Source organism: Streptomyces sp. NPDC001219 (assembly GCF_053597915.1).
Window position 1 is genome coordinate 1 of the sequence record NZ_JBSFJF010000044.1, and the last position, 57,110, is coordinate 57,110.

General features: G+C 72.9%; 45 protein-coding genes and 1 pseudogene (1 of these 46 running past the window's edge). 20 read left to right on the top strand and 26 right to left on the bottom strand.

All coding sequences use genetic code 11. From position 1 onward, the window contains the following. From ACWC9R_RS25225 to ACWC9R_RS25245, 5 genes and pseudogenes are all read left to right on the top strand, one after another. A pseudogene (locus tag ACWC9R_RS25225) lies at nt 1–222 on the top strand (S-(hydroxymethyl)mycothiol dehydrogenase); the annotation flags it as partial. Nucleotides 223–271: 49 nt separating this feature from the next. Continuing rightward, on the top strand, nt 272–2,767 hold the full coding sequence (locus ACWC9R_RS25230; protein WP_450734743.1) for a GcvT family protein: 2,496 nt from the start codon (nt 272–274) through the stop codon (nt 2,765–2,767). 68 nt (nt 2,768–2,835) lie between these two features. Further along, nucleotides 2,836–3,996, top strand: coding sequence for an N-methyl-L-tryptophan oxidase (gene solA, locus ACWC9R_RS25235; protein WP_450734745.1), 1,161 nt, complete (start codon nt 2,836–2,838; stop codon nt 3,994–3,996). 11 nt (nt 3,997–4,007) lie between these two features. Next, nucleotides 4,008–5,183: an aromatic ring-hydroxylating oxygenase subunit alpha gene (locus tag ACWC9R_RS25240; protein ID WP_450734746.1), complete on the top strand. Its 1,176-nt coding sequence runs from the start codon at nt 4,008–4,010 to the stop codon at nt 5,181–5,183. Between the two features lie 67 nt (nt 5,184–5,250). Next, a complete protein-coding gene (locus ACWC9R_RS25245; protein WP_450734748.1) occupies nt 5,251–5,796 on the top strand; it encodes a hypothetical protein in 546 nt (181 codons plus the stop codon). 46 nt (nt 5,797–5,842) lie between these two features. Here ACWC9R_RS25245 and sbnA read toward each other — a convergent pair whose 3' ends face one another. Genes sbnA through ACWC9R_RS25265 form a run of 4 tightly spaced genes read right to left on the bottom strand, consistent with a single transcriptional unit; the run spans nt 5,843 to nt 14,115 of the window. Then, the gene (gene sbnA, locus ACWC9R_RS25250) at nt 5,843–6,901 is read right to left on the bottom strand and encodes a 2,3-diaminopropionate biosynthesis protein SbnA (protein ID WP_450734750.1); all 1,059 of its coding nucleotides are present in this window, start codon (nt 6,899–6,901) and stop codon (nt 5,843–5,845) included. Between the two features lie 54 nt (nt 6,902–6,955). Continuing rightward, complete coding sequence (gene sbnB, locus ACWC9R_RS25255) at nt 6,956–8,026, bottom strand: 2,3-diaminopropionate biosynthesis protein SbnB (protein ID WP_450734751.1); 1,071 nt, start codon at nt 8,024–8,026, stop codon at nt 6,956–6,958. Next, nucleotides 8,023–11,544 carry a non-ribosomal peptide synthetase gene (locus ACWC9R_RS25260; protein WP_450734753.1) on the bottom strand — a complete coding sequence of 1,174 codons (3,522 nt, stop codon included), beginning with the start codon at nt 11,542–11,544 and terminating at the stop codon, nt 8,023–8,025. The genes sbnB and ACWC9R_RS25260 overlap by 4 nt, the downstream gene beginning before the upstream one ends. A 6-nt stretch (nt 11,545–11,550) precedes the next feature. Beyond that, complete coding sequence (locus tag ACWC9R_RS25265) at nt 11,551–14,115, bottom strand: Pls/PosA family non-ribosomal peptide synthetase (protein ID WP_450734755.1); 2,565 nt, start codon at nt 14,113–14,115, stop codon at nt 11,551–11,553. 459 nt (nt 14,116–14,574) lie between these two features. On the opposite strand from ACWC9R_RS25265, the gene sigK reads away from it, so the two are divergent. From sigK to ACWC9R_RS25280, 3 genes are all read left to right on the top strand, one after another. After that, nucleotides 14,575–15,168, top strand: a complete 594-nt coding sequence (gene sigK, locus ACWC9R_RS25270) for an ECF RNA polymerase sigma factor SigK (protein WP_450734838.1) — start codon at nt 14,575–14,577, stop codon at nt 15,166–15,168. Next, nucleotides 15,168–15,458, top strand: a complete 291-nt coding sequence (locus ACWC9R_RS25275; protein WP_362612349.1) for a zf-HC2 domain-containing protein — start codon at nt 15,168–15,170, stop codon at nt 15,456–15,458. The genes sigK and ACWC9R_RS25275 overlap by 1 nt, the downstream gene beginning before the upstream one ends. Before the next feature lie 134 nt (nt 15,459–15,592). Beyond that, nucleotides 15,593–16,345 (top strand): FadR/GntR family transcriptional regulator, encoded by a 753-nt coding sequence (locus tag ACWC9R_RS25280; protein WP_450734757.1) that lies wholly within the window; start codon nt 15,593–15,595, stop codon nt 16,343–16,345. Between the two features lie 38 nt (nt 16,346–16,383). Here ACWC9R_RS25280 and ACWC9R_RS25285 read toward each other — a convergent pair whose 3' ends face one another. Continuing rightward, entirely contained in the window at nt 16,384–18,057 is a 1,674-nt protein-coding gene (locus ACWC9R_RS25285; RefSeq protein WP_450734759.1) for an L-lactate permease, read from the bottom strand. 208 nt (nt 18,058–18,265) lie between these two features. Here ACWC9R_RS25285 and ACWC9R_RS25290 point away from each other — a divergent pair, with 208 nt between their 5' ends. Genes ACWC9R_RS25290 through ACWC9R_RS25300 form a run of 3 tightly spaced genes read left to right on the top strand, consistent with a single transcriptional unit; the run spans nt 18,266 to nt 21,236 of the window. Beyond that, complete coding sequence (locus tag ACWC9R_RS25290; protein ID WP_450734761.1) at nt 18,266–19,033, top strand: (Fe-S)-binding protein; 768 nt, start codon at nt 18,266–18,268, stop codon at nt 19,031–19,033. Further along, a complete protein-coding gene (locus tag ACWC9R_RS25295) occupies nt 19,030–20,601 on the top strand; it encodes a LutB/LldF family L-lactate oxidation iron-sulfur protein (protein WP_450734763.1) in 1,572 nt (523 codons plus the stop codon). Before ACWC9R_RS25290 ends, ACWC9R_RS25295 begins: the two co-directional genes overlap by 4 nt. Beyond that, a complete protein-coding gene (locus ACWC9R_RS25300; protein ID WP_450734764.1) occupies nt 20,598–21,236 on the top strand; it encodes a LutC/YkgG family protein in 639 nt (212 codons plus the stop codon). The genes ACWC9R_RS25295 and ACWC9R_RS25300 overlap by 4 nt, the downstream gene beginning before the upstream one ends. Nucleotides 21,237–21,277: 41 nt before the next feature. Here the strand turns inward: ACWC9R_RS25300 and ACWC9R_RS25305 are convergent, their stop codons facing one another. After that, the gene (locus ACWC9R_RS25305; RefSeq protein WP_450734766.1) at nt 21,278–23,254 is read right to left on the bottom strand and encodes a heavy metal translocating P-type ATPase; all 1,977 of its coding nucleotides are present in this window, start codon (nt 23,252–23,254) and stop codon (nt 21,278–21,280) included. 95 nt (nt 23,255–23,349) lie between these two features. On the opposite strand from ACWC9R_RS25305, the gene ACWC9R_RS25310 reads away from it, so the two are divergent. Continuing rightward, the gene (locus ACWC9R_RS25310; RefSeq protein WP_450734768.1) at nt 23,350–23,730 is read left to right on the top strand and encodes an ArsR/SmtB family transcription factor; all 381 of its coding nucleotides are present in this window, start codon (nt 23,350–23,352) and stop codon (nt 23,728–23,730) included. A 90-nt stretch (nt 23,731–23,820) separates the two neighbouring features. Here the strand turns inward: ACWC9R_RS25310 and ACWC9R_RS25315 are convergent, their stop codons facing one another. From ACWC9R_RS25315 to ACWC9R_RS25350, 8 genes are all read right to left on the bottom strand, one after another. After that, on the bottom strand, nt 23,821–24,615 hold the full coding sequence (locus ACWC9R_RS25315; RefSeq protein ID WP_450734770.1) for a carbon-nitrogen hydrolase family protein: 795 nt from the start codon (nt 24,613–24,615) through the stop codon (nt 23,821–23,823). A gap of 352 nt (nt 24,616–24,967) precedes the next feature. Then, entirely contained in the window at nt 24,968–26,392 is a 1,425-nt protein-coding gene (gene aspA, locus ACWC9R_RS25320; protein WP_450734772.1) for an aspartate ammonia-lyase, read from the bottom strand. A gap of 89 nt (nt 26,393–26,481) precedes the next feature. Next, nucleotides 26,482–27,501, bottom strand: coding sequence for an asparaginase (locus ACWC9R_RS25325; RefSeq protein WP_450734774.1), 1,020 nt, complete (start codon nt 27,499–27,501; stop codon nt 26,482–26,484). Between the two features lie 2 nt (nt 27,502–27,503). Beyond that, a complete protein-coding gene (locus ACWC9R_RS25330) occupies nt 27,504–29,081 on the bottom strand; it encodes an amino acid permease (protein ID WP_450734775.1) in 1,578 nt (525 codons plus the stop codon). Beyond that, nucleotides 29,078–29,815 carry a FadR/GntR family transcriptional regulator gene (locus ACWC9R_RS25335; RefSeq protein ID WP_450734776.1) on the bottom strand — a complete coding sequence of 246 codons (738 nt, stop codon included), beginning with the start codon at nt 29,813–29,815 and terminating at the stop codon, nt 29,078–29,080. Before ACWC9R_RS25335 ends, ACWC9R_RS25330 begins: the two co-directional genes overlap by 4 nt. A 132-nt stretch (nt 29,816–29,947) precedes the next feature. After that, nucleotides 29,948–30,553 carry an N-acetyltransferase family protein gene (locus ACWC9R_RS25340; protein ID WP_450734778.1) on the bottom strand — a complete coding sequence of 202 codons (606 nt, stop codon included), beginning with the start codon at nt 30,551–30,553 and terminating at the stop codon, nt 29,948–29,950. 113 nt (nt 30,554–30,666) lie between these two features. Continuing rightward, nucleotides 30,667–31,359, bottom strand: a complete 693-nt coding sequence (locus tag ACWC9R_RS25345; protein WP_450734780.1) for a response regulator — start codon at nt 31,357–31,359, stop codon at nt 30,667–30,669. A 79-nt stretch (nt 31,360–31,438) separates the two neighbouring features. Further along, nucleotides 31,439–33,115 carry a sensor histidine kinase gene (locus ACWC9R_RS25350; protein ID WP_450734782.1) on the bottom strand — a complete coding sequence of 559 codons (1,677 nt, stop codon included), beginning with the start codon at nt 33,113–33,115 and terminating at the stop codon, nt 31,439–31,441. Between the two features lie 223 nt (nt 33,116–33,338). On the opposite strand from ACWC9R_RS25350, the gene ACWC9R_RS25355 reads away from it, so the two are divergent. Genes ACWC9R_RS25355 through ACWC9R_RS25365 form a run of 3 tightly spaced genes read left to right on the top strand, consistent with a single transcriptional unit; the run spans nt 33,339 to nt 36,105 of the window. Beyond that, entirely contained in the window at nt 33,339–34,154 is an 816-nt protein-coding gene (locus tag ACWC9R_RS25355; protein WP_362609343.1) for an ABC transporter ATP-binding protein, read from the top strand. Then, nucleotides 34,144–35,016: an ABC transporter permease gene (locus ACWC9R_RS25360; RefSeq protein WP_450734784.1), complete on the top strand. Its 873-nt coding sequence runs from the start codon at nt 34,144–34,146 to the stop codon at nt 35,014–35,016. The genes ACWC9R_RS25355 and ACWC9R_RS25360 overlap by 11 nt, the downstream gene beginning before the upstream one ends. Before the next feature lie 48 nt (nt 35,017–35,064). Next, a complete protein-coding gene (locus ACWC9R_RS25365) occupies nt 35,065–36,105 on the top strand; it encodes an ABC transporter substrate-binding protein (RefSeq protein WP_450734786.1) in 1,041 nt (346 codons plus the stop codon). A gap of 18 nt (nt 36,106–36,123) precedes the next feature. On the opposite strand, the gene ACWC9R_RS25370 is transcribed toward ACWC9R_RS25365, so the two are convergent. From ACWC9R_RS25370 to ACWC9R_RS25395, 6 genes are read right to left on the bottom strand one after another with little or no spacing between them, the layout of a single operon-like run. Further along, nucleotides 36,124–37,188: a trypsin-like serine peptidase gene (locus ACWC9R_RS25370; protein WP_450734788.1), complete on the bottom strand. Its 1,065-nt coding sequence runs from the start codon at nt 37,186–37,188 to the stop codon at nt 36,124–36,126. Nucleotides 37,189–37,197: 9 nt separating this feature from the next. Next, nucleotides 37,198–38,340, bottom strand: a complete 1,143-nt coding sequence (locus tag ACWC9R_RS25375) for a trypsin-like peptidase domain-containing protein (RefSeq protein WP_450734790.1) — start codon at nt 38,338–38,340, stop codon at nt 37,198–37,200. Further along, complete coding sequence (locus tag ACWC9R_RS25380) at nt 38,337–41,321, bottom strand: ATP-binding protein (RefSeq protein ID WP_450734791.1); 2,985 nt, start codon at nt 41,319–41,321, stop codon at nt 38,337–38,339. The genes ACWC9R_RS25375 and ACWC9R_RS25380 overlap by 4 nt, the downstream gene beginning before the upstream one ends. A gap of 10 nt (nt 41,322–41,331) precedes the next feature. Next, a complete protein-coding gene (locus ACWC9R_RS25385) occupies nt 41,332–42,459 on the bottom strand; it encodes a hypothetical protein (protein ID WP_450734793.1) in 1,128 nt (375 codons plus the stop codon). Nucleotides 42,460–42,467: 8 nt separating this feature from the next. Next, nucleotides 42,468–43,403 (bottom strand): alpha/beta fold hydrolase, encoded by a 936-nt coding sequence (locus ACWC9R_RS25390; RefSeq protein WP_450734795.1) that lies wholly within the window; start codon nt 43,401–43,403, stop codon nt 42,468–42,470. A 17-nt stretch (nt 43,404–43,420) separates the two neighbouring features. After that, nucleotides 43,421–44,317: a DNA/RNA non-specific endonuclease gene (locus ACWC9R_RS25395; protein ID WP_450734796.1), complete on the bottom strand. Its 897-nt coding sequence runs from the start codon at nt 44,315–44,317 to the stop codon at nt 43,421–43,423. A gap of 193 nt (nt 44,318–44,510) precedes the next feature. Between ACWC9R_RS25395 and ACWC9R_RS25400 the strand changes: the two genes are divergently transcribed. Beyond that, a complete protein-coding gene (locus tag ACWC9R_RS25400; RefSeq protein ID WP_450734798.1) occupies nt 44,511–45,362 on the top strand; it encodes a caspase family protein in 852 nt (283 codons plus the stop codon). Nucleotides 45,363–45,493: 131 nt separating this feature from the next. Here ACWC9R_RS25400 and ACWC9R_RS25405 read toward each other — a convergent pair whose 3' ends face one another. Further along, entirely contained in the window at nt 45,494–45,685 is a 192-nt protein-coding gene (locus tag ACWC9R_RS25405) for a DUF6381 family protein (protein ID WP_362609320.1), read from the bottom strand. A gap of 365 nt (nt 45,686–46,050) precedes the next feature. Here ACWC9R_RS25405 and ACWC9R_RS25410 point away from each other — a divergent pair, with 365 nt between their 5' ends. After that, complete coding sequence (locus ACWC9R_RS25410; protein WP_450734800.1) at nt 46,051–47,070, top strand: hypothetical protein; 1,020 nt, start codon at nt 46,051–46,053, stop codon at nt 47,068–47,070. Nucleotides 47,071–47,187: 117 nt separating this feature from the next. Here the strand turns inward: ACWC9R_RS25410 and ACWC9R_RS25415 are convergent, their stop codons facing one another. The 3 genes from ACWC9R_RS25415 to ACWC9R_RS25425 form a co-directional block, all read right to left on the bottom strand. Next, nucleotides 47,188–47,685, bottom strand: a complete 498-nt coding sequence (locus ACWC9R_RS25415) for a DUF6328 family protein (RefSeq protein ID WP_450734802.1) — start codon at nt 47,683–47,685, stop codon at nt 47,188–47,190. A gap of 8 nt (nt 47,686–47,693) precedes the next feature. Further along, a complete protein-coding gene (locus tag ACWC9R_RS25420) occupies nt 47,694–50,240 on the bottom strand; it encodes an ATP-dependent Clp protease ATP-binding subunit (protein ID WP_450734804.1) in 2,547 nt (848 codons plus the stop codon). 187 nt (nt 50,241–50,427) lie between these two features. Beyond that, nucleotides 50,428–52,638 (bottom strand): FUSC family protein, encoded by a 2,211-nt coding sequence (locus tag ACWC9R_RS25425; protein WP_450734806.1) that lies wholly within the window; start codon nt 52,636–52,638, stop codon nt 50,428–50,430. A gap of 229 nt (nt 52,639–52,867) precedes the next feature. Between ACWC9R_RS25425 and ACWC9R_RS25430 the strand changes: the two genes are divergently transcribed. Then, the gene (locus ACWC9R_RS25430) at nt 52,868–53,488 is read left to right on the top strand and encodes a PadR family transcriptional regulator (protein WP_450734808.1); all 621 of its coding nucleotides are present in this window, start codon (nt 52,868–52,870) and stop codon (nt 53,486–53,488) included. Nucleotides 53,489–53,504: 16 nt separating this feature from the next. Here the strand turns inward: ACWC9R_RS25430 and ACWC9R_RS25435 are convergent, their stop codons facing one another. Both ACWC9R_RS25435 and ACWC9R_RS25440 read right to left on the bottom strand, forming a co-directional pair. Beyond that, entirely contained in the window at nt 53,505–54,488 is a 984-nt protein-coding gene (locus ACWC9R_RS25435; protein ID WP_450734810.1) for an acyl-CoA dehydrogenase family protein, read from the bottom strand. Next, nucleotides 54,488–55,660, bottom strand: coding sequence for an acyl-CoA dehydrogenase family protein (locus tag ACWC9R_RS25440; RefSeq protein WP_450734812.1), 1,173 nt, complete (start codon nt 55,658–55,660; stop codon nt 54,488–54,490). Before ACWC9R_RS25440 ends, ACWC9R_RS25435 begins: the two co-directional genes overlap by 1 nt. Nucleotides 55,661–55,816: 156 nt before the next feature. On the opposite strand from ACWC9R_RS25440, the gene ACWC9R_RS25445 reads away from it, so the two are divergent. Together ACWC9R_RS25445 and ACWC9R_RS25450 are read left to right on the top strand one after the other, a co-directional pair. Continuing rightward, nucleotides 55,817–56,599: an SDR family oxidoreductase gene (locus ACWC9R_RS25445; RefSeq protein WP_450734814.1), complete on the top strand. Its 783-nt coding sequence runs from the start codon at nt 55,817–55,819 to the stop codon at nt 56,597–56,599. Nucleotides 56,600–56,739: 140 nt separating this feature from the next. Further along, nucleotides 56,740–57,110: the beginning of an acetyl-CoA C-acetyltransferase gene (locus ACWC9R_RS25450; protein WP_450734815.1), read on the top strand. Its footprint extends 787 nt past the window's final position; the window shows 371 of its 1,158 coding nt (coding positions 1–371); the start codon lies at nt 56,740–56,742; its stop codon lies beyond the right edge, outside the window.

Here is a 57,110-nt window from a genome sequence, read left to right on the forward strand (position 1 = left end):
CTGCCGCTCCTCGACCTCTTCGCGCGCGGCGGCGCCCTGAAGTCGTCCTGGTACGGCGACTGCCTGCCCAGCCGCGACTTCCCCGTACTGATCGACCGCTACCTCAGCGGACGGCTCGACCTGGACGGGTTCGTCACCGAGACGATCGCCCTGGACGAGGTGGAGTCCGCTTTCGACACGATGCGTGACGGCCGGGTACTGCGCTCCGTCGTGGTCCTGTAACGGCGTCACACCACCCCGGCGGACCACCCCGACCAGCAGGAGGAGGGACATGTCCCGTACGCCCGCCCACCGTTCCCGTGTGGTTGTCATCGGTGCCGGCATCGTCGGCTGCTCCCTTGCGGAGGAGCTGACCGCCCGCGGCTGGACCGACGTCACCGTCCTCGACCAGGGCCCGCTGCCGGCCCCCGGCGGCTCCACCTCGCACGCGCCCGGCCTGGTCTTCCAGACCGGCCCGTCCAGGACCATGACCGGGTTCGCCGCCTACACCGTCCGGAAGTTCGGCTCCCTCGACGTGGACGGACTGCCCTGCTTCAACCCCGTCGGCGGTCTGGAGATCGCCACCACCGAGGCCCGCTGGGCGGATCTGCACCGCAAGGCCGGGCTCGCGGCCTCCTGGGGCGTCCGCGGCGAACTGATCGGCCCGCGGCGGTGCAAGGAGCTGTGGCCGATGCTCGACGAGACCGCGCTGTACGGCGGTTTCCACACGCCCGACGACGGCCTGGCCCGCGCCGTGCTCGCCTGCCGCGCCCAGATAGCCCGGGCCGGGCAACGCGGCGCCCGCTTCCTGGAGCGGCACACCGTCACCGGGATCGAGCGGGAGGACGGCCGGGTCACCGGCGTCACCACCGACCGCGGCTCCTTCCCCGCCGACCATGTCGTCTCGGCGGCCGGCTTCTGGGGCCCGGTGATCGGCGCGATGGCCGGGGTCGACGTACCGCTCCTGCCGCTGGCCCACCAGTACGCGACCACGGAACCGCTGCCCGAGCTGGCCGGCGTCAACGACCCACGGGACGAGGCGAGCAAGCCGATCCTGCGCTTCCAGGACCGCGACCTCTACTTCCGCGAACACACCGACCGCCTCGGCATCGGCTCCTACGCCCACCGCCCGATGCCCGTCGACCCCTTCACCGTCGCCGCCTTCGACGACGCTCCCGTGATGCCGTCCTCGCTGCCCTTCACCGGGGACGACTTCGCGCCGAGCTGGCAGGACAGCGTCGGACTGCTGCCCGCACTGGGCGCGTCCCGGGTGGCCGACGGCTTCAACGGGGTCTTCTCCTTCACCCCCGACGGCATGCCGGTGCTCGGCGAATCCCGTGCGCTGCGCGGCTTCTGGCTCGCCGAAGCGGTCTGGGTCACCCACTCCGCGGGCGTCGCCAGGGCCGTCGCCGAGTGGATGACGGACGGCCGGCCCTCCGTCGACATCCATGAGTGCGACCTGAACCGCTTCGAGGACGCCCAGCGCTCGCCCGCCTACCTCGCCGACCGCGGCGCCCGGAGCTTCATCGAGGTCTATGACGTCATCCACCCGCTGCAGCCCGTGGAGCAGCCGCGGCCGCTGCGCACCAGCCCCTTCTACCCGCGGCAGCAGGAGCTGGGCGCGTACTTCCTGGAGGGCGGGGGCTGGGAGCGGCCGCACTGGTACGAGGCCAACGCCCCGCTCGCCGAAGGGCTCCAGCTCCCCGAGCGGGACGCCTGGTCGGCCCGCTACTGGTCGCCGATCGCCGCCGCCGAGGCCCGGGCCACCCGCGAGAAGGTCGCCCTCTACGACATGACCCCGCTGCGCAGGCTGGAGGTCACCGGACCCGGCGCCCTCGCCTTCCTCCAGCGCATGACCAGCAACAACCTCGCCAAGAAGCCGGGCGCGGTCACCTACACCCTGCTGCTGGACGAGGCCGGCGGTATCCGCTCCGACCTCACCGTCGCCCGGCTCGCCCCGGACCGCTTCCAGGTCGGCGCCAACAGCGGCTCCGACCTCGACTGGCTGCTGCGGCACGCCCCCGACGGTGGGGGCCCCTCCCGCTCGAGCGAAGCCGAGAGTGGGGGAGTCCAGGTCCGCGACATCACCTCCGGCACCTGCTGCATCGGCGTCTGGGGCCCGCGCGCCCGCGACCTGGTCCAGCCGCTGACCCGCGACGACTTCTCGCACCAGGCCTTCGGCTACTTCCGGGCCCGGCAGACCCACCTCGGGCATGTCCCGGTCACCGCCATGCGCCTGAGCTACGTCGGCGAACTCGGCTGGGAGCTGTACACCACCGCCGACCTGGGGCTGCGGCTGTGGGACACGCTCTGGGAGGCGGGCCGCGAGCACGGGGTGATCGCCGCCGGGCGCAGCGCCTTCAACAGCCTCCGCCTGGAGAAGGGCTACCGCGCCTGGGGCCATGACATGACCACCGAGCACGACCCCTACGAGGCCGGCGTCGGCTTCGCGGTCCGCCCCGCCAAGGGCGACTTCCTCGGCCGGGCGGCGCTGGCGGGCCGGAGCGAGGAGACCGCGTCCCGCAGGCTCACCTGCCTCACCCTCGACGACCCCGCGGCCGTCGTCCTCGGCAAGGAACCCGTCTGGGTGGACGGCACCCCCGCCGGCTATGTCACCTCCGCCGCCTACGGCTACACCCTCGGCCGCTGCATCGCCTACGCCTGGCTGCCGGCCACCGCGGCGGTCCCCGGCACCGCCGTGCACATCGAGTACTTCGGGGAGAAGATCCCCGCCACCGTCGCCCAAGAGCCCCTCTTCGACCCGCAGATGGAGCGCATCCGCAGGTAGCACCAAGGGCATCCCGTCCGTGGTCCACCGGTGATCCGCCCGCCTCCGTACGCAGAAGGAGCAACCGCATGGCTCCCACCCACGACGTCATCGTCCTCGGCCTCGGCGGCATGGGCAGCGCCGCCGCCCACCACCTCGCCGCCCGGGGCGCCCGGGTCCTGGGCCTGGAGAAGTTCGGCCCGGTGCACAACCGCGGCTCCAGCCACGGCGGTTCCCGCATCACCCGGCAGTCCTACTTCGAGGACCCCGCGTACGTACCGCTGCTGCTGCGCTCGTACGAGCTGTACGAGAAGCTGGAGCGCGACACCGGGCGGCAGATCGCCACCCTCTGCGGCGGGGTGATGCTCGGCCGCCCCGACAGCCGTACCGTCCGCGGCAGCCTGGAATCCGCCCGCCGGTGGGACCTCCCGCACGAGATGCTCGAACCCAGGGAGATCCGCCGCCGCTTCCCGACCCTCACCCCCGCTGAGGACGAGGTCGCGCTGTACGAGGCACGGGCGGGCCTGGTCCGGCCGGAGTTCACCGTCGCCGCTCATGTCCAGCTCGCCGGCCGGGACGGCGCCGAGCTGCACTTCGAGGAGCCGGTCACCCGCTGGGAGGAGCTGCCCGGCGGCGCCGGGGTCCGCGTCCACACCCCGGAGAACACCTACACCGCAGGGCAGTTGGTGATCTGTCCCGGGGCCTGGGCGCCCCGGCTGCTCACCGACCTGGGCGTCCCGTTCACCATCGAGCGGCAGGTCATGTACTGGTTCGCCCCGGACGGCGGCACCGCGCCCTTCGTCCCCGACCGGCACCCGATCTACATCTGGGAGGACGACCAGGGCGTTCAGGTCTACGGGTTCCCCGCGATCGACGGCCCCGACGGCGGCGCCAAGGTCGCGTTCTTCCGCAAGGGCACCGTCTGCACCCCCGAGACCATCGAACGCACCGTGCACGACGACGAGGTACGCGCCATGGCCGACCAGATGCGCCCCCGCATCCCCGCCCTCCCCGGCCGCTTCCTCAAGGCCGCCACCTGCATGTACTCCAACACCCCCGACGAACACTTCGTGATCACCCGGCACCCCGCGCACCCGGAGACGGTGACCGTCGCCTGCGGGTTCTCCGGGCACGGCTTCAAGTTCGTCCCGGTGGTCGGCGAGATCGTCGCCGATCTCGCGCTGACCGGTGCCACCGCGCACCCCATCGAGCTGTTCGACCCCCGCCGGCCCGCCGCCGCGGCCGCTTGAGGAGAGCCTCCATGACGACCACACCCACCGAGTCCTCGCCGACGGCACCCACCGCACCGCCCGCGACCGCCCCGAGCCTGATCGCCACCCTCGCCGGTCACCACTACACCGACCCCGGGATCTTCCACCAGGAACAGGAGAAGATCTTCGAGCGGCTGTGGTTCTGCGCGGTCCGCGCCGCCGACCTGGAGAAGCCCGGTGCCTTCCGCACCGTCCGGGTCGGCCGGGAGAGCGTGCTGATCACCCGCAACCGCGCCGGTGCGCTGCGCGCCTTCCTCAACGTCTGCCGGCACCGCGGCGCGCAGCTGTGCACCGAGGAGTCCGGCGAGGTCCGCCGCAACCTCCAGTGCCCGTACCACGCCTGGACCTACGACCTCGACGGCCGCCTGGTGGCCGCCCCCAACCTCCAGAAGATGCCGGACGTCGACCGCACCGAGCGCGGTCTGGTCACCGTGCCGCTCCGCGAGTGGCTCGGCTACGCCTGGGTGTGCCTGGCCGACGAGCCGCCGTCCTTCGAGGACACCGTGATCGGCGCGGCCGTGGAACGGCTCGGGGACACCGCCTCCCTCGACCGCTACCGCACCGAGGGCCTCGCCCTGGGCAAGCGCCTCAGCTATGACGTGCGCGCCAACTGGAAGCTCATCATCGAGAACTTCATGGAGTGCTACCACTGCGCCACCATCCACCCCGAACTCACCGACGTCCTACCGGAGTTCGCCGACGGCTTCGCGGCCCAGTACTACGTCGGGCACGGCGCCGCCTTCGCCGACGAGGCCACCGGGTTCACCGTGGACGGCACCGAGGGCTTCGGGCGGCTCCCCGGCATCGAGGACACCCAGGACCGCCGCTACTACGCGATCACCGTCCGCCCGCAGGTGTTCGTCAACCTCGTCCCGGACCACGTCATCGTCCACCGGATGTTCCCGATGGCCGCCGACCGCACCGTCGTCGAGTGCGACTGGCTGTACCTGCCCGAGGTCGTCGGCTCCGGCGCGGATGTCTCCAAGTCCGTCGAACTCTTCCACCGCGTCAACGCCCAGGACTTCGACGCCTGCGAGCGCACCCAGCCGGCCATGAGCTCCCGCGCCTACCGCGACGGCGGGGTCCTGGTGCCCAGCGAGCACCACATCGGCGCCTTCCACCGGTGGGTCACCGACTGCCTGGGGGCGGGGGTGGCCGATCCGTGACCTGAGTTAGGGTCAGCCCCCGTTGACGTCCGCGCACTTGCGGGCGCGATACAAGGGGGAACGCACCATGAACCTGTCGTTCGAGCGGCCACCGGCCTACGACCTGGGCGCGGACGCGGATCTCGGCCTGTGGCTGGCCGAGTGGGCGGAGTTCGCCGACCGGATCGTCCATCTCGGTCCGGACGACGGCCGGGACCACGGGCAGCTCTGCTGGGACGTGCTGGCGCCCACCGGTCTGCTCGCGCCGCACTGCCGGGAGTGCCGGCGCCCGCACGGCGGCCCGCGGGGACCGCAGCAGATGGCGTCCGCCCTGCGCTGGGACATCCCGCCGTCCGAGGTGTCGCCCTGGCTCGCCGCCACGCTCATCCGCGATCTCGTCTACACGTCCGGCGGGGACGGCCCGATGCGCCCCGTGGCCGACGCCCTCGGCGACGGGCTGGCCGAACTGCTGGGCCCCGACGCCCGGTGGCGTGCCAACGGCTTCGCCGCGTACCGGGAGGGCGCCGGGGGAAGCGTCGGGTGGAACCCGGTCACCGAGGCCACTTTCGACGCCGCCGTCGTCGGCATCGGCGGTGGCCATGCCGTGGTCGTCGTGGCCACCGGCGAGGACTGACCCGGCAGTTCGGCCCCGGTGCGGTGGTGCGGCGAGGGGCCCGGCCTCAGCCGTCGTCGCGCCGGCGCCGGGGCCGCGAGGACGGCTCCAGCGGGCCCGGCGGTGGGGCGAGGCTCGACGGGGGGATGTCGGAGGCCTCGAACGCGGGGCCGGGGGCGAGGACGTCGTCGCCGTACAGGTCCTGCACCCAGTTGTCGTGGTAGACGGTGTCGAGGTAGCGCTCGCCGAGGTCCGGGGCGATGGCCACCGCCGTCCGGCCGTGCGCCTCGTGCCGGGTCAGCCAGTCCGTCGCGCCGCTGACCACGGTGCCGGTCGAGCCGCCGAACACGAAGCCCTTCTTGGCCAGCCGGTGGCAGGTGCGGATGGTGTCCGCCTCCGCGACCCGTACCACGTCGTCCACGTAGGACTCGTCGAGCAGCGGCGGCTGGACGCTCATGCCCAGACCGGGGATCATCCGGTGGCCCGGGGTACCGCCGAAGGTCACCGAGCCGACACTGTCCACGGCGACGATCTGTACCGGCCGGTGCCACTCCCGGAAGTAGCGGGCGCAGCCCATCAGGGTGCCGGTGGTGCCGGCGCCGACGAACAGCAGGTCCAGTCGCGGGAAGGCGCGGGCGATGGCCGGTGCCGTCCGGCGGTAGTGCGCCTTCCAGTTGCTCGGATTGGTGTACTGGCTGAGCCACAGGTACCGGTCGTCGGCGGCGCACAGACTGCGGATGTACGCGAGCCGGGCGCCGAGGAAGCCGCCGTTGGACTCCTGGTCGGCGACCACCTGCACCTGGCTGCCCAGGGCCTCCATCATCAGTCTGGTCGCCAGGTTGCAGCGGGAGTCCGTCACACACAGAAAGCGGTAGCCCTTGCTCGCCGCGATCATGCTGAGCGCCACGCCGAGGTTTCCGGACGAGGACTCGACCAGGACCGTGTCCGGGCGCAGGTCTCCCTCACGTTCGGCGGACTCCACCATCTCGGTCGCGGCCTTCAGCTTGATCGAGCCGGCGAAGTTGAAGCCCTCGCACTTGAGGAAGAGCGGGTGCCCGATGATCGGCCGGAGGTCGACATAGAGCTCTTCCTCGTTGAACGCGTAGGGCGCCGTGATGACTGGCACGATGGTCTCCTCACCTGCGGCAGCGAGGCCCCGGACGGCCGGGGTCCCGGCTGCTCATCCGTATCGCCGCAGTTCGTGGAAGAAGCCGTCGACGACCTGGAGCTCCCCGGACCGGACCACCTCGTCGTAGACGTACTTGCCGACCGCGAGGTCGAGCACCCCGAGGCCGAACGGGGAGAAGACGGCGGTCCGGCCGGCCGGCACCGCGACCCGGCCGGCCAGCACGTCGTCCAGCGTGCCGTGCAGGAACTCCCGGCCGCCGGTGAGCTGTTCGGTCAGATGCGGGGAGGTGGCGGCCCGCAGGCAGTGGTCGATGTCGTCGACGATATTGGTCGAGGTCAGCAGGATCTGCGGGGCGAGGTCGCGCAGCGACACATGCAGCACCACCGGGTGGTGGGCGAACCAGGAGACCTCGTGGACATGCGGCTCGGGGGCGACGGTCGCGAAGACCACCAGGTCGCTGGAGCGGATCAGCTTCTCCGCGCTCTGGTGCACCGTGACCCGCCCGGTGGTACGCCCCTGTTCCAGGTAGAGACGGAAGCCGGCCGCGCTCTCCGCGGACAGGTCGTGCACGCCGATCTCGTCGAACGACCAGCCGGTCCCCTCCAGGAACGTGTGGATGTAGCGGGCGATCAGGCCCGCGCCGAAGAACCCGACCCGGGTCGGGCGGGGGCGCCCGCGGCTGAGCCGGTCGGCCGCCGCAGCCGCCGACGCCGCGGTCCTGGTGGCGCTGATGATCGAGCTCTCCAGGCAGGCGAACGGGTAGCCGGTGTCGTAGTCGTTGAGGATCAGCACGGCCGACGCCCGGGGAATCCCGGCGGCCACGTTCGGCGGGAAGCTGGAGATCCACTTCAGTCCGTCCACCCGGGCCGTTCCGCCGATGGAGGCGGGCAGCGCGATGATCCGGGAGGACGGGCGGTCGGGGAAGCGCAGGAAGGACGAGGGCGGGTTCACCGTCTCGCCCGCGCCGTGCAGCCGGTAGGTGGCCTCCACGACGTCCACGATCTCCTTCTCGCGCCCTTGCAGCGCCCGGTGCACCTGGGCACCGGAGATCACCGCGAAGGACGGCGCCGGGGACGGCTCGGGGGAGGCGGGCCGGGACGGGGTGGGGCGGACGGTGGTCATGGGAGAGTCACCTCAACGGTCGGTGAGCAGTCGGCCAGGCGCACCGGGTCGGCCAGGGCGACGACGACGTCCCGCGGCCCCTCGAAGGGCTCCCTGCTGTGCGCGGTACGGACGTTGTCGACGAGCAGCAGGTCACCGGCCTCCCACGGCCGGCGTGCGGTGTGCGCCTCGTAGACCTCGTTGAGCAGGTCCACGACGTCCTCGGTGAGCGGTTCGCCGTTTCCGTAGTGCGTGTTGAACGGCAGCCCGTCGGGGCCGTATTCGTCGATCAGGTAGTCCCGCACCTCGGGCGCCATCGTCCAGGCGTTGAGGAACGCGATCTGGTTGAACCAGCAGCGGCGGCCGCTGACGGGGTGGCGCAGCACGGCACTGCGCCGCTGCCGGGTGCGCAGACCGCCGTCCGGCTGCCAGGCGCACTCGATGGCGTGGGTGCGGCAGTAGTGCTCGACGGCGTCCCGGTCCTCGGTGCCGAACGCCTGGTCCAGCGTGGCGCCGATCTCGGGGTGGTAGCTGCGGGTCAGCAGCCAGCCCTGCCGCTCGAACCGCTCGGTCAGGGCCGGCGGCAGCGCGTCCAGTACGGCCGCCGAGTCGGCCACCGCGGTGGCCCCGCCGGTGGTGGGGGTGCTCAGGCACGCGAACAGCATCAGCCCGGGGAACTCCAGGGTGTAGCTCAGCTCGTGATGCATGCACATCGGCTGGGTCGGCGGCCACTTCGACGAGGAGTAGACGCCCTCGGAGTAGGTCTGCCGGGCGGCGAAGGCCTCCCGTTCGGACAGCGGAGCGGCGTCCAGGGCACGGAGCACGGCGCCGACCTCCGCGGGGTCGCCGATCCCCAGCCCCCGGACCAGCACCGCACCGTGTTCGGCGACGACGGCGCGCAGCGCGTCCCGCCGTTCGGCCGCCCACCGCGCCGCGCCGTCGGTGGTCCCGGTCCGCAGCATCGGCGGCGCGCCGGGTTCCCGTTCCAGCTCGGGCGGGGAGATCGAGAGTGACGACACCATGGGGGTTCTCCTCTCAGTAGCGGCGCGGGCCGCGGCCGGCCGTTGCCCGGACCCGCCGTCGACCTGCCGGGCGAGATCGGCGAGCACCGGATAACGGGTGAGGTCCCTGACGGAGACCGCCCGGTCCAGGGAGATCGCGAGGGCCACGGCCGACAGCGAGGTGCCGCCGCAGTCGAAGAAGTTGTCCTGCCGGCCGATCCGTTCCTGCGGCATGCCGAGCACCTCGGCCCAGGCCGCGGCCAGCCGCCGCTCGGTCGGTGTGCGCGGTGCGTGGTAGTCCTCCTCGACCGCGTCGAGTCCGGCGGCCAGTGCCTCCAGCGCCCTCTTGTCGATCTTGCCGTTGGCGGTCAGCGGAAGGCTCTCCCGCCAGAGGAAGACCGACGGGACCATGTACTCGGGCAGCAACTCGCCCAGCCGGCCCCGCAGGACATCGGCGTCCAGCGCGTGCCGCCCGGAGTAGAAGGCCACCAGGCGTTTGCCGTGCCCCGCCCGCTGGGTGACCACCACCGTGCCGTCGCCGACCCCGGGCACCCGGAGCAGCGCGTTCTCGATCTCCCCCATCTCGATACGGAAACCACGGATCTTGACCTGGCTGTCCCGGCGGCCGAGGAACTCCAGCTTCCCCTCCGGGAGCCAGCGGCCGTGGTCGCCCGCCCGGAAGAGCCGAAGCCCGGGACGGTACGGGTCCGGCAGGAAGGCCAGCCGGGTGCGCTCGGGGTCGTTGATGTATCCGCGGCCGACGCAGACCCCGGAGAAGACGATCTCGCCGGGGGCGCCGAGCGGCACCGGCGCCAGATGCTCGTCCACGACGTACACCCGCACATTGCTGACCGGGCGGCCGAGCGGGACGCGCTCGCCGGCCGGCACCGCGTCCATGACCTCGTGGTTGGTGTCGTCCGAGGTCTCGGTCAGCCCGTAGGCGTTGACCAGCCGGATGCCGGGGTGGGCGGTGAACCAGCGCTGCACCAGCTCCTTCTTCAGCGCCTCACCGGTGACCGACACACAGCGCAGGTCCGGCAGTTCCCGGGGCCGCTGCGCGAGCGAGGACAGCACGACGTCGAGGTACGAGGGGACCACCTGGAGCACCGTGGCCCGGCCGTCGGCCACCGTGTCGACGAAGCGCCCCACGTCCAGCACGGCCGACTGCTCGACCAGCAGCGTCCGGCCGCCGACCAGCAGCGCCGCGAGCAGCTGCCACAGCGAGATGTCGAAGCACTGCGGCGCGGTCTGGGCGACCACCTGCCCCTCGCCGATCCCCAGGTCGTCGATCTTCGCGTAGAGGTGGTTGAGCATGCCCAGGTGCTCGCACATCGCGCCCTTGGGCTCGCCGGTGGAGCCCGAGGTGAAGTAGATGTAGGCCAGTTGGTCCGGATCGACGCGGACCTCCGGGTCGTGGTCGTCGTGGCTCGCGGCGCAGACGGCGGCGATGGAGAGGGCCTGGACCCCGGGCACCGAGGCGAGCGCCCGGTTGAGGCCGCCGGTGCTGCCGGGCTCGGTGAGCACCAGCCGGCACCCGGCGCGCGAGAGCATCAGCGCGATCCGGCCGGGCGGAAAGTGCGGCTCCACGGGCAGGTAAGCGCCGCCGGCCTTGAAGACCGCGAGGACCGCGGCCAGCCACTCCAGGTTGCGTTCGGTGACCACCGCGACCACGTCCTCGCGGCCCAGTCCGCGGGCCAGCAGGGCGTGCGCCAGCCGGTTGGCGCGGACGTCGAGTTCCCGGTACGTCCACTGCCGGCTCCCGTGCACGGCGGCGACGGCGTCCGGGTGCGCCCGCGCCCGCTCGGCGAACAGCTCGTGGAACCGGCGGTCCGGCAGCGGCCGGTGCGGACCGGCCAGGCCTTCGAGCTGCCACCGCAGCTCCTCGGCGGAGAGCAGGGACTGCCGCCGGTGCTCGGCCGCCGGATCGGCGGCCAGCAGGGTGAGCGCCGTCCGGTAGTAGCCGCCGATCCGGGCGGCGCACTCCTCGTCGAGCACCTCGGTCCGGTACCGCAGCCGCAGCAGGCCCCGGCCGTCCCGGCGGACGAGGGTCACCCGCAGCACGGTCCCGCCGTCCGGGCCGCCGTCCGTACCGGGCGGGCCGAAGACGGTCTCGGGGGACGGCCCCGCGCGCCCCGGCTCCGGGCCGTCCCCGTCGGCCGGGTACCGCCGGTGCTCCAGCAGCGCCATCTCCGCCCGGCGGGTGTCCCGCAGCAGGTCCCGCCAGGAGCGGGCCGCGGTCGAGAGCCGGCACGGCAGCGGTGTGCCGCCCGGCTCGGCGAGGTAGCCGGTCGTGACCTCGTGGTCGCCGGACAGCACGGCGAGCACCTTGGCGTGCGCCGCCAGCAGCACCGCACTCAGCGGCATCCGCAGCGTGCCGGCCAGCCGGTGCAGCGTCGTCAGCAGGCGCTCGGGCAGGACCGTCTCGTGCACGGCGGTGCCCGGTGCCGGGGCCCGGGTCCACCGCGGTACCCGGGTGAACGCGCCGTCGGTCACCGCACCGCGTCGGCGTGCGGTGCCGGCCGTCATGGATGGGGTCATCGGGTGCTACCTCCCGTCCTCGCCGGTGTCGCCGCCGCGGGTCTGCCGGGCCGGGTTCCCGCCCCACTGCGCGTGCGGCGGGACGGCCTCGCCCTTCATGAGGAAGGAGTCGGGCGCCAGCATCGCGGCCTCGCCCACCGTCACGCCGTAGTGGACGAAGGCGCCGACGCCGAGCGTGCAGCCCGCCGCGAGGGTGCTGCGGTCGGACTTGAAGGTGCCGTCCTCCTGCGAGTGGCACTGGACGACACTGCCCTGGTTGAGGGTGCAGCCGTCCCCGATGGCGGCCAGCGTCCGCTCCGTCAGATAGCAGCCGTCGTCGAAGACCTTGCGGCCGATCCGCACCCCCAGCAGCCGCCAGATCAGGTTCTTGAACGGGGTGCCGTTGAAGAACAGCAGATACGTCTCCGAGGGCACCTTCCAGAAGCGCTCCCGCCGCCAGAAGCGCCGGTCGTAGATCGAGCAGAACAGCGGGGTCAGCGGGTGGAACACCGTCACCGCCCGTTCGACCAGCACGAAGTAGACGACACCGGAGACGAGGACCAGCACGTTGGCCAGTGCGAGCGCCAGGGCGCCGAGGGAGTCGTAGAGCTCGGCGGCGACCGCGGCGAGCAGGGTGATCCAGAAGAAGTAGAGCCACCGCACCAGGAGATAGACGCCCATGGTGGCGGCGTTGTGCCGGTTCTTGGCGGCGAGGCGGCGGCCCAGCTGCTCGCCGTTCCTCAGCTCGTCGAAGGTGCTGTCGCGCTGTACCGAGCGGGGTATCTCGAAGGCGGGTGAGCCGAGCAGCCCGACCCCCTCCCTGACCTCGCCGTCGACCGGGACCATGACCTTCGTCGCGAGCAGGCAGTTGTCGCCCGTCTTTCCCCGCGAGGGGTAGGCGATCCGGTTCCCGAGGAAGTTGCGCGGCCCGATCGAGGTCCGGGAGACGCGGAAGGACGTGGCGGAGAAGTCGGCGTTCATGACGGACAGACCGTCGGCGACCATCGTCCCGCTCCCGACGGAACTCAGGTACGGGCTCTCGTGCTTGACCTCGGTGCCGAAGTTCGACCCGGTCTGTTCCACCCGGGAGAGGTCGTAGCCGAGGCACCGCAGGTAGTGCACGATGGCGGAGCTGTCGCCGAACAGCCGCATCAGGAACTTCCGGTTGGTGCTGAGGGCGATCAGCCGGTGCACCCCGTAGTGGAAGCCGTACAGGGGATAGACCCGGCCCGGCCGGATGGTGCGGCTGAGCAGCCGCGGGACCGTGGCCTGGAAGAGGAGGCCGAGGGGCACGGCGGCGAAGAAGAGCAGGGACACCGCCAGCGCGTCCGTGTAGAACGACCAGCTGCCCAGGGCCGTGGGCCCGGGTTCCAGGACCGCGGTGAGTTGCGGCGCCTCGGCCAGCAGGATGCCCACACCGCCGATCGCCAGCGGCACGTACAGCAGCAGCACGGCCGCCATCTGGAGGCAGCTGTGCAGCGTCCTGCGCACGGCGCCGCAGGCGGCCGGCTCGACGAAGCGGAAGTCCACCTCGGACCGCTGCGCCGGGGACCCGTGCCAGCTCTCGCCGTCCGGCACCATCTGCCCGCTGTGCAGCGATGAGGCGTGGCCCAGCTGGGCCCCGTCGCCCAGCGCGGTGTCGATGTCGAGCACGGTGGCCTCGCTGATGACCACGTGCTCCCCGAGAACCACCGCGCCGGTCTGGATCAGCCCGGCGCGGGCCCGGTAGCAGTTGAGGAACGCGTCCTTGCGGATGACGGTGCCGGCGCCGACGGAGAGCAGGTCGGTGCAGACCGGCACATTGCGCGAGAAGACCGCGACGCCCCGCCCGAGGTGCGCGCCCAGGGCCCTGAGGTAGAGGGTGTAGAGCGGCGAACCGACGAACAGGACCAGCGGGTTCGCGCGGATCAGCGTCTTGACGGCCCAGAAGCGGACGTACCGCAGGCTCCAGACCGGGAACTGCCGGGGCTTCCAGCGGCCGACCAGGGCCCACTTCACCGCGACGGGAACGGCACAGAGCACCAGCAGCGCGACCGCGCCGCACAGTACCGACCGCAGATATGTGTCGAAGAGCCCGGACCCGGCGCTGATCCACTCGTAGCTCCAGGCCGTCAGGACCGCGACGAGACAGCTGTACCCGAGGAAGGTCAGCAGCTGGAGCGCGCCGCACAGGACGTAGCGGGCGGTGCCCGCGACAACGGGAGCCGGAGCGGGAGGAGGGGGAGCCGGGGCGGTGGCCTCGGCCGGGCCGTCGGCCTGGAAGGACGGCGCGGAGTCCGCCAGGGCCGTCGCCAGCTGCCGGATCGTCGGATACCGGTAGACGTCCTTCATCGAGACGGCCGGCAGGTCGGCACGCTTCCTGACCCGCGCGCAGAAATGTGCCATCACCAGGGAGTCGGCGCCCAGATCGTCGAAGAAGTGCTGGTCCACCGGGGCCTGCCCGGCACCGGTGACCTCGGCGAGGGTGGCGGCGAGCGCGCCCTCGATCCCGGTGGCCGGCTCGCCGGAGGCGGTCGGATCAGGTGCCGCGCACCGGCCGGCTGACGACTCCTCCGGATACGAGGTCAACTCTTCGACCGGCTTTCCGACCATTGCGACCTCCCTGAGAAGCGCCGACGACCGTCGTCCGTCCGCCCGGTCCCGCAGGCGCTCCGGTTCGCGTCGCACGGGCAGTTCCTAATGTGTATTCGAGGCCCATGGCGACATGGATTGCCGAAAGGGGATTTTTCTCCTTACGGACGGTCTCCCGTTCCCTTGCGTCGAAGCCCCGAAGGGCGGATGACCTGCCGCTTCGCGCCCCTTACCGGTGTCTTGTGCGGGCGCTCTCCGGGCCCGTACGCGACGGGCGGGGCCCGGCGGGCGGTGCGGTGCGGCGCGCGGGCCGGGAGCGAGGCGGACTCAGCCGAACGGGCCCCGACCGGCTGCGCCCACCGTGAGGCGGCGTCAGCCTGGGAGGGCGCGGCCGACGCGTGACCACGCGGCCCGGCGAGTCCTTCCCCGGGGCACGGTCCGCAGACTGACGAGGGGACGGTTCGACACGTCGTGAGGCGCATTCCGCACACCGCATCCGAGGGGCCCCGGCTGCCGGAGCGGTCTGCCGCGGACCGTGGCGTGGACGGTCTGCTGGTGCTGGTCGCCCAGGGTGACGAGACCGCGTTCGTCGGGGTGTACGACGCCCTCGTGGTGCCCGTCATGAGCCTGGCCTACCGGATTCTGCGCGACGAGGCGCAGGCTGAGGAGGTGACGCAGGACGTGATGCTCGAGGTGTGGCGGAAGGCCGGCCGGTACCGCCCCGAGCGCGGCGCCGCGAAGTCGTGGGTCCTGACGCTGACCCACCGGCGGGCGGTGGAACGGGTGCGGGCGGTACGTGCCGGCGCGGAACGGGAGCGGAAGGCCGCGCAGCTGGCCCACCAGACCCCGTTCGACGAGGTGGTGGAGGCCGTCGAGGAACGGGAGGAACGGGCCGAGGTGTACCGCTGTCTGGCCGGCCTCGGGAACACCCAGCGCCTGCCGCTGGTCCTCGCCTACTACCAGGGGCTGACCTACGCGGAGGTCGCCGAGGCCCTGTCCACTCCCGCGGGCACGGTGAAAACGAGGATGCGCACCGGACTGCGGAGACTGCGCGTCTGTCTGGGAGGTGGCTGATGTCTGCCGTCGAAGATCCGCACGAGGCGGTCGGGGCGTATGTCCTGCACGCCCTGCCGCCCGAGGAGGCGGCCGCCTTCTCGCAGCATCTGGCGGGCTGTGACGCCTGCACCCGGGAGGCCGCCGACCTGGAGGCCGCCGTCGCGTGTCTGGCCGACGCGGAGGCGGTGGCCCCGCCCGAGGCGCTGCGCCGGCGGGTCCTCCAGCAGATCGCGACCACCGCCCAGGAGCAGCTGCTCCGCCGTGCACCGTCCCGGCACGAGGAACCGCGACTGGACCTGGAGGTCTGACCGGCGGAGGGCGGCACGCGGTGCCCGCCGCCCGGCGGCCGGGCCTGCCCCCTCCGGCCGGTGTGGTCCGACCACACGTCTTGTGTGACATAGTTTTTGCACGGGACAGTCAGGGCCGAGCCGGGGAGTTGGGGATGACCGCCGAATGGCGACCTGTGCGGCAGTCGCGCACGCATGAGCTCGTCCTGGAGCGCATCGAGGAGCGGGTGCTCGCCGGAGAGCTCAAGGCGGGCGACCGCCTGCCGCCCGAGCGTGAGCTGGCGCCGGTGCTCGGCGTCAGCCGGTCCGCGCTGCGCGAGGCGCTGCGGGTGCTGGAGACGATCGGGGTGCTGGTCGCCCAGGCCGGACGCGGCCCGGACGCCGGGGCGCGGATCGTACGGAACCCGGACGACGCGCTGGGCCGGCTGCTGCGCCTGCACTTCGCCCTGGGCAGCTACCGGCTGCACGATGTGCTGGAGGCCCGGGTGGTCCTGGAGCGCTCCAGCTTCGAGGCGGCCGCCGAGCACGCCTCGGCGGAGGACCTGGACGAGGCGGAGGCGCTCCTCGGACGGATGCGGGAGCCCGGTGTGGGGGCCGCCGACTTCAACGACCTGGACACCCGCTTCCATGTCGCCATCGCGCGCAGCTCCGGCAACCAGCTGACCTCCACGCTCACCTCGGCCGTGCGGGAGTCGGTCCGTCCGCTGATCCTGCGCGCCCTGGAGACGGCGGAGGACTGGCCCGCCACGGCGGAGGCGCTGAACGCCGAGCACACCGAGCTGCTGCGCCTGGTGCGGGCGGGCGAGGGCGCGCGGGCCGCCGATCTGGCCGAGGCCCATATCCGCGGCTTCCACGGCAGGCTGGTCGACGAGGACGCCCCGGTCGAGCAGGAGCAGGAACAGGAGTAGGGGAGAGGACGGCGTCCGGCCGCCCCCTCCCGCCCGTCCTACGGCAGCATCCAGGACAGCACCGGCAGCGACTGCAGCAGGACCAGCACGCAGAGCACCGCCAGCATCGCGACGCTGTATCCGGCGACCTTGCGCAGCAGAATCCGCTCGCTGCCGGGCTGATCCACCGCGGTCGCCGCGATGGTCAGGTTCTGCGGGCTGATGAGCTTGCCGACCACACCGCCCGTGGTGTTGGCGGCCACCAGCAGGGTCGGGTCGATGCCCGCGGTCTTGCCGGCGGTCTGCTGGAGCGTGGCGAACAGCGCGTTCGACGAGGTGTCCGAGCCGGTGACGGCGGTGCCGAGCCAGCCGAGGACGGGGGAGAGGAGGGCGAAGAGTCCTCCCGTGGCGGCGAGCCAGGTGCCGATGGCGAGGGTCTGCCCCGACTGGTTCATGACGTAGCTCAGCGCCATCACGGTGGCGACCGTGGCGATGGCGGTGCGCATGGCCCGCACGGTGCGCCCGGCGCAGGACAGGGCCGTGCGCGCGCTCATCGGGAAGCGGTCGGCGTCCTTCGCGCGGCTGTAGACCAGCATCACCAGAAGGCCGGAGAGGATCAGCAGGGTGCCGGGGTTGCCCAGGACGTCCAGCTTGTAGACCGCGCTGCCCGCCGGGGAGCCGTCGGGTGCGAGGAGGCTGCCGTACAGGCCCGGCCAGTCGGCCTGGAGGGTGAGGGAGCCGAGCAGCGCGGGCATGTCGAGGCCGCCGAGGTCCAGCTTGGCGAGCGCGAAGACCGCGATCACCAGCAGGTACGGCAGCACGGCGAGGACGGTGCGGCGGCGGGTCAGCGGTTCGGCGGCCACCTGGGAGCGCTGGTCGTCCGGTGTCGTGGGGCGCCAGAAGCGCAGCATGACCACCGCGGCGCCGAAGCCGGCGAGTGCGGCGACGACATCGGTCAGCTCGTAGGCGAAGTGGGCCGAGCACCAGAACTGGGCCGCGGCGAAGACGGCCCCGGTGACCAGGGCGACCGGCCACAACTGCCGCACACCGCGCCGCCCGTCGACGAGGAAGAGCAGCAGCTGCGGAACGAAGAGGGCGAGCAGCGGGCTCTGCCGGCCGATGACCGCGGCCAGTGACTCCGCGGGGATGCCGGTGAGGCCGCCCGCGGTGGTGATGGGAATGGCCATGGCGCCGAAGGCGACCGGCGCGGTGTTGGCGACCAGGACCGTCACAGCGGCGGTGAGCCGGGGCAGCCCGAGCGCCATCAGCATGGCGGCGGTGATCGCGACGGGCGCGCCGAAGCCCGCGAGCGCTTCGAGGAGCCCGCCGAAGCAGAACGCGATGAGCATGGCCTGGACCCGCAGGTCGCCGCGGCCGACGGAGTTGAAGCAGCTGCGCAGATCGTCGAAGCGGTGGCTGACCACGGTGAGTTCGTAGAACCAGAGGGCCGACACGACGATCAGCATCACCGGGAAGAGGCCGAAGACCGCGCCCTGGGCGGCGGACAGCGCGCCGAGCCCCCATGGCATCCCGTAGCCGAGGACCGCGACCAGGAGGGCGGCCAGCAGGGCACCGACGGCGGAGTGCAGCGCGGAGCGCCGGGCCGCCATCAGCAGCACGAAGAAGGCCGCCAGGGGTATCAGGCCCAGGAGCGCGGTCAGGGTGAGACTGCCCCCGACGGCGGCCACGTCGGGGGTGTAGGCCGCCAGAGCAGCGGACGGAGTGGTGGCCACGGAGTGCTCCTCATCGAGTTCTGCGCGCCGCCCGGCCGGGCGGGAACGTCCCGTCCCCGGCCGGCGCGGCGCCGTGTGGCTGACGCAACGGCCCTCAGTAGCCCATCGGAGATGTCGCATGTCAATAAGGTCGGACCAAACTGCGTCCTTACTTTTCTTCTGCGGTTCGAAGCGAGTATGGTCGGACCATAAGCGCCAGGGAGGCTCCATGCGCATCGCACTCTTCGCCACCTGTCTGGGAGACACGCTCTTCCCGGAGGCGGTGAAATCCACCGCGGTCCTGCTGGCCCGTCTGGGCCATGACGTGGTCTTTCCGCCGCAGCAGACCTGCTGCGGCCAGATGCACGTCAACACCGGCTACCAGCGTGAACCGGTGCCGCTGGTCCGGAACTTCGCCGAGCAGTTCGGCGACCCGTCGATCGAGGCGGTGGTGGTGCCGTCCGGCTCCTGCGCCGGCTCGGTCCGCCACCAGCACGAGGGCGTCGCCGAACGCTACGGGGACGCGGCCCTCCGCGCCGGTGTGGCCACGGTCAAGGACAAGACGTACGAGCTGTCCGAGTTCCTCGTCGACGTCCTCGGCGTGACGGCCGTCGGCGCCTACTTCCCGCACCGGGTGACCTACCACCCCACCTGCCATTCGCTGCGGATGCTGCGGGTCGGCGAGAAGCCGCTGCGGCTGCTGCGCGCCGTCGAGGGCATCGACCTGGTGGAGCTGCCCGAGGCCGACGCCTGCTGCGGCTTCGGCGGCACCTTCGCGGTCAAGAACGCCGAGACCTCCACCGCGATGCTGCGCGACAAGATGCGCCATGTCACCGGCACCGGGGCCGCGGTGTGCACGGCCGGCGACTCGTCCTGCCTGATGCACATCGGCGGCGGACTCTCGCGTCTCGGGGCCGGCACCCGGACCCTGCACCTGGCACAGATCCTCGCGTCCACCCGCACCGCGCCGCACGTCCTGACGGAGGCCGCCCGATGAGCAGTCCGACCGGCCCCGCGACGCCCGGCACCTTCCTCGGCATGCCCGCCGTGCCCCCGCGCTCCCCGTACGGCACCGGCCATCTCCGCGGCGAGCAGGCCTTCCCCCGCGCCGCCCATGACGAGCTGGGCAACGAGCAGCTGCGCCGCAACCTGGGCAAGGCCACCCACTCGATCCGCGCCAAGCGGCTCGCCGTCACCGGTGAACTGCCCGACTGGGAGCAGCTGCGCGACGCCGGTGCGGCGATCAAGACGGACACCATGAACCGGCTGCCCGAACTGCTGGAGCAGCTGGAGCGGAAGGTCACCGAGCGCGGCGGCACCGTCCACTGGGCCCGGGACGCCGTCGAGGCCAACGAGATCGTCACCCGGCTGGTGCGGGAGACCGGCAGCGACGAGGTCCTCAAGGTCAAGTCGATGGCCACGCAGGAGATCGGCCTCAACGAGCACCTGGCGGACCAGGGGATCGCGGCACTCGAAACCGACCTGGCCGAACTGATCGTGCAGCTCGCCGACGACCGGCCGTCGCACATCCTGGTGCCCGCGATCCACCGCAACCGCGAGGAGATCCGGGAGATCTTCCTCCGCCGCATCCCGGGCGTCGACCCCGCACTGGACGCCGACCCCGCCCGGCTCGCGGCCGCGGCCCGCGCGTTCCTGCGCGAGAAGTTCATGACGGCCCAAGTGGCCGTCTCCGGCGCCAACTTCGGGATCGCCGAGACCGGCACCCTGGCCGTGGTGGAGTCCGAGGGCAACGGCCGGATGTGTCTGACGCTGCCCCGGACCCTGATCACCGTCATGGGCATCGAGAAGGTCCTGCCGCGCTTCCAGGACCTGGAGGTCTTCCTCCAGCTGCTGCCCCGCTCCTCGACCGGCGAGCGGATGAACCCGTACACCTCGCTGTGGACCGGCGTGACCCCGGGCGACGGGCCGCAGGAGTTCCATCTCGTCCTGCTGGACAACGGGCGGACGGCCGCGCTCGCGGACCGTATCGGGCGCGCGGCGCTGCACTGCATCCGCTGCTCCGCCTGCCTCAACGTCTGCCCCGTGTACGAGCGGACCGGCGGCCATGCCTACGGATCGACCTACCCCGGCCCGATCGGTGCCGTGCTCACCCCGCAGCTGGCCGGGATGCACGGCGCCAAGGACGACCCCAACAGCTCGCTGCCGTACGCCTCCAGCCTGTGCGGGGCCTGCTTCGACGCCTGCCCGGTCAAGATCGACATTCCGTCGCTCCTGGTCGAGCTGCGCCACCAGCACACCGAACAGTCCGGCACCACCCCGGAGAAGCTGGCGATGAAGGCCGCGGCCGCGGTCATGAAGCAGCCCAGGCTGTTCACCGCCGCGCAGAAGGCCGCCGGGCTCGGACGCGTGCTGGCGGGGCGGGACGGCACCCTCTCCCGTCTGCCACCGCCGTTCAACGGCTGGAGCGACAGCCGGGACACCCCCGCCCCGCCCAAGCAGTCCTTCCGCTCCTGGTTCGCCTCCGCCGAGGGCGCGGCCGCGATGCGGGCCGCGGCCGAGGAAGGCGGCCGGCCCACCGACGACGATCCGCAGGAGGCCACATGACCGCGAGCGCACGGGAGACGGTGCTCCGCCGTGTCCGGGACGCCCTGACCCTCTCCGACGGGGCCGAGGTGACCGTCCCGCGCGCCTACCGCACCGGCCGTTCCCTCCCCGACGACGAGCGGCTCGCCCTCTTCGCCGACCGGCTCGTCGACTACCGGGCACGGGTGCGCACCTGCACCACCGCCATGACGGCGGAGGTGCTCGCCGAGGTGCTGCGCGAGCACGGCGCCCGGCGGATCGGAGTACCACCGGGCCTCGATCCGGCCTGGCTGGCCCGCTACGACGGGGAGACGGTGACGGATGCGGCGGAGGTGCCGGCGCCCCGGCTGGAGGCGCTGGACGGGGTGGTGACCTCGTCCGCCGTCAGCTGCGCCGAGACCGGCACGATCTTCCTCGACGGCGCCGCCCCGGACCAGGGACGGCGCGCGCTGACCCTCGTCCCCGACCTGCATGTCTGCGTCGTCGGCCGGTCGTCGGTGCGGACCGGTGTGCCGGAGGCGCTCGCGCAGCTGACGCCGGAGCACCCGATCACGATGATCAGCGGCCCCTCGGCCACCTCCGACATCGAACTGGAACGGGTGGAGGGGGTGCACGGCCCGCGCACGCTGGTGGTGGTGATCCGCACCGACGGCTGAGCGGCCGCGCCGGGCCGGGGGCGGCGCGGGCCCGGCGGACCTCACGGGGCCGGCCGCGCCGCCCGGCGCCATGCCGCCTCGCGCAGCAGCCGCAGCCCGTTGAGGCCGACGAGGACGGTGGAGCCCTCGTGACCGAGGACGCCCAGGGGCAGCGGCAGGTCACCGAGCAGGTCCCACAGGACCAGACCGGAGAGGAACACCGACGCCAGCACCAGGTTCTGGACGACCAGTCGGCGGGCCGTACGGGACAGTGCGATCACGGCGGGCAGGGCGGTGAGTTCGTCCCGGACGACGACCGCGTCGGCGGTCTCCAGGGCGAGGTCGGAGCCCGCCCGTCCCATGGCGATCCCGGTGTGCGCGGCGGCCAGCGCCGGTGCGTCGTTCACCCCGTCACCGACCATCAGCACCCGGTGTCCGGCCGCCTCCTGCGCGCGGACCGCGCCGACCTTGTCCTCGGGCAGCAGCCCGGCCCGGACGTCGGTGATGCCGACCGCGGCGGCGAGTGGGGCGGCGGCGCGGGGGTTGTCGCCGGTCAGCAGCATCGGCGTCCGCCCGGTGAGCGCCCGGAGGCCGCTGACGGTGGCCGCCGCGTCGGGGCGCAGCCGGTCGGCGAGGCCCAGCACCCCGGCGGGCGCCCCGTCGCGCAGGACCAGTACGGCGGTGTGCCCGGCCTCCTCCAGCGCGGCGACGAGGGCACCGGCCTCCGCGCCGCCCGGATCACCGGCGGTCAGCAGCCGGGCCGGGGCGCCGACCGCGATCCGCGTCCCGCCGACGGTGGCCCGGACGCCGGTGCCGGGGGTGGCGGTGAACTCCTCCACGGCCGGGAGGGCCAGGCCGCGGGCGCGGGCGGCGGCCACGACGGCGCGGGCCAGGGGGTGTTCGCCGGCGTGCTCCGCCGCGGCCGCCCAGCTCAGCAGGGTCTCCTCGGTCAGCCCGGAGCCGGGCAGCGGGCGGATCGCGGTGACCTGCGGGGTGCCCGCGGTGAGCGTGCCGGTCTTGTCGAGGGCGACGGCGTCCACCTGGCCGAGGCGTTCCATGACGACGGCGGACTTGACCAGCACGCCGTGCCGTCCGGCGTTGGCGAGGGCGGACAGCAGCGGCGGCATGGTCGCCAGCACCACCGCGCACGGAGAGGCGACGATCATGAAGGTCATCGCCCGCAGCAGCGCACGGGACGGATCTCCGCCGAAGAGGAGCGGGAGCACGAAGACGGCCAGGGTGACGGCCACCATGCCGACCGAGTAGCGCTGTTCGACCTTCTCGATGAACAGCTGGGTCGGCGCCTTGGTCCCGGACGCCTCGGCGACCATGGCCACGATCCGGGCGAGCACGGAGGCGCCGGCATCGCGCTCGACCTTGATCCGCAGCGCCCCGGTGCCGTTGAGGGTGCCGGCGAACACCTCGTCACCGGGTTCCCTGGTCACCGGCAGGGGCTCACCGGTGATGGTGGCCTGGTCGATCTCGCTGACCCCGGCCAGCACCCGGCCGTCCGCACCGACCCGTTCGCCGGGGCGCACCAGGACGGTGTCGCCCACGACCAGGTCCGCGGTGGCCACGGTCGTCTCGCTGCCGTCGTCGGCCAGCCGGGTCGCGGTGTCCGGCGCGAGAGCGAGCAGACCGCGCACGGAGTCCCGGGTGCGGGCGGTGGCCAGCGCCTCCAAGGCACCGGAGACCGCGAAGATGACGATCAGCAGCGCACCGTCCCGCACCTGGCCGATCGCCGCCGCCCCGAGCGCGGCGACGATCATCAGCAGATCGACGTCCAGGGTCTTCTCCCGCAGCGCCCGCAGCCCGGACCAGGCCGGCTCCCAACCCCCCGTCACATAGGCGACGGCGTACAGCGGAACCCACCCCCAGGCCGGTACGCCGGTGAGGTCCAACAGCAGGGCGAGGAGGAACGCGAGGGTGGCGCCGGCCGCCCAGCGGGCCTCGGCCGGCACACGGAGCCGGGGACGGCGCGGGGCCTCCGGGTCGGTTCCGGCGGCCCGGGGCGGACGTTTCAGCACGGCAGAAGGCATGACGGGACAACCCTTCGCGGGCGGGGACCGGCAGGACCACCACCGTACCGGAATAAATGAAGAGGTCTTCATTCTTCGTCGTTAGGATGACCCTCATGGGCCATGGAATGGATGACCACCGCACCACCACCCGCGAGCGCCTGGACGCCGTGGGTGCCGCCGATGTCGCCGCCACACTCCAGGCCCTCTCGACCCCCTCGCGGCTGCGCATCCTGGCCCGCCTCCGGGAAGGCCCCTGCGCGGTCGGCGATCTCGCCGCCGCCGTCGGCATGGAACAGTCCGCCTGCTCCCACCAGCTCCGGCTGCTGCGCAACCTCGGCCTCGTCACCGGCGAGCGCCACGGCCGCTCGATCGTCTACGCCCTCTACGACCACCACGTGGCCGAACTCCTCGACCAGGCCCTCTTCCACGTCGAGCACCTGCGGCTGGGCCTCCGTGACACCCCGTCAGGAGCGGCGGACATAGTCCCCGGCTGACGGCCCGCCCGCCGCCCCGGCCCGCGAGCCGGACGGAAACGCCCGGCCGGGACGGTCCGGCGGCCGGGCGGACGCGCCGGGCGTAGCCGCCTACATGCTCCGGTTGTCCAGCACCGCCACGGCCCGCCGTACGCGGGCGGTCTCCTCGGTGTCCACGTCGCCGATGAGCAGGTCCGCCGTGTCGCCCAGCTGCCCGCGGACGGTGCCGTCGGGGCCGATCAGCGCGCTGTGCCCGACGCCGGAGGGCACCTTGGTGGGCGCCTCCGGGTCGGCCCGCGGGTCCGGGGCGGCCTGGTCGACGGCCGCCAGCCAGACCGTCGCGTCCAGGGCCCGCGCCCGTACCAGCAGGTCCCACTGCGCGCGCTTGCCCGGTCCCGCGGCCCAGGAGGCGGGCAGCACCGACACCGTCGCCCCGGCATCGGCATGGGCCCGGAACAGCTCGGGGAACCGCAGGTCGTAGCACGTCGCCAGGCCCACCCGGACCCCGTCGACATCGATGGTCACCACGCGGGTGCCGGGGGCGACCGTGTCGGACTCCCGGAACCCGAAGGCGTCATAGAGATGGATCTTGTCGTAGGACTCCTCGACCCCGGGCCCGGTGGCCAGCAGGGTGTTGGCCACCCGCCCGTCCGGCGTCGGCGTGAACATGCCCGCCACCACCGTCACCCCCGTCTCCCGGGCCACCGCCCGCACCCCCTCCGCCCACGGCCCGTCCAGCGGCTCGGCGACCTGCCCGAGCGAGGCCCCGAACCGCACCATGGCCGCCTCCGGAAGAACCGCCAGCCGGGCCTCCTCACGCGCCGCCCGGCGGACCTGCTCCTGGACGCTGGCGAGGTTCTCCTTCGGATCGGTCGATGCCGTCATCTGGCACAGCGCGATACGCATGCGGATCTCTTCTCTCTCGTGCCGATCGGTCTCTTCATGGCCTGGTACGGGGCGCCACCCCGACCCGTCCCGGCGCGCCGGACGCGCTCAAGACCATCCTGCCTGCCATCCGGCCTGCGCCGGTCGTCAGGCGGGTGGTCTCTCCTCATCGTGCGCCGCGTCCCCGCCCGGAAGCATGTCCGGGAGGCAGACCCCGGTGGCCCGGCGCAGCGGGCTGCACCGGCGCGGGGCGGTCCGGCCGCGCGCGGTGGCGCCACACGCCAAAGGGCCGGGCAGGCGTCCCGGAAAGGGGACGCCTGCCCGGCCCGTGCCGGACCCTTCCGGCCCCGGTGTGCCGTGGCCGGCCGGAGGGTCAGCCGGTTGCGGTCAAGTCGCCGCCCGTACCCGCGATTTCCTCCGGGCGCAGCAGGGCGGCGAGGCGGTCGGCCGGGAGGAGGCCCTGTTCCAGGACGAGTTCGGCGACGCCTCGGCCGGTGGCGAGGGCCTCCTTGGCGATCGCGGTGGCGGCGGTGTAGCCGATGTGCGGGTTGAGGGCGGTGACCAGGCCGATGGAGTTCTCGACGCTCGCCCGGAGGGTCTCGGTGTTGGCGGTGATGCCCGCCACGCAGCGTTCGGCGAGGGTGCGGCAGGCGGCCCCGAGGTGGGTGATGCTCTCCGAGAGGGAGTGCAGGATGACCGGCTCGAAGGCGTTGAGCTGGAGCTGGCCCGCCTCGGCGGCCATGGTGATGGTGACGTCGTTGCCGATGACCTCGAAGGCGACCTGGTTGACGACCTCGGGGATGACCGGGTTGACCTTGCCGGGCATGATGCTGGAACCGGCCTGCACCGGCGGCAGGTTGATCTCCGCGAGTCCGGCGCGCGGGCCGGAGGACAGCAGCCGCAGGTCGTTGCAGCTCTTGGAGAGCTTCACGGCGATGCGCTTGAGGACGCCCGACAGATGGACGAAGGCGCCGCAGTCCTGGGTGGCCTCGACGAGGTTGGCGGCGGTGACCAGGGGCAGACCGGTGAGGGCAGCCAGGTGGGTGCGGGCCGCCTCGGCGTAGCCCTTGGGAGCGTTGAGGCCGGTGCCGATGGCGGTGGCGCCGAGGTTGATCTCGTGGATCAGCAGGACCGCCTCCGCCAGCCGGCTCTGGTCCTCCTCCAGCATCACCGCGTACGCCGAGAACTCCTGGCCCAGGGTCATCGGCACCGCGTCCTGAAGCTGGGTGCGGCCCATCTTGAGGATGTCGCGGAACTCCTCGGCCTTGGCCGCGAAGGCCTCGCGCAGCACGGTCATCGCGTCGAGCAGTTCCCGTACGGCGATGATCGTGGCGACGTTGACGGCCGTCGGGTACACGTCGTTCGTCGACTGGCTCAGGTTGACGTGCTCGTTGGGGTGCAGATGGCCGTGGTCGCCCTTGGCGTGGCCCAGGATCTCCAGCGCACGGTTGGCGATCACCTCGTTGGCGTTCATGTTCGTCGAGGTCCCGGCACCGCCCTGGATGACGTCCACGACGAACTGGTCGTGCAGCCGTCCGTCGGCCCGGATCTCCCGGCAGGCGGCGGCGATCGCGTCGGCCCGCTCGGTGTCGAGCAGTCCGAGGTCTTCGTTGGCCCGCGCCGCGGCCTCCTTGACGGCGGCGAGCGCGTTGATCAGGTGCGGGTAGGCGGCGATCGGGGTCCCGGTGATGGGGAAGTTCTCCACGGCGCGCAGGGTGTGCACGCCCCAGTACGCGTCGGCGGGTATCTCCCGGTCGCCGAGCAGATCGTGTTCGCGGCGGTGGCCGGCGGCAGTCATGGTGCAGAGGGTCCTTTGTGAGGGGGAGCGGAGGAGGGGAGGGCCGGGGCGGGGGTGCCTAGGAGGGAGGTGATGAGAAGTCAAATGTGTTATGGGGCAAGGGAGTTCACTGCCCGCAGGGCGCCGACCGGTGCGCCGCCGCCGATGACGGGGGCGGTGGCGAACGGGGCGAGGACCTCGGGGTCGACGCCGCAGCGGGCCAGGGCCGCCGCCGTCACCGGCATCCGGGCGCGGTCGGCGCCGTCGGCGATCTTCACGCCGACCGCCCGCCCGTCCGGCAGCGCCGCGATCTGCACGCCCTCGAAGCCGTCCTTGGCGAGCAGACCGGGCACCACCCCCACCAGCCGGGCGACATCCCGCGCGCTGCCCGACACCATCTCCGGGTGCGCGCGCATGGCCTGGGCGACCCGGCCCTCATCGGTGCCGGGGGCGGCCGTCGCCAGCCGGGCGGCGGCCCGGGTCAGCCCGTGGAGGGAGACGGCGAACAACGGGGCGCCGCAGCCGTCGACGGTGACCCGGGCGATGCCCTGCCCGGTGAGGTCCGCCACCGCCGCCGCGATCTCCTCCTGCAGCGGATGGCCGGGGTCGAGGTAGCTGTCCAGGTCCCAGGCCCGGGCGCGGGCCGTCAGCAGCATGGCGGCGTGCTTGCCCGAGCAGTTCTGCGCGAGCCGGGTGGGCCCCAGACCGCGCCGGAGCCACTCGTCCCGTACGGCGGGGTCGTACGGCAGGTCGGGCACATTGCGCAGCTGGTCCTCGGTCAGGCCGCCGGCGGCCAGGATGCCCCGGGCCGCGGCCAGATGCTGCTCCTCGCCGGAGTGGCTGGCCGCGACCAGGGCCAGCGACGGCTCGTCCAGCGGCGGCAGCCCCGCGCGCAGCAGACCGACCGCCTGGACCGGCTTGAGCGCCGAGCGCGGGTAGAACGCGGCCTCGATGTCGCCCGCCTGGAAGGCCACGCTCCCGTCGGCCGCCAGTACCACCACCGAGCCGTGATGGACGCCCTCGACGAGGCCGCCGCGCACCACATGGGCGACGGGGACATGGGCCGGTTCCCGGACGGCGGGCGGTGCGCCCGTGGTGCGGTGCGGCGGCAGGGTGGTGCTCTGGCTCATGATCAGTTCTCGGTGCTTTCGGTGCCGGAGGGAGGTTCTGTGGGGCGGGGCTGTTCCGGTTGGGCGGCTTCGCCACCGCCCGGTGTGCCGGGTGCGCCGCCGGACCGCGCGGCGGCCTCCTGGAGGGTGCCGACCCGGCCCCGTACCAGGAACCAGCCGCCGACCAGCGCGGCCACGATCAGCGGCAGCGACAGCACGGTGGTCCGGCCGGCTCCGCCGTCGGCCCACATCAGGACCAGGACCAGGGCGAGGAAGGCCAGCGTCACGCTCTCGGTCCACGGCGAGCCGGGCAGCCGGTAGCCGGGGCGGACCAGCTCCCCGGCGCGTGCCTTCCGCCAGAAGCGCAGATGGCAGATCATGATGATCGCCCAGGTGCTGAGGATGCCGATCGCGGCGAAGTTCAGCACGATCTCGAACGCCTCGCTCGGCACCACGTAGTTGAGCCCGACGCCCAGGACGCAGACCCCCGAGGTGAGCAGAATGCCGCCGTACGGGACCTGGCTGCGGCTCATCACGCCGGTGAACCGCGGCGCGGAGCCGGACATCGCCATCGAGCGCAGGATGCGGCCGGTGGAGTAGAGGCCGGAGTTGAGGCTGGACATCGCGGCGGTGAGCACGACGAGGTTCATCACACCGCCCGCGGCCGGCACCCCGACCTTGGACAGCACGGTGACGAAGGGGCTCTCCCCGGCCGAGTACGCGTTCCAGGGCAGCAGCATCGCCAGCAGCACCACCGAGCCGACGTAGAAGACGGCCACCCGCCACATGATGGAGTTGATCGCCTTCGGCATGACCTTCGCCGGCTCCGCGGTCTCGCCCGCCGTGACGCCGACCAGCTCGACCGAGGCATAGGCGAACACCACGCCCTGGATGACCAGCAGCATCGCCAGCGTCCCGGCCGGGAAGACACCGCCGTTGTCGGCGAGCAGCGAGGGGCCGGGGGAGTGGCCGGCGACGGGGTGCTGGGTGACCAGCAGGAAGATGCCGATCAGCATGAAGACGACCAGTGCGCCGACCTTGACGATCGCGAACCAGAACTCCATCTCGCCGAAGATCTTCACGGAGATGAGGTTGACGGTCAGCACGACCGCGAGCGCGATCAGCGCGATCAGCCACTGCGGGACCTCGGAGAACATCCCCCAGTAGTGCGTGTAGGTCGCCACCGCCGTGATGTCCGCGATGCCGGTGGTCGCCCAGTTCAGGAAGTACATCCAGCCCGCGACGAAGGCGCCCTTCTCGCCGAGGAACTCCCGGGCGTAGGACACGAACGCCCCCGAGGACGGGCGGTGCAGCACCAGCTCACCCAGGGCGCGCACCACGAGGAAGGCGAACAGGCCGCACAGCGCGTACGCCACGGCCAGCGACGGTCCGGCCGAGGCGAGCCGGCCGCCCGCGCCGAGGAACAGCCCGGTGCCGATGGCCCCGCCGATCGCGATCATGTTGATGTGCCGGGAGGTGAGGGTCTTCTGGTAGCCGGCGTCACCGGCGTCCACGTGCCCGCCCGCCTGCCGCCGCGCGGCGTCCTGCTCCGCCGCCTGTTGTTGCTGCCGTTCCGCCTGCCGGAGGGATTGCTCGCTCACGCGTGATCCTCGTCTTCCGTGGAGGGGGCCGTGCGGTGTTGGGGCCGCACGATGGTGGTCAGCGTCGTCTCGACGCGGGCGAGGTGGTGCGCCATGGCTTCCACCGCGTCGTGTTCGGAGCGGTCGACGAGCGCCTCGACGATCGCCCGGTGTTCCCGGTTGGACTGCTCGCGCCGTCCGCCCAGCTCGTTGAGGAAGGCGGACTGGCGGGCCAGCGCGTCGCGGATCTCCTCGATGACCCGGCGGAAGACCGGATTGCGGGCCGCCTGGGCGATGGCGAGGTGGAAGAGGCTGTCCATCGCCACCCACGCGGTGGTGTCGGTCTCCCGCTCCATCCGCTCCAGCAGATGGTGCAGCTGGTCCAGGTCCTCCGCCGTACAGCGCACCGCCGCGTAGCCGGCCACCGGGATCTCGACATGGCGGCGCACCTCGAGCAGGTCGCTCGCCGCGTAGTCGCCGAAGGTGGGGTCCGCCACCGCGCCGTCGGAGATCACGAAGGTGCCCTTGCCGGTGCGGGAGACCGTCAGCCCCATCGTCTGGAGCGCCCGCAGCGCCTCCCGGAGCACCGGTCTGCTCACTTCCAGCCGCCGGCAGAGCTCCGCCTCGGAGGGGAGCTTGTCCCCGACCGCGTACTCGCCCCGCTCGATGGCGCCGCGCAGATGGTTCAGGACCGCTTCCATCGCGCTGATCCGGCGGGGCGTCTCGCCAGCTGTCTGGCTGTCTGACAGGTTCACCCCGGGATCGTCGATTCCCGCCGGGGGAGCTGTCAAGGGGTGCGGCGCAGATCGTTTCCGGGGCCCGGGACCGCGGCCCCGGAAACGATCTCCGCCGCACCCCCGGTGCCCTACCGTTCCGTGCCGGAGCCGCTACTGCGGGTGCGGCGGTTCGCCCTCGCGCCGTCCGCCGCCGCGGAAGTCCAGCATGTAGAAGACCTTGTCGTAGCGGCGTCCGCCCATCGCCACGAAGTCGGGCAGCCGCCCGTACTCACGGAAGCCGAGCGACCGGTAGAGGGTCAGTGCCCTGGTGTTGTCGGCGCGGGCGTCCAGGGTGAGGACCTCGATCCCGGCCCCGCGGGCGTCCTCGACCAGGGCGCCGGTCAGCGAGCGGCCGAGGCCCCGGCCATGGGCCTCGGCGGCCACCGCGATCTTCTCCAGATCCGCGTGCTGCCGGTTGGTCGGACGGGCATAGCGCAGCCAGTACCCCAGCCCCACCAGCCGGCGGCCGGTGTACGCCGCCCGCAGCGCCCCGTCGCCGGTGTGGGCGGCCCGCAGCACCCGGTCGGTCAGCTCCGCCACCTCGCCCCGTCCGGGCGGGTCGGTCCAGCCGAGCGGCGCACCGCCGCTGACCAGGTCCGCCAGGATGCGGTGGGCCGCCTCGGCGAAGTCCGTCGCCCGCTCCGGATCGGCGGCCAGCTGAAAGGCGTCCAGGATGTCGGGCGCCGCGTCCGTTCCGCTGGATGTCGTGGCATTCATGATCGGCAGCCTAGGGGTGGCGGGCGCCCGCTGCCATGGGGCGGGGCGGGCTCAACGGCGCGCGCGGCCACGGGGTTTGACGGCCCCGCGAAGGCGCCTGGGCCCGGGGTCGGTCAGTGTGCGTGCGCCCACCGGTAGCGGTGTTCCGGGCGGCCGGTGTCGCCGTACTTCAGGGTCAGGACGATGTGGCCGCCGCGTTCGAGGTGCTTCAGATAGCGCTGGGCCGTGGAGCGGCTGACGCCGGCGTGTGCGGCGACCTCGTGGGCGGACAGCGGGTGCCCGGCCGCGTCCAGGACCCGGCGGATCAGGTCGACGGTCGCGGCGGAGTGGCCCTTGGGCAGCTCCGTGTGCGGGGCGTCGGTGGTCCGGAAGGCACCGAAGATCCGGTCCACCTGTTCCTGGCCGGCCTCGATGTGGCCGCCCAGCCCCTCGACGGTCCGGCGGAGCGCCGCATAGCCGTCGAGCTTGGCGCGCAGACCGGAGAAGCCGAACGGCTTGACGAGGTACTGGAGCGCCCCGGAGCGCATCGCGTCCTGGATGGTGCCGACGTCACGGGCCGCGGTCACCATGATCACGTCGGTGCGGTGGCCGAGCTGCCGCAGCCGCCGGACCAGGGTCAGCCCCGTCTCGTCGGGCAGGTAGTGGTCGAGCAGCACCAGGTCGGCGGGGGTGCGCTCCAGTGCGGCCAGCGCCTGGGCGGCGGTGTGGGCGCGCCCGGTGACCCGGAAGCCGGACACCTGGGACACGTACGCGGCATTGATCTCGGCGACGTGGAAGTCATCGTCCACGACCAGGACATCGATCACTGTGACGCTCCGCTCCCCAAGGGTCTTCGCTTCCCTGACTCCGTCCGTCCCGGGCGCTCCGGACGCCGTGGCACGCCGTTCACCGTGCCTCCCCCGCGGCCGTGAGCCGCCGCCCGGGAGCGCCGTCCTCCGGGGCGAGGGCCTCGGGCAGCACGACGGTGAAGACCGCGCCGCCGCCCGCGCGGGCGGTCACCCTGGCCATCCCGCCGTACCGCTCGGCGAGCCGGCGCACCAGCGCCAGGCCGATACCCCGGCCGCGGTGGAAGGCCACCGCGCCCGCGGGCGCGCCCTCGCCGGGGACCGTCCTGGCGGCCTTGGTGGACCAGCCCTCGGCGAAGATCCGCTCCCGCAGCTCGGGCGGCACCCCCGGCCCGGTGTCCGAGACCCGCAGGACGGCGGTGCTCCGCTCGGCCCGCAGCTCCACCTCGACGAACGGCTGCGCGCTGCGGCGCTCCGCGGCGGCGTCCAGCGCGTTGTCGAGGAGGTTGCCCAGCACCGTCACCAGGTCGCGCGGGTCGACCACCGCGTCCGGCAGCAGCGTCACGGGCGACACCCGCAGGGACACCCCGCGTTCGGCCGCGACCGCCGCCTTGCCGACGAGCAGCGCGGACAGCAGCGGATCGGCCACCCGCTCCGCGATCTGCTCCGCGGACGCCCGCTGCGCACTGGCCACTTCGGTGACGAACTCCACCGCCTTCTCGTACCGGCCCAGCTCCAGCAGTCCGCGCAGGGTGTGGAGCTGGTTGGCGTGTTCGTGGTCCTGCGCCCGCAGTGCGTCCAACAGGCCCTGGGTGCTGTCCAGTTCACGGCCCAGCAGCTCCAGCTCGGTACGGTCGCGCAGCGTCACCACCGCCCCGCCGTCCTGGGTCGGCATCCGGTTGGCGACCAGCACCCGGCCCCCGCTGACCGCCAGCAGGTCCGTACCGGCCACCCGCCCGGCCAGCACCTCCGTGGTCCGGCCCGGCGGCAGCACGTCCTCCAGCGCCCGCCCGGCGGCCCCCGCGTCCAGGCCCAGCAGCCGTCCGGCCTCGTCGTTGACCAGCCGGACGCGGCCGCGCCGGTCGACGGCGACCACGCCCTCACGGATGCCGTGCAGCATCGCCTCCCGCTCGTCGAGCAGCGCGGAGATGTCGGCGAACGCCACCCCGTGCGTACGGCGGCGCAGCCGGCGGGAGAGCACGACCGCGGCCAGCACCCCGACGGCCAGCGCGGCGCCCGCGTACCGCAGCAGTTCCGGGATGGTGCCGAACAGCCGCCCCTGGACGCTGTCGTAGGCGATGCCGACCGACACCGCGCCGACGATCCGGCCGCGGCCGTCGCGCAGTGGCACCTTGGCGCGGGCCGAACGCCCCAGCGTGCCGGTGTCGATCTGCCGCACCTGGCGCCCGGCGAGGGTCCGGCTGGGGTCGGTGGAGACATGCCGGCCGATCTCGGTGGGGTGGGTGTGCGACCAGCGCACTCCGCGGGTGTCCAGCACCACGACGTACAGCGCGCCGGTCGCGGTACGAATCCGCTCCGCGGCGGCCTGTACCGGCCCGTGGGGGTCCGGTTCGGTGGCGACCAGTTGCCGGGCCAGGTCCGGGTCGGCGGCGGTGGTCTGGGCGATGGACAGCGCCCGGCGCATCGCCTGATCGTCCAGTTCGGCGCCGAGCGGGGCGAGGAACAGCCCGGTGGCGAGCACCATGACCCCGGTGGTCAGGGCCACTTGCGCGGTCAGTACCTGCGCGAAGACCCGTCGGGGCCACCGGATGCGCATCAGCTCTCCCTTGTCTCCGGCCCTCCGCAGCCTTGCGGAACCGAAACTTCCTCTTCCCTCGGGCGCCGGCACCGTAAGCCGTGCGTGAGCACCTGTGTACCGCCTGGTAGCCCCTCAGAGGTTCTAGCGTGAGCAAAATGAGCACAACAGGGTTTGCGCGCAGAAAGGCGGCTTGCGCCCACAAGGCCCGCTGTGGCCCGTCGTGCTCCTAACCTCCCGGGCCATGAGCAGCCACACCAGCCCCGCGATCGAACTGCGGGGGACGAGCAAGGCCTTCCGGACCCCCTCGGGGGCGCTGCACACCGCCGTGCGGGATCTGGACCTGGTCGTCGAACGCGGTGAGTTCGTCGCCGTCGTCGGCCCCACCGGGTGCGGCAAGTCCACCACGCTGACGCTGGTCAGCGGCCTGGAGGAGCCGACGGAGGGCGAGGTGCTGGTCGCCGGTGAGCCGGTCAGGGGAATCGGCGAGAAGATCGGGTTCGTCTTCCAGCAGGACGCGGTGTTCCCCTGGCGCACCGTGCTGTCGAACGTGATGGCCGGGCCCCGCTTCCGCGGCGTGCCGAAGGCCGAGGCCCGGCGGCGGGCGCGGGACTGGCTGGCCAGGGTCGGGCTGTCCGCCTTCGAGGACCGCTATCCGCACCAGCTCTCCGGTGGCCAGCGCAAACGGGTCGCCCTCGCCGCGACCTTCGTCAACGATCCCGAACTCCTGCTCATGGACGAGCCGTTCTCCGCCCTCGACGTCCAGACCCGGGCGCTGATGTCGGACGAACTCCTGGAGCTGTGGTCGGGGACCGGCGCCTCCGTCGTCTTCGTCACCCACGACCTGGAGGAGTCCATCGCCCTCGCCGACAAGGTCGTGGTCATGACGGCCGGTCCGGCGACCGTCAAGGAGGTCTTCGAGATCGGCCTGCCCAGGCCGCGGAAGGTCGAGTCGGTCCGGCTGGAGCCGGGGTTCATCGAGATCTACCGGGAGATCTGGTCCTCGCTCGGCGAAGAGGTCCGGATCACCCGCGAGAGGGGTGCCGCCCATGCCGTCTGAGACCGCCATCCCGGCCAATTCCCTTGTGGGTACGGGCTGTTCGGGCCGTTCCCGGGCCCGTGTGCGGGCCGCGCGCCGCCACCGGCTCCTGGTCCACGGGACCCGGGTGCTGCTGCTCGCCGGGCTGTTCGGGGCGTGGGAGTGGCTGGCCCGGACCGCCGTCATCGATCCGTTCAACTTCTCGATGCCCTCGAAGATCTGGGACCAGATGACCCAGTGGGCGCTGCACGGCACCCCGCAGGGCCCGCTGTGGGAGCAGATCTGGTACACGCTCCACGAGGCGCTGCTCGGCTGGGTGATCGGCGTCATCGGCGGTGTGGTGCTGGGGATCGCGCTCGGCCGCGTCCGCTTCCTCGCCGAGGTGCTCGGCCCGTACATCAAGGTGCTCAACGCCCTGCCGCGGATCGTGCTCGCGCCCATCTTCCTCATCTGGTTCGGCCTCGGACCGGCCTCCAAGGTCGCCTCCGCCGTCGTGCTCGTCTTCTTCCCGGTCTTCTTCAACGCCTTCCAGGGCGCCCGGGAGGTCGACCGCGACCTCGTCGCCAACTCCCGGATTCTCGGGGCGAGCAACCGTCAGGTCACCCTCCAGGTGGTGATCCCCTCCGCCACCTCCTGGATCTTCACCAGCCTGCATGTCAGCTTCGGCTTCGCGCTGATCGGCGCGATCGTCGGCGAGTACATCGGCGCGACCAAGGGCCTCGGACTGCTGGTCTCGGCGTCCCAGGGCACCTTCAACGCGGCCGGGGTGTACGCCGCGATGGTGATCCTCGCGGTGGTCGCACTGCTCGCCGAGGGGCTGCTGGCCTTCCTCGAACGGCGGCTCTTCCGCTGGAAGCCCGCCGACCCGGCGGACGCCCGCTGAGCACCGCCCCTGCCCTGCGAACCCCTCCCACCTCACAAGGACGTGATCATGCGCACCGTACGGAAGTTCCCGGCCGCCCTCGCCGCCGCCGGCCTCGCCCTGACGTCCCTCACCGCCTGTGGCGGCGGCACGTCCGGCGCCGCCGGTCCGGACGACGGGAACGGCAAGATCAAGATCATGGTGGGCGGTCTCGACAAGGTCATCTATCTGCCCGCGAGACTCACCCAGCAGCTCGGCTATTTCGAGGACGAGGGCGTCCATGTCACCCTGCTCACCGAACCGGCGGGGGTGCAGGCCACCACCTCGCTGGTCTCCGGCGACGTCCAGGGCGTCGTCGGCTTCTACGACCACACGCTCGATCTGCAGGTCAAGGGCAAGCAGGTGGAGTCGGTGGTACAGCTCGCCCACGCCCCCGGCGAGGTCGAGGTCGTCTCCCACAAGGCGGCCGGTGACCTCACCTCTCCCAAGGACTTCAAGGGCAAGAAGCTGGGTGTCACCGGCCTCGGTTCCTCCACCGACTTCCTCACCAAGTACCTCGCGGTGAAGAACGGTGTGCGGACCGACGAGTTCACCCCGGTCGCGGTCGGAGCCGGACAGACCTTCCTCTCCGCCCTCCGACAGGGCTCGATCCAGGGCGGGATGACGACGGACCCGACGGTCGCGCAGGTCGTCGACAAGAACCTCGGCAAGGTCCTGGTCGACATGCGCACCCCCGAGGGCTCGCAGCAGGCGCTCGGCGGCCCCTACCCCTCGTCCAGCCTCTACATGAACACCGACTGGGTGAACAGCCACCGCAAGACCGTGCAGAAGCTGGCCAACGCCCTGGTGAGGACCCTCAAGTGGATGTCCACGCACACCCCCGGGCAGATCGCCGCGAAGATGCCGGCCGACTACGCCCAGGGCGGCAAGGAACTCTACGCAAAGGCGATCAAGGACACCCTGCCGATGTTCACCGAGGACGGGGTGATGCCGGCCGAGGGGCCCGCGACCGTCGAGCGCGTGCTGAAGGCCTTCAACCCCAACCTCAAGAACGCCACGGTGGATCTGAAGAAGACCTACACCACGGAGTTCGTCAGGAAGTCGGGCTGAGGCCGGGCCCGCGGCCGCTCAGACGAAGTTGAGGTCCGCCCGCTCCAGCAGCGGATCGTCCACCAGCTGCCACAGCGGCACGGCGAAGTTGCCGGAGCCGTAGCGGCCGCCGAAGTGCAGGCCCAGGACCCGGTGGTCGGTGAGGTCGATGACGGGGGAGCCGCTGTTGCCGCCGAGCGTGGAACAGTCGTGCCTGATGACGTTCTGACCCGGCACCAGCTCCGTGGTGGTGCCGGGCTGGAGGCGCTTGACGTTGTAGATGTCCATGAAGATCCGGCGCATCGACTCCGGCTCGTTGCGCCGCCCGTCGTACGCCGGATAGCCGACGCAGTACACCGGGCGTCCGGGCAGGTCGGCGGGCGCGTCCGCGGCGAGGGCCAGCGGTGTGGGCAGCGCGCCGCCACCGGCCGGCGGCGCCACCCGCAGCAGGGCCAGGTCCACGTCCTCGTGGATGCCCAGCACCTCGACCACGTCATAGGCGGGGCCGCCGCCACCCGCGGCGCCGCCGTACTCCTCACCCATGTCCAGCCGGGCGCCGATGCCCTGCTGGAAGGTCCAGCCGGTGCGGCCGCCACGGGCGAACTCCGCCGCCACATGACGGTTCGTCATCACCACGTCCGGGCCGACCAGGAACGCCGTGCCCAGCCAGTCCAGGCTCAGATGCCCGGACAGCTCGACCCGCCCCACCCGGGCGAGCGAGTTGCGGATCGCCTCCCGGTGGCCGTCCAGCACCGCCCAGTCGCCCTGCTGCGGGGCGAAGTCCTGGTGCTGCACGAGGATGGCGGGGCGGCCTTCGAGCAGCACGATGGCTTCCATGCCGAAGGACTCGTCGTCGTCGATCTCGTCGGCCCGTCCCTCGGCCAGCTTCTCCAGACCGCTCACGCCCGCCGACAGCACCCGCGTCCGCTCCTGCCGGGCGAACTGGGCGATCTGCCCGGCGGGCAGCTCCTCGGCCGGCAACTCCTCCAGGGATTCCGGAATCTCCCAGGACAGGCCGTCCTTCACCCGTGCCGCGACCTCCCGCAGATCCGAGAAGACCTGCTCGGGACCGGTCGCCACCGGTGATCTGCGCCGACTGTGCATTGCGCCTCCTCAGCCGCGCCGGGCGGCCTGTTGTGCCGTCTCGATCTCGGCATGGATGCCGGGGCTGCCGGCCTGCAGATGGCGCATGATGCTGCGCATCTGGGTGCCGACGTTGACGAACGCCGTGGTCCGGCCCTGGAACAGCACGTCCTCCACCCGCCGGGTCCCCCGGTGGAGCGCCACCACCCGCCAGTCGTCGGTGAAGACCGGCGACCCCGACGACCCGCCGCGGGTGTCGGTGAAGTAGCGGACGTCGTTCTCGTCCGCCTCGTAGACGAGGTTGTTGCGCAGGGCGACCCGCTTCGGCTGGCCGCCCGGGTGCTGGATGATGTTGACGGCCACGTAGTCGCCGCCGGTGACCGTCAGCGGTTCCGCCGCCAGGGACAGCACCGGCCGCGCCGGACCGGGGGCCAGCCGCAGTACGGCGTAGTCGAGTTCCGCGTCCGCGGCGACGAGTGCGCTGACGGTGGCCTCCTCCGTCTCCACCTCCTCGGTGTCGAAGTCGAACCGGGCGCGGGTGTGCCGGGCCTGCAGGCTCAGGTCCTCGGCGTCGGCCACCGGCCGCTCCGCCCCGGTCCCGGTCCGGGCGTTGACCACATGGTGGTTGGTGACGAGCAGGTCAGGGGCGATCAGCCAGCCGGTGCCGGAGTGCGGGAAGCCGTTCGGCTGCAGGGGTGCGCCCCCTTGGTACGGCGGCACCTTGAGGCGGGCCACCGCGCCGCCCGCCAGCGCACCGCCACGGAGGAAGCCGATCGGCACCGTGTCGTCCCGGTGGACGATCTGCTCCTTGAACTCCGCGGCGGGGGAGGGCAGCCCGGCCAGCACATCCGGCTCACCGCCCGCCTTGCGCGCCACCTCGTCCAGGGCCTTCTGCAACACGGTGAGGGGGGCGGCCTCGGTGGTCTCGGCGACGGCGTTGCGCAGCCAGATCTCCAGCGGCACCGAGCCGTCCACCAGCCGCTCCACCCGGTTCATCTCGTTGAGGTCGGAGTGCGCCTGGCGGCCGGGCGCCGGATGGAGCGGCAGCGTGCCGCGGTACCGGGGCATGACGCCGTCGAGCAGCAGCGGCCGCACCGAGGGATCGGCCAGCCCGGTCTCCACGGCGGCGTCCAGTACCTGGCGGATCTCGTCGGGCGTGAGATAGGCGGTCATCGGTCCTCAGGCCCCGCGGGGCCGCTCCCTTCCTCGTCCGTACGGCGGTGGGGCCCCGGCCCGCAGGCGGCGTGGTCCGCCGCACGGGCCCCGGTGCCCGCACCCATGGCCGCGGCCACCCCGGCGACGATCTCCCCGCTCCTGTCGGGCACGGCCAGCAGCCGCCGGGCGAGGGCGTCGAGGGTGCCGCGGTCCCGGGCCAGCCGCAGGATGCCGGCGATACCGGTGGGCGCGCCGCCGGCCGGCTGCCGGGACGGCCCCGCGGCCTCGTCCAGGATCTCCATCACCCGGCCCAGCAGCGCCGGTTGTCGGCCCGTCGCGCGGCGCATCGCCGCTCCCAGGGTGTCCAGCGTCTCGTCGTCGGCCGGCAGCCCCACCACCTCCAGCGCGTGGTCGAGCGCGCCGGGCGCCCGGTCGTAGATCTGCGAGGCGACCGCACGGACCAGCACCGGCCGGTCGGCCAGCACCGCGTCGGGCAACCGCCCCAGCCGCTCGGCGAGTTGGGCGTCCGCCTCCAGGTCGGCGCCGTCGGCGCCCGCCGTCAGCCGGGCGCGGGCCAGCAGTGCGCCCATCGCTTCGAGGTCCTGCCCCAGACCGACCGCGACATCCTCCGCCACCCGCAGCGCCCGGCCCGCACCCGTCAGGTCACCGGCCTCCTCCGCGAGCCGCGCGGAGAGCAGCAGCAGCTCCAGCCGGCGCTCCCCGCAGCCCGCGTGCTCCGTCGCGTCGATGGCGTCCGCCGCGGCCTCGCGGGCCTCCGCGAGCCGCCCGAGCCGGCTGAGGGCCTCGGCGAACAGGGCGTGCAGGGGGCTGCAGGGTGTCCAGGGCCGTCGTCTGCCGAGCCGTTCGAACGCCGCCTGGGCGTAGCCCTGCGCGAGCAGGTCCTCCACCTCGCGGGCCGCGATCCGTTCCCAGTCCTCCTGGTCGGCGCCGGCCGCGACCTGGTCGGGCGTGCCGCCGCCGAGCCGGGCCGTCAGCAGCCCCGCGGCCCGTGGCGTCATCTCCTGCTGCGCCCCGGCCAGGAACCGCTCGACGCCCGGCAGCCACCGCTCCTCCACGGAGCGCGGGTTCTCGTCGAGCCGCAGCCGGTGGTAGATCTCCTCGGCCCGTGCCTCCAGGCCGTCGCGTGCGGCGTAGTGCTCGACGGCGCGCCGCTCGACGGCGCGCATCACCTCGGTGCGGTCGGCGCCCGGCAGCCGCAGCATGATGGCGCGGACGTCGCCGCGGTAGCGCACCGCGTCCGGGCGGGCCGGCTCGACCAGGTCGAGGCGGCTGAACTCCGCGAAGAGCGCGCGGGCCGCCTCCGGGGTGGCGACCCGCAGTTCGCAGGGGCCGGCCAGCACCTCCTGGATGATCTCCGGGGTGATGACCCGGAGCACCAGCCCGGGGTGGGCGAGCCGGCGGACCTCCGCGTTGCCGATGTGGCTGAGGATGCGGTCGTAGAGAATCCCCTGCACCAGCAGCTGGTCGACCCGCCGGAAGACCTGGTGGCGGCGTTCGGGCAGGCTGCTGATCAGCTCGCAGGTCCGCTCGGCCCCGGCCCCGGCGAGGGTGGCGGCACGGGCGGCCAGTTTCAGACTGAGCGGATGACCGCCGACCCGGTCCGCCAGCGCCCGTGCCACCCCGGGGTCCTCGACCCCACAGGACGCCAGCAGGCCGACGGCCGCCTTCGGATCGAGTTCACCGAGTTCGATGTCGAGCGGCTCGACGGTCTTCGCCGGATGCTCGACCGGCGCCCGCCCGGACACGATCAGCCGCATCCGCGGATAGACGCTCTGGAACGAGAGGTAGATCGCCACCATCCGGCCCACCACCGGCGATCCGCGGTACTGCGCCTCCTCGAACGAGTCGACGACCAGCGCGAACGGCGGGTCCTCCGACTGCTCCCGGCCCCTGCGGTCCGCCACCGCCCGCCGCAGGACCCCGGCCAGTCGGCGGATCAGCTCGGTCTCCCGCCCGGCGGCCAGCGACTGGAACTCCTGCGAGGAACGGCGCCCCAACACGGCCCGGGTGGTGGCGAGTTCGTGCAGCTGGCTGACCCGCTCCTGCCCCTCCCGCTGGCTGCGGGCCGCCTCCTGGCACTCGTGCGCCAGCGCGTCCAGCTCGGTGCGGTGTGCCGGGAACTGGATGCCGAGCTGCCGGGCCGCCTCGGCGATCAGGGTCAGCGGCTCCTGGATGGAGAGGGTGGGCCGCTCGAAGTCGATATAGGCGAACGGGAAGCAGCCGGCCGGGTCGTGGACGCTGTCCAGCACGAACTTGGCGAGCAGGGTGGTCTTGCCCATCCCGCCGGGACCGTGCACGACGAGCGGGGGGACCGGCCCCGGGCGCTGGGGACCGTCCGGTTCCGCCCCGGCCGCCGCGGAACCACCGGACGGGTTCACATACTCCCGCAGCTCCGCGAGTTCGCGGGCCCGCCCCTGGAAGGGCGACCGTACGAGGCGCTCCAGGGGTTCGAGCAGCCGCGCCCGCTCCAGGGTGAGCTGGAGCTCCGCGGTGTCCGGCAGCCCGGTCATGCCCGGTACCCGCGAGAGCCACAGCACCGCCTGGAGGGCGTCGGCGAGTTCGTCGGTGGTCAGCCGGCCGGTCGTGGGCGGGCGGCCGGCGAGATAGTCCAGACAGAAGCGTTCCGGTCCGGGTTCGGGCGGCAGCTGGCCGAGTTGGCACTCCAGGGCGCGCCGGGCGGCGCCGGGCCCGGCCAGCCCGCGCAGCGCCGCCTCCCGGACCTCGGACTTGAGGGACCAGCCGGCCCGGTCCTGCGTCCCCAGGGTCGTGCAGTCGTCGACCAGCTCCAGGACCGCGTCGCCGGTGGCGGCCTCCGCACCGGGCAGCCGGAGCCGCTGGGGATCGAAACGGCTCAGCAGACAGGCCGCCTCCCGGTAGGCGCGGCGCGCGTCGGAGACCTCCGGGAGCCGCTCCTCACCGGTGTGCAGTTCGGCGCGCAGGCGGGCGACGAACAACTCCCGTGCCGCCGCGGCGTCCACCGGGGGATGCTCAGAGGGACCGGTAGACACGGATCGCCCCCTCCGCAGCCGTACAGAGCCTCCGCATATAGCCCTCGCGGTCCGCGCCGTTCGCTCCGGTGGCCTGCAGCACCTCGTGCACGGCCGCGTCCACGAGCGTGGCGATCGCGGACTCCCGAGGCTGCCCGGTACCGAGGCTCTCCGGCGGCGACTCGTGGAAGGCCTGGTCGAAGAAGGCCCGCAGATCCTCGGGTTCGGCGATCCGCGCGGTGTCCCAGGCGAGGTTTCCCCGCAGGTCGTACGGGAGTTGGCGCATCGACCGCCCGTACCCGAGGAGCACCAGCCGGGGCGCCTGGTCTCCGCGGGCGGCGGCGTGCTCGTAGATGGCCATACCGAGCTGTCCGATGAAGTCCCACACATCGGAGCTGGGGTCGAGCGTGTCGCACTCGTCGAGGACCAGCCAGAAGCGCTCCTCGACGGCGGTGGCCCGGCCGGCCACCCAGTGCGCGGCCTCGTCGACCGACGGCAGCGGGTCGTTGAGTTCCGTGGGGTCGATCGGTGCGGCGCCCTGCTGGGGATCGGCGACGAAGTCGGCCAGCCGCCGGACGACCTTGGCGGCGGTGGCGGTGCGCGACAGCGTCACCCGCACCGGACGGAACCCGTTGTGCTGGCCGATATGGCGGAGCAGGTTGTAGGTGTACGACCTGCCGCTGCCCGGTTCGCCGTCGACCAGCAGAATGAACGTGTGGGGGTCGGCGACGAACCGGCGCAGGGTCTCCCGCAGGTCCTGGCGGTTGATGAAGGCCTCGGTGCCGTTCTTCAGGACACAGGTGCGGAAGTTGTCCCGGGCGGCGTGCGCGCGGACGTCCTCCCGCAGCCGGGCCAGGAATTCCCCGGCCTTCGCGATGTCCGGAAGCACGGCCAGCCGGTCGACCGTGGTGAGGACCTCGACGAGACGCAGCTGCCCCTGGATGTCCGTGCGGGACCGGTGCACCAGCGTGCGGGCGTTGTCCGCGCTGACGTGCGTCAGCCGCAGCGCGCCGATGAACTCCGGCGGGAATCCGTACTGGGCGAGCTGGGAGTGCGGATCGGTGGTGTCGAGGAGATAGTTCCGCACCCAGGTGGTGACCAGGTCCCACTCCGTCTCGGTCAACGGCATACCGGCACCTACCCGGTACCGTCGAAGATCCGCTGGACCGGTGCCCTGACCTCGTGCTGCGACAGATAGGCGCTGATGCCGTGGTGGTTGCTGCTGTCGTTCGTGACCAGCAGATCGGTGATCCGCTCCTGCGGTGTGTACTCGGGGCGCAGGGTGTGGTCGAGGGCCACCAGGTCCCGCAGGTCCGAGGCGTTGTGCCAGGCCGCCACCCCGGCCGGGACGGCCGGCGGCCGCGTCAGATGGTCCTGCACCTCGGTGATCGCCAGCGGCGATCCGACGGTGACCAGCAGCTCCACCTCCCGCTGCTGCTCCCTCAGCACCTCGTAGGCGATGATCGTGCCCAGGCTGTGCCCGACCACCACCAGCGGGCCGCCGTCCACGTCCGCCAGCGTCTCCTTGACCACCTCGCGCATCGCCGGGCCCGCCCCGCCGAAGAAGTAGGCGTGCACGTCCTTGAAGGCGTGCCTGACCAGCAGCCGGAACACCGCCGTCCGGCCGGACCGGGGCAGCGGCAGCGTCTCCAGCGGAAGCTCCGTTCCGGGCTCCTCGGGTTCCTCGGCCCCGGCCATCGTGTCCGCGAGATACGTCATGTTCCGCAGCCAGTCGACCAGCGCGCTCTCGTCGGCCCCGGCCCGCCCCTCCAGCGCGATCTCCCCGGCCTCCAGCCGCGCTTCCCCCAGCGTGCGCGCCACGAAGTCCTCCGGCGGCTCCGCGCCGGCCCGTTCCGCGGTGGCCGGCAGCTCCTCGAAGGGCTCCGTCCGGCCCTCCAGGGGGTCCGGCCGGAAATCGGGGAGCGGCTCCGGGTAGCGCAGCGGCGCCCAGTACGCCATCCGCGACGCCTCGGCCATGTCCCGGCCGAACAGCGCCGTGTCCCACTGGGACTTGAGCAGCTCCGGGCGGACCTTGTTCCCGTTTCCGTGGACGTAGACGACCGTGGGGTGCATCGCTCGCGCCTCCCGGCTCAGTCGCGCCGCAGCACGATGTCGTCGTGCGAGGCGAGCCGCTTCCAGCGCTCGGCCGGGGCACGGACGACGGGCATCAGATCGGCCTCGGGCAGCGGCCCGAGGTCCAGCGAGGTCAGTTCGGCGACGTCGCGCACCGGCACCTGGAACGTCCGGAACGCGCCCAGCGGCGGCGGTGCGCCCGCCTGTGCCCCGGCCAGCGCCCGTTCCGCGTCCCGGGTCAGATCGGGGCTCTGGTCGAGGACGTACCCGGTGGCCGCCAGCGCGCCGTCCTGGAGGAACGCCGCCACCTTCCAGAAACGCAGCGGCACTTGGACGCCCCGGTAGGGCGGGTCGGAGTCGTGCAGCACCGGGCCGGTGAGGACGACGAGCTTGCGGTCGAAGTCGGCGGCGTGGTCGAGCAGGTAGTTCTCCAGGCCCTGCCACAGCTTCTTGCCCTGGTTGAAGACATCCGCCTGCGGGGCGGCGTTCGTGTAGTGGAAGGTGTCCTCGTTGGCCTGCTCCGCCTCCGCCGCCGTACCCCACACGGGGTCGAGCCGGCGCACCAGATGGCCCTTGTCCAGGGAGTTGTCGCGGTAGATGTCATTGCCCGCCTGGTGGGCCCGGTCCAGCCGCGGGTCGAACTGCCAGCTGCTCTCCCGCGGTACGTGCACCAGCAGACGCCGGCCGTCGACGCACACCGCGGTGGCCGCCGCCATCCGGCGGTCCGGGCGCAGCACCACGGTGAAGTGGGTGTAGGGCAGCACCACCGTCTCGACCTCGGGGCGGCTGGGCATCGGCAGCGGTACCGGCACACCGAGGAACTGCTCGTCATAGCCCGCCCGGTCCGCCAGGGGCGGCCGGGACGTGGTCCCGGCCGTCGCGCCGGCGGCCCGTGGGGAGTCGGATGGGATCATGTGATAACCGCTTCCCGGTGGTGCGGACCGCCGATCGGTGCCCACCGCGAAGCCACTCGAACAGCCGGGCGGCGCGGCGGCGCCCCGCCTCCGGCGGGACCGTTCAGGCGGTTCGGCGCGGCGCCGCGTTCGGACGCCGACGGGCCACGGAACGCATCCTGGCGTTGCCCCCACCGCGCGCTAAGGAGTTCCCATGGCCACCGGCCGTTCCCTCCACCTCGGACTCAACCGGGTCGACGCCGCGAAATACGGCGGCTGGGACGGCGAACTCGTCGCCTGCGAGAACGACGCCCACGCCATGGCCCGGCTGGCCGGCGACGCCGGGTTCGACGCGACCCTCCTGCTCACCGCCGAGGGCACCGTACGGCGGATGACCGCCGAGCTGCGCACGGCGGCCAAGGCCCTCAGGAGCGGCGACATCCTGCTGTTCACGTACTCGGGCCACGGCGGCCAGATCCCCGACACGGCGGGTTCCGACGAGGAGCCGGACGCCTTCGACGAGACCCTGGTGCTCTACGACCGGGAGTTCCTCGACGACGAGCTGCACCGGGAATTCAGCCGCTTCGCCGAAGGGGTACGGATTCTGGCCCTGCTGGACTGCTGTCACAGCGGTACCGGTATCGAGGTGCGCGAGGTCCTCAGCCCCGAGGCCATGGAGGAGCAGTTCCAGACCCGCGACCCCGGCCGGATCGAGCACACCGCCCGGCTGATGCCGGTGGTCCGGCAGCACGAGATCTACCAGCGGGACAAGGAGTTCTACCAGGAGATCCAGCGCGACCTCGCCGCGCACAAGCGTCATACGGGGGAGGCGGACGCTCTGCTGATCTCCGCCTGCCAGGACAATCAGCTGGCCTCCGACGGCGAGATCAACGGCAAATTCACCGGAACCCTGCTGGACGTCTGGAACGGCGGGACATTCCGCGGCGACCATCGCTCCTTCCATCGCGACATCGTGCGCAACATGCCGCCCACCCAGAGCCCCAACCTCCATGTGTCCGGCCGTCCCGGAGAGGCGTTTCTGGCCCAGCGGCCTTTCACGGTGTGACGGAATGCGGGGGAGGGGATACCGGCGGAGCGCCGGACGGCGGTCCTGCCGAACACGGCGGACGGGACGCCGCCGAGGCGCGCGTCCCGTCCCTTTCTCCGTTGTTGAGGCGTCCGCTCTCCCGGCCCCGCTCAGTCGGCGGGGTAGATGTCTCCGCTGGCCATTCCGCTTTCCTGTTCGCTCTGGGAACGGAGCCTGAGTGCCTTCTCCTGGAGCCGCTTCCGCTCCTCCGGGTCACCGGCCCGCTCGGCGGCCGCCTGCAGTTCCTGGGCCTTGTCACGCATCTGCTGGATTCGTGCGCGTGATTCTCCTGATGCGCTCATGATCTGTCCTTGGACGAGGTGTGGAGAGCTGCATTTCCCAGCTAATCAGGGTCGACGGGCCTTGGCACCTCGACGGTCACGCTCCGTGCGGGCCGATATCGCGGCGTCATTCGGAAAGGGGCCGCCGGACGCGGCACGCCCGGGCGTCCCGGCGTGTCTCCTCCGGATGGCCTTCCTGAATGGCGAGAGCGGCCAATAGGGACGTTGGCTGAACCACAGCACGCTCACAGTCCGCCGAGTGTCAGCGCTTTCTGGTGTTTGACGCTCCCCTCGTTCAGTGGAGTTTCTCCATGACATCCGAACCAGCTCTTTGTGGGGGCGACGCCGAACTGTCCTCGACAGAACCCGGCGAGCACTTTCCGCCCATGACCCCTGAGAAAAACTCGGCCCGCACACTTCTGTGGGAGGCGGTGACCCACCGGCCACTGGAGGAAGTCGCCGCCCTTGTGGAGCGGCTCAAGCGCAGCGGCGACGTTCCCAACCCCGGCGACGAGGCCCTCCGCATGGCGGTCGTGTCCCGTCCGGTGAGCGAGGTCGCCGCGCTCTTCGACATGCTCCGCGCCACCCCGCACACCGCCGAATCGAGCCAGGACGCGCTGCGCGCGGTGGCCGTCGACCGGTCCGTGGAGGAGGTCGCGCAGCTCATCGAGCTGTTCGACCGGACGAACGGCGGCGCCGAGGTCCACGGCCTCGTCGACCAGTTCCCGCCCGGCCCCGGAGGGCACGGCGGACTGGGCGGCCCCGCCGGCCCCGGTGACCTGCTCGAACCGGAGCGCACCGCGTCCATGCACGTGCTCGACCCCGACGTCCGCCCCCTGGGCCGCGACGGGCAGTCGCTCTACCACGCGCAGAACGACGCCGGGATGAACCAGCAGCCCAGCCGTCCCCCGTGGGCCCAGCAGCGGCCCGCCGGCGCCATGCCGCAGGGCGGTCCGCGCTGGGCGCCCGCGGACGAGGAGCCCCGCCAGCCCGGCTACGCGGTGCCCGGCGTGCTCCGGTCCGTGCTGCGCTGGCCCGCTGCCCTGGCGCTGGCGCTGTGCGGCCTGAGCCATCTGCCGGCGAACTCCTCGCACCTCCAGGGCGCCCAGGCGACCGCCGGGCTCTCGATGGCCATCGCCGTCGTCTACCTGCTGCTGGCCGGCTGGCTGGCGATGCACGACACCGCCCTGGTCTGGACGGTGAGCGCCGCCGCGGCGATGATCATCATCGCCCTGCACGCGCTGTCCCGGGCCGGGGTCTTCGCCCCGCTCGGCAGCGGACTGGGGGAGACCGGCATGTGGCCCGAACTGCTCGCGGTCGGGCTGGCGATCGTCAGTGCCGGGCTCGCGGGTGCGGCGCTGCTCTACCGCCCGCGCCGGGTGGGCGCGGCCGCCGCGCGCGCGTGACCCCCGACGCACAGCGGCCGTCACGGGCGCGGGCCGGGACCCTGACCTGGGTGTCCCGGCCCGCGCCCGTGCCCGGGTGTGTCAGCGGCGCGGGCGTACCGGCCCCGGGGTGTGCGCTCAGTCCTTGCCCGAGTACCGGTGCAGCACCCAGAAGGGCAGTGCGAACCAGCAGAGCATGAACCACACGACGAGCCCGACGACGATCCAGGGCACGTCCTCGTCGTCCATGGCGATGCGCAGGATCAGCAGCAGTGCGGAGGCCACCGTCGCCAGCAGCAGCACGATCCCCACCATGGCCAGCCGCCCCGCCCAGAGCACCGTCTCCGGCTTCAGCCGGTGACCGGCGACCAGCCGGTGGAAGGTCACCGTCCCGACCAGCGCGCCGGTCGTGGCCGCCCCCAGCAGGACCGTCACCACGTAGATGGTCCGGTCGGTCGGGCCGAGGGTGGTGAAGCGCGGGGTGAAGACGACGGTGAGCAGGAAGCCGAAGAGGATCTGCACACCGGTCTGGATGACCCGTACCTCCTGCAGCAACTCGCTCCACCGCCGGTCGGCACGCTCCTCCGGCGACTCGTGCCGCCCCTCGGCCGTGTCACGCGGGCCCAGCGCACCCATGAGGAGACCTACCGCGGCTTGTCGGTACGGAAGGCCAGCTCGTTGTCCTCCACCTCGACGCGCACCTCGTCCCCGGACGACAGCGCACCGTCGAGCAGCAGCCGCGACAGCATGTTGTCGATCTCGCGCTGGATGGTGCGCCGCAGCGGCCGGGCCCCGTACTCGGGCTGGTGGCCGCGATGGGTGAGCCAGTCCACGGAGCCGGGGGTGAACTGCACGGCGATCTCCTGGGCGTGCAGCCTGCGCCGGGTCCCGTCGAGCAGCAGCTCGGTGATCTGCCGCAGCTGATCGTCGGTCAGCCGGCGGAAGACGATGATCTCGTCGAGCCGGTTCAGGAACTCCGGGCGGAAGTGTTCGCGCAAGGAGCTGAGCGCCCGCTCCCGCGCGCCGTCACCGGCCTCCGCCCCCGAGATGTCCGGGCCGAAGCCGAGCACGCCGCGGCCGCCGCTGAGCGCGTCCGAGCCGAGGTTGCTGGTCATCACGATGACGGTGTTCTTGAAGTCGACGGTGCGGCCCTGGGAGTCGGTCAGATGCCCGTCGTCGAGGACCTGCAGCAGCATGTTGAAGACATCGGGATGGGCCTTCTCCACCTCGTCGAGCAGCAGCAGCGAGTACGGGTGGTGGCGCACCGCCTCGGTCAGCTGGCCCGCGTCCTCGTGGCCGACGTACCCCGGCGGCGCGCCCACCAGCCGGCTGACGGTGTGCCGCTCCTGATACTCGCTCATGTCCAGCCGCACCATGCGCTCCTCGCTGCCGAACAGCGCCTCGGCGAGCGCGCGGGCCAGTTCGGTCTTGCCCACGCCCGTCGGGCCGAGGAAGAGGAAGCTGCCGATCGGGCGTTCGGGGTCGGAGAGTCCGGCCCGCGAGCGCAGGATCGCGTCGGAGACGGCGGTGACCGCGTCGTCCTGGCCGATCACCCGGGTGTGCAGCTGCTCCTCCAGCTTGAGCAGCCGCTCCTTCTCCTCCTGGGTCAGACTGCTCACCGGCACACCGGTCTGCCGCGACACGATCTCCGCCACGTCCTCCGCGGTGACCTGCACGATGTGGCAGTCGCTCGGCGGCTCCGCCTGGCCCGCCCCGATCCGCGCGGTCAGGTCGGCGATCCGGTCCCGCAGCTCGGTGGCCCGTTCGTACTGCTCCGCCGCGACCGCCTGGTCCTTGTCCCTGACCAGCTGCTCCACCTCGCGTTCCAGGTCCCGTACGTCGGTGGCCTTGGCGCCGGACCGCAGCCGGACGCGGGCGCCCGCCTGGTCGATCAGGTCGATCGCCTTGTCGGGGAGGAAGCGGTGGGCGATGTAGCGGTCCGACAGCTCGACGGCCGCCAGCAGCGCCTCCTTCGTGTAGCGCACCTGGTGATGTGCCTCGTAGCGGTCCTGCAGGCCGCGCAGGATCTCCACCGTGTCGGAGATGCTCGGCTCGGGCACCAGGATCGGCTGGAAGCGGCGGGCGAGCGCGGCGTCCTTCTCGATGTGCCGCCGGTACTCCTCCAGGGTGGTGGCGCCGATGACGTGCAGCTCCCCGCGCGCGAGGGCGGGCTTGAGCATGTTGCTCGCCTCCAGCGAACCGCCGTCCCCGCTGCCGCCGCCGGCCCCGACCACCGTGTGCAGCTCGTCGATGAAGACGAGCAGCGCGTCGGTGTGCGCGCGGACCTCCTCGATGATGGCGTTCATCCGCTCCTCGAAGTCGCCGCGGTAGCGGGTGCCGGCGAGCACGGCCGTCAGGTCCAGGGCGACGACCCGGCGCCCCGACAGGGTCTCCGGGACGTCCCCGTCGGCGAGCCGCTGGGCCAGGCCCTCCACGATCGCCGTCTTCCCGACCCCCGCGTCGCCGACCAGCACCGGGTTGTTCTTCCCCCGGCGGGAGAGCACCTCGATGGTCTGCTCGATCTCCTCGCCGCGGCCGATGACCGGGTCGATCCGCCCCGCCCGCGCCAGGTCGGTCAGATCGCGGCTGTACTTGTCGAGCGTCGGGGTGTCGTGCTTCGGGGCGGCACCGTGGTCGGGGCCCACGTGGGGCGCGCCGTGGCCGCCCTGCGGCGTGGCCTGCGGCTCGAAGTGGGCGAGGTTCAGAATCCGCCCCGCCGCCGAGTCCGGATTGGCCGCCAGGGCGTCCAGCACATGTTCCGGACCGATGTACGAGGCACCGTTGTCCCGCGCCAGTTCGTGCGCGCTCAGCAGCGCCCGCTTGACCGCGGGCGTCACGGCGACGCTGGACTGCTTCGGGCCCGAACCGGCGGCGCGGTCGATCTCGGCCGCCAGCGCGTCGGGGTCAGCGCCCGCGTGCTGGAGCATGCTGCGCGTCGGTTCGGACGCCAGGGCGGCCCGCAGCAGATGTTCGGTGCCGAGTTCGGGGCTGCCGTGCTCGGCGGCGTAGGCGGCCGCCGAGGTCACCAGATCCCGGGCGGGGGCGCTCATCATGCGCGCGATGTCCGCCTGCCGGGGCATGTGCTGCCCCTGCTCGCCGTCCGTGGACTGCGCGGAACCGAAGAAGCGCGCGAGGAAGTCACCGAACGGGTCCGGGCCGTAACCCTCCGGACCCATGAATCCGTTGCTCATGTGTGTCCGTTCCGCTGTCACGGCGCTGCCGCGACATGCTGCCTGGTGGGGTGGCTGGTTGCCGGTGTCCCGTGTGCCCGCCCCGCCGGGTGTCCGGGAGGCGCGGGGCGGCCTGTCGTACACGGCTCCACTGCTTCAGGATCAGGGCCCGGAACTCCTTCCGCACCCGGGCCCGTCGGCACCGCCGTCACAGCTCCCCGTGGAGATGGGTCAGATCGGTGGTGAGGGCGTCGAGCCAGATCACCGAGTCGAGGAGCAGCGCGGCGGAGAGGGCGCGGGTCTCCGTGTCGGGGCTGTGGCGCGGGACGGCCGGCGCGACCGCCAACAGGGCGCGGATGTCGAGCGGTTGCGGATGGTCCCCTGGCGTGCCGCGGTCCGTGCCGAGGTGCTGGCCGAGGGACCGGTAGTCGTCGGCCGCCCGGCCGGCGGAGTGCCGCAGCCAGGCGCCGACCTCCTGTGAGGCGATCCGGCCGGGGCGGCCGGGCAGCTGCCGCTCCCCGCGCCGCGCGTCCGTCCCGGCGACCAGCAGCGCGGGCCAGTCCGGCTGCGGTCCGTCGTCCCGGGGTTCGCACTGGTACTGGGCCAGGCTCTCCTGCGCGAGGCTGAGGGCACGGTTGAGGGCGAGGACATCGGTGTGGCCGGAGCGTTCGACGACCCGCGCGGTGGTGTGCCCGATGGCGTCGGCGATGGCCGAGCACAGGCCCGCCATGCTTCTGCGCACCTCGCTGCCCGCGCCCCGTGGCCAGGCCACCAGCCCGCAGGTCAGCCCGATCACGCTGCCGACCAGCACATCCACCAACCGGACCGGGGCCAGCTGCCAGGTGACCGGGGAGACCTGCGCGAACAGCGTCGCCACGACGAGGGTGAAGCCGCCCTGCGCCCAGGCCAGCCCGCGCAACGGCCCCGCGGTGAACGCCACCAGCATGACCACCGGCAGCACCACGGCGTACACCGTGTCCCGGTCGTGGACCAGCGCCAGCATCCCGCCGGCCAGCACCGCGCCGATCAGCGTCCCGGTCAGCGCCTGCCGGACCGCGGACCGGGTCTCCAGGCTGGTGGTACGGGTCAGGGTGAGCGTGGCGAGCAGCACCCAGAAGCCGTGCTGGAGGTCGAGCAGCCCGGCGATGGCACGGGCCGCGGCCAGCCCCAGCGCGAACCGGCAGGCGTTCTGGAAGATCACCGAGCGGGGGGTGAGGTGCATGGTCAGCCGCTGCCACCACAGCTGGAGCGGGCGGGCCCGTGCGTAGGCGAAGGTGTGGCCGGCCGGGTTCTGTTCCACGGAGCGGTCGCCGAACATCAGCCGGGTGGCCAGGACGAGGACGACCGCGCAGTCGGCGGCCTGTACCACCTGGGACCGGCGGCGCAGATAGACCAGCCGGTCGTCGGTGCTGAGCCGCTGCAGGGTGTCCACGGCCCGGTGGGCGCGGACCGGGGCCAGCTCCTCCTGAAGGGCCGTGGCGGACGGCCCCTCGCCGGGCCGCAGCCGCTTCCCCCGCCGCAGCGCGTCCGCGGCACCGCGGGCCGCGCCGCTGATGCCCTCCAGCAGCACCACCGTCTCCGGCTGGTACCGCTGGTGCGGCCCGGCCCCGGTGTGCAGGGCGTCCAGCCGGGCCAGCAGGGTGCGGACGGCCTCGGAGGCGTGCGCCATCGCCTTGTGCGGGAGGGTGGGGGAGGCGGGCCGGTCGGCGGACGGCACACAGGAGGGACGGAGCGCCTCCCCGGCCCGGTGCGCGGTGGCCAGCGCTGTTTCGGGTGGTGGCCCGCCGTGGTGGTCGGCCAGCCGGGCGGCCGCGTCGGCGGCGTCGGCCAGCAGCCGGCGGTAGGACGGGGTGTCCGGTTCGGGCATCAGGAAGCGCTGGGCCAGCGCGAGCAGGACCGCTCCCAGCAGGAAGCCGGACAGCCGCTGACCCAGCGTCTCCGGGGCGTACGGCGGGAAGCACGGCAGGATGTAGAGCAGTTGCATCCCGGGTGCCGCTCCGGCGATCCGCGGTCCGGTGGTGCCCGCGTACGCCACCATGAAGCCGATGACGAGCATGCCGACGACGGCCGTCCAGGTCCGGACGGCGAGCAGGGTGCCCAGGGTGATCAGCACGAGCCCGGCGGGGAGCGCGGTGAGCACGGTCGCCGCGCGCTGCCGCCCGGAGCCGGGAATCCGCGCCAGCGCACCGAGCGACACCACGGTGAAGGTGGCGTAGACGGACATGACGAGCAGGCCGAGCCCGTAGCGGCAGAGGTAGAACGCGGCGCAGGAGGCGGCCGTCACCCGCACCGCGTTGCCGACCACCGTGTGGTGCGCCCGCACTCCGTCTCTGCCGCGCTCCAGCAGTCCGCGCAGCCCGGCGCCGCCGGCCGCGCGCCGCGGCCCGGACCCCGGAGAAGCTCCCTGCTGCGGGCTCACCTCTCCACTATTGGCCAGCGGGTCCGGGTCCGCACCGCGCGGCCCCCCCCGGCCGCCGCCACGCGTGACACCCGCCACCCGTCTCCCGCCCGCCCGGCGGCGCCCCGGCACGCGCCGGGACCGCCTCCCCGAGGTGTTTCCAACAGACATAGCTCTGTCAGGAATGCCACGAAGCGGAGCGGGAGTTGGCGACCGGCGGCGGCGCGGGGGGACCGGCACGGACCGTAGGATGCGGCACGTGACGGACAAGAGGGCGGACGCCGTGGACACCGCGACCGGCGAAGACGGGCCACCGGCGCTGCCGGCGACCAGTTGGGCGGTGCTGGGGCTGCTCTCCTTCGGCGAGGAGCTGTCCGGCTACGACCTGAAGAAGTGGTCCGACTGGTCGCTGCGGCTCTTCTACTGGAGCCCGTCGTTCAGCCAGATCTACGGCGAGCTGAAGCGTCTGGAGAAGGTCGGCTACCTCAGCTCGCGGATGGTCGCCCAGGAGACCGGCAACCGCGACAAGCGGGTCTATGTGATCACCGACGCGGGCCTGGCGGCGGTGCGCCACTGGGCACGCGAGGCGCCCGTGGAGCCGCCCGTCCTCAAGCACGGGGTGATGCTGCGGATGTGGCTGGGACATCTCCTGGAGGCCGACCGGATGCGGGACGTGCTGGGCCGGCACCGGGAGTACGCGGAGACCATGCGGCAGCGCGCCGAGGGCGACGCCGAGGAGACCGCCGGCGAGGAGGCCTGGGCCTATCCCGCACTCGTCATGAAGTGGTCGGAGCGCTACTACGCCGCCGAACGGGACCTGGCCGACGCCATGCTGGCCGATCTGGCCGAGCGGGACCGGCGGCTCCCGTAGCGCGTGTCCGCGGGGATCACCCCGTCAGCACGCGGGCGCGACAGTCGGCCGGGGTGCCCCAGGCGTCCCGCAGTGGCCGTGCCTTGCGGAGCCACAGTGAGAGGTCCAGCTCCTCCGTGTAGCCGAGGGCGCCGTGCAACTGGAGCGCGGTCCGCGCCGCGGCGTACCCGGCCTCGCCCGCCGCGACCTTCGCCGCCGCCACCTCCCGGCCCGCCGACGGGACCCCCGCCGCCACCGCCAGGGCCGCCGCCCGCACCAGCGGCTCGGCGAACTCCAGCCCGATGAGGGTGTCCGCCAGCCGGTGCTTGACCGCCTGGAACGAGCCGACGGCCACCCCGAACTGGGTGCGCTGCCGGACGTAGGAGACGGTCGCCGTCAGCAGGGCGCGGCCGAGTCCGAGGGACTGCGCGGCGGTGGCCAGCCGCGCGACCTCGACGGCGTACCCGGCGGCCGCGGTCACCGCCGGGCCCCGGGCCACCACCGTGCCGCCGAGCGGCCGGGCCGCCCGCCGGGCCGGGTCGAGGGCGCGCTGCACCGGGCCGTGAGCCTCGGTAAGGGACACCGTGTCGCCCCGTACGACGAACACGGCGTCGGCGGCATCCGCGTCCAGCGCGTACGGGTCCGCCCCGGCGCACAGACTGATGACGGCCTCGCCCGCGGAGATCCGCGGCAGCCACTCCCCGGCCGCCGCGTCCGCGCCGAGCCGCTCCAGGAACACGGCCGCCGCCACCGTCTCCGCCAGCGGACCGGGAACGGCATGGCGTCCCAACTCCTCGAAGGAGAGCGCGAGTTCGACCGGCAGCAGGCCCGACCCGCCGTGCCGCTCCGCGACGGCCAGCCCGAACACCCCCGCCTCCGCGATCCGCGCCCACAGCGCCCGGCCGGGACGGTGCTCCCCGGCCGCCCAGGCCCGCACCACGGCCGGTGTGCCGGACGCCCCGAGCAGGCCGTCCAGCGTCCGCGCGAACTCCCGCTGCTCGGCGGTCAGGAGGAACCGCATCACCGGCGTCCCTTCGGCAGGCCGAGCAGCCGCTCGGCGATGATGTCGCGCTGGATCTCGTTGGTGCCGGCATAGATCGGCCCGGCGAGCGAGAAGGTGTAGCCCTCGGCCCATCTCCCGTGCGTGGGCGCCTCGTCGGCGTCATCGGCGAGCGCCCCGTACGGGCCGAGCAGGTCCAGGGCGGTCTCGTGCAGGGCGAGATCCAGCTCGGACCAGAAGACCTTGTTCAGACTCGACCCGGCGCCGAGGTCCTCCTCGCCGGCGGCGAGCCGGGAGGCGTGGGCGTAGGTGAAGAGCTGATAGGCGCGGGCGCCGATCCACGCGTCGGCCACCCGCTCGCCGAGAGCCGGCCCGGCCCCCTCGGGGGCCTCCCGCCACAGCGCGGCCAGCCGCTCGGCGGCCGCGGAGAAGCGGCCCGGACTGCGCAGCGTCAGACCGCGTTCCCGGCCGGTGGTGCTCATCGCGATCCGCCAGCCCTGCCCCGGCTCGCCGATGACGTCCGCGTCGGGCACGAAGACCTCGTCGAGGAAGAGTTCGGCGAAGGCGGGCTTGCCGTCGAGGCGGCCGAGGGGACGCACCGTCACGCCCGGCGCGTCCAGCGGGAACATCAGATAGCTGAGCCCCTGGTGCGGCCGGGCGGTGTCCGGGTCGCTGCGGAACAGCCCGAAGGCGCGGTCGGCGAACGCGGCCCGCGACGACCAGGTCTTCTGCCCGCTCAGCAGCCAGCCGCCGTCGGTCCGTACGGCGGCCGAGCGCAGCGACGCCAGATCCGAGCCCGCCTCCGGCTCCGACCAGGCCTGCGCCCAGACGACCTCACCGCGCGCCATGGGGCCGAGCACCCGGGTGCGCTGCTCCTCGGTGCCGTGCTCGAACAGGGTCGGGGCGAGCAGGCTGATCCCGTTCTGGCCGACCCGGCCCGGGGCGCCCGCGGCGTAGTACTCCTCCTCGAAGGCCAGCCACTGCCAGAGCGAGGCGCCCCGGCCGCCGTACCGCTCGGGCCAGGTGACGACCGACCAGCGGTCCGCGGCGAGTTCGTGCTCCCACTCACAGTGGGCGGCGAACCCGTCGGCGGTCTCCAGCGACGGCAGGGGAGTGGCGGGTACGTGCGCGGCGAGCCAGGCGCGGGCCTCGGCCCGGAACTCCTCCTCCGCGGCGGTGAAGGCGAGGTCCATCAGGCGACCGCCCCTGCCGGGCAGGGGAGTTGCCCGTCGTGCCGGGGCCTTGTGGGGTGGGCAGCGGGCATCGCCATCGGCCTCCTTCTCTAACAAGTGTTTGGTAGGTTAACGTAGCGCCATGAGCAGCGTCGAGGCCCCGCTGGAGGCTCACGTATGACACCGCCCCCGTACGTGCCCGGCCACCATCTGCTCGACGGCCGGACCGCCGTCATCACCGCGGCCGCCGGAGCAGGCATCGGCGGCGCCACCGCCCGCAGATTCCTGGAGGAGGGCGCCCGGGTCGTCCTCGGCGACGCCCATGCGCGCCGCCTGCGGGAGTCCGCGGCGGCGCTCGCCGCGGAGTTCGGCGACGGCACGGTGGCCGCCCTGCCCTGCGACGTCACCGACGAGGACCAGATCAACTCCCTGCTGGAGCTGGCGGAGGAGCGTCACGGACGGCTCGACATCGTGGTCAACAACGCCGGGCTCGGCGGCACCGCCGACCTCGTCGAGATGACCGACGCGCAGTGGACCAAGGTCCTCGACGTCACCCTGAACGGCACCTTCCGCTGCACCCGGGCAGCCCTGCGCCGGATGAAGGCCACCGGCGACGGCGGAGTGATCGTCAACAACGCCTCCGTCGTCGGCTGGCGCGCCCAGCGCGGCCAGGCCCACTACGCCGCGGCCAAGGCCGGGGTGATGGCACTGACCCGCTGCGCCGCCATGGAGGCCGCCGCCTACGGCGTCCGCGTCAACGCCGTCTCGCCCAGCCTCGCCCTGCACCCGCATCTGGTGAAGGTGACCACGCCCGAGCTGCTCGCGGAGCTCACCGAGCGCGAGGCGTTCGGGCGCTACGCCGAACCCTGGGAGGTCGCCAACGTCATCGTCTTCCTGGCCGGCGACTACGCCTCGTACATGACCGGCGAGACGGTGTCGGTCAGCTCCCAGCACGCCTGACCCCCGGCCCGACGACCCGTACGCGACACCACCCCCCGCCCGGTGCCGTACCGCCCCGAGCAGCGCGCCGCCCGCACCCGTCCGCGGAGGCCTTGCGGAACCGGCCGGCACCTCCGCAGAATCTGACCAGGGAGACCCCCATGCCCGAGGCCTACATCGTTGACGCGGTCCGCACCCCGGTCGGCAAGAAGGGCGGCGGTCTGTCCGCCGTCCACCCCGCCGACCTGGGCGCCCATGTCCTGACGGCGCTGATGGCACGCACCGGCGCCGACCCGGCGGCCGTCGAGGACGTCGTCTTCGGCTGCCTGGACACGGTGGGACCGCAGGCCGGGGACATCGCCCGGACGTGCTGGCTGGCCGCCGGACTGCCCGAGGAGGTGCCGGGCGTCACGGTCGACCGGCAGTGCGGCTCCTCCCAGCAGGCCGTCCACTTCGCCGCCCAGGGCGTGCTCTCCGGCACCCAGGACCTGGTGGTCGCGGGCGGCGTGCAGAACATGTCGCAGATCCCGAT

What these genes read in the sequence shown, in the direction of transcription:
- ACWC9R_RS25230 (WP_450734743.1), top strand. Translation starts at nt 272, where the DNA reads ATGTCCCGTACGCCCGCCCACCGTTCCCGTGTGGTTGTCATCGGTGCC.
- solA (WP_450734745.1), top strand. Translation starts at nt 2,836, where the DNA reads ATGGCTCCCACCCACGACGTCATCGTCCTCGGCCTCGGCGGCATGGGC.
- ACWC9R_RS25240 (WP_450734746.1), top strand. Translation starts at nt 4,008, where the DNA reads ATGACGACCACACCCACCGAGTCCTCGCCGACGGCACCCACCGCACCG.
- ACWC9R_RS25245 (WP_450734748.1), top strand. Translation starts at nt 5,251, where the DNA reads ATGAACCTGTCGTTCGAGCGGCCACCGGCCTACGACCTGGGCGCGGAC.
- sbnB (WP_450734751.1), bottom strand. Translation starts at nt 8,026, where the DNA reads ATGACCACCGTCCGCCCCACCCCGTCCCGGCCCGCCTCCCCCGAGCCG.
- ACWC9R_RS25260 (WP_450734753.1), bottom strand. Translation starts at nt 11,544, where the DNA reads ATGACCCCATCCATGACGGCCGGCACCGCACGCCGACGCGGTGCGGTG.
- ACWC9R_RS25265 (WP_450734755.1), bottom strand. Translation starts at nt 14,115, where the DNA reads ATGGTCGGAAAGCCGGTCGAAGAGTTGACCTCGTATCCGGAGGAGTCG.
- ACWC9R_RS25275 (WP_362612349.1), top strand. Translation starts at nt 15,168, where the DNA reads ATGTCTGCCGTCGAAGATCCGCACGAGGCGGTCGGGGCGTATGTCCTG.
- ACWC9R_RS25280 (WP_450734757.1), top strand. Translation starts at nt 15,593, where the DNA reads ATGACCGCCGAATGGCGACCTGTGCGGCAGTCGCGCACGCATGAGCTC.
- ACWC9R_RS25290 (WP_450734761.1), top strand. Translation starts at nt 18,266, where the DNA reads ATGCGCATCGCACTCTTCGCCACCTGTCTGGGAGACACGCTCTTCCCG.
- ACWC9R_RS25295 (WP_450734763.1), top strand. Translation starts at nt 19,030, where the DNA reads ATGAGCAGTCCGACCGGCCCCGCGACGCCCGGCACCTTCCTCGGCATG.
- ACWC9R_RS25300 (WP_450734764.1), top strand. Translation starts at nt 20,598, where the DNA reads ATGACCGCGAGCGCACGGGAGACGGTGCTCCGCCGTGTCCGGGACGCC.
- ACWC9R_RS25305 (WP_450734766.1), bottom strand. Translation starts at nt 23,254, where the DNA reads ATGCCTTCTGCCGTGCTGAAACGTCCGCCCCGGGCCGCCGGAACCGAC.
- ACWC9R_RS25310 (WP_450734768.1), top strand. Translation starts at nt 23,350, where the DNA reads ATGGGCCATGGAATGGATGACCACCGCACCACCACCCGCGAGCGCCTG.
- ACWC9R_RS25315 (WP_450734770.1), bottom strand. Translation starts at nt 24,615, where the DNA reads ATGCGTATCGCGCTGTGCCAGATGACGGCATCGACCGATCCGAAGGAG.
- aspA (WP_450734772.1), bottom strand. Translation starts at nt 26,392, where the DNA reads ATGACTGCCGCCGGCCACCGCCGCGAACACGATCTGCTCGGCGACCGG.
- ACWC9R_RS25325 (WP_450734774.1), bottom strand. Translation starts at nt 27,501, where the DNA reads ATGAGCCAGAGCACCACCCTGCCGCCGCACCGCACCACGGGCGCACCG.
- ACWC9R_RS25340 (WP_450734778.1), bottom strand. Translation starts at nt 30,553, where the DNA reads ATGAATGCCACGACATCCAGCGGAACGGACGCGGCGCCCGACATCCTG.
- ACWC9R_RS25350 (WP_450734782.1), bottom strand. Translation starts at nt 33,115, where the DNA reads ATGCGCATCCGGTGGCCCCGACGGGTCTTCGCGCAGGTACTGACCGCG.
- ACWC9R_RS25355 (WP_362609343.1), top strand. Translation starts at nt 33,339, where the DNA reads ATGAGCAGCCACACCAGCCCCGCGATCGAACTGCGGGGGACGAGCAAG.
- ACWC9R_RS25360 (WP_450734784.1), top strand. Translation starts at nt 34,144, where the DNA reads ATGCCGTCTGAGACCGCCATCCCGGCCAATTCCCTTGTGGGTACGGGC.
- ACWC9R_RS25365 (WP_450734786.1), top strand. Translation starts at nt 35,065, where the DNA reads ATGCGCACCGTACGGAAGTTCCCGGCCGCCCTCGCCGCCGCCGGCCTC.
- ACWC9R_RS25370 (WP_450734788.1), bottom strand. Translation starts at nt 37,188, where the DNA reads ATGCACAGTCGGCGCAGATCACCGGTGGCGACCGGTCCCGAGCAGGTC.
- ACWC9R_RS25375 (WP_450734790.1), bottom strand. Translation starts at nt 38,340, where the DNA reads ATGACCGCCTATCTCACGCCCGACGAGATCCGCCAGGTACTGGACGCC.
- ACWC9R_RS25385 (WP_450734793.1), bottom strand. Translation starts at nt 42,459, where the DNA reads ATGCCGTTGACCGAGACGGAGTGGGACCTGGTCACCACCTGGGTGCGG.
- ACWC9R_RS25390 (WP_450734795.1), bottom strand. Translation starts at nt 43,403, where the DNA reads ATGCACCCCACGGTCGTCTACGTCCACGGAAACGGGAACAAGGTCCGC.
- ACWC9R_RS25395 (WP_450734796.1), bottom strand. Translation starts at nt 44,317, where the DNA reads ATGATCCCATCCGACTCCCCACGGGCCGCCGGCGCGACGGCCGGGACC.
- ACWC9R_RS25400 (WP_450734798.1), top strand. Translation starts at nt 44,511, where the DNA reads ATGGCCACCGGCCGTTCCCTCCACCTCGGACTCAACCGGGTCGACGCC.
- ACWC9R_RS25405 (WP_362609320.1), bottom strand. Translation starts at nt 45,685, where the DNA reads ATGAGCGCATCAGGAGAATCACGCGCACGAATCCAGCAGATGCGTGAC.
- ACWC9R_RS25410 (WP_450734800.1), top strand. Translation starts at nt 46,051, where the DNA reads ATGACCCCTGAGAAAAACTCGGCCCGCACACTTCTGTGGGAGGCGGTG.
- ACWC9R_RS25415 (WP_450734802.1), bottom strand. Translation starts at nt 47,685, where the DNA reads ATGGGTGCGCTGGGCCCGCGTGACACGGCCGAGGGGCGGCACGAGTCG.
- ACWC9R_RS25420 (WP_450734804.1), bottom strand. Translation starts at nt 50,240, where the DNA reads ATGAGCAACGGATTCATGGGTCCGGAGGGTTACGGCCCGGACCCGTTC.
- ACWC9R_RS25430 (WP_450734808.1), top strand. Translation starts at nt 52,868, where the DNA reads ATGCGGCACGTGACGGACAAGAGGGCGGACGCCGTGGACACCGCGACC.
- ACWC9R_RS25435 (WP_450734810.1), bottom strand. Translation starts at nt 54,488, where the DNA reads ATGCGGTTCCTCCTGACCGCCGAGCAGCGGGAGTTCGCGCGGACGCTG.
- ACWC9R_RS25440 (WP_450734812.1), bottom strand. Translation starts at nt 55,660, where the DNA reads ATGGACCTCGCCTTCACCGCCGCGGAGGAGGAGTTCCGGGCCGAGGCC.
- ACWC9R_RS25445 (WP_450734814.1), top strand. Translation starts at nt 55,817, where the DNA reads ATGACACCGCCCCCGTACGTGCCCGGCCACCATCTGCTCGACGGCCGG.